Genomic DNA, 57671 nt, shown 5'->3' with positions numbered 1-57671 from the left:
AGGGATAAGCAAAAGTGCAGTACAATACCTCATCAACCTAGCGTCACTTACTATCCGGCAACTATGACTGTGTAACTGGTCAATTCCCCTCTATGATCGGCAAATGGACATTATTCAATCGACCCAATCAACAGCAATCAAGATAATAGTTTGCTTACTATGGCTTGGTCGATAACTGCCCCGAAAGAGGTAACAGAATCACTCGCACCTTGATTATACGGCATCTTAGTTCACATGAAAAATAATGCTTGCTTTATACAACGGCTCCCCTATTGATAATGTTAAGACCAGGACCGCAGATTTGCGATCCTGGCAGGATTATACCCGATTAGCAGGTTCATGAACGTAGCAGCACAATGGCTGTTTCCAGGCACACGGATTTTATTCCCAGGAAATTTTGAGGAGAGAAACCCCCTGACGAGGTAACGAAAATGGTAGTGATACGCTACCATCTTTGACTGTTATCCACTCGGGCGACGTCAATAATTGTAGCTGGCCTGCTTTTTCGAGCGTAGCGATTTGTTCAGCAGTCGGTTTTTGCGGAGATCCCATTGCTTTCCATACTTCGTATGAGTTGCTGAACTGCTGATCAATCCGATAATGCTGTAACAATACCCGCTTGCCCGGAACCCCCGCAATCTGAACCGCTACGGACGAGGGTGCCACCAGTTTATTATCGTCGTGGTAGTTCCAGACCATTACGGTTGCCTCTTTTTCATCTTTAGCCGCAAAGGCATTAATATCGGGTTCACCACGAACACTCTGCTCCCTAACTTTTCGATAATCGTAAGCCAGATTCTGGGCTACGTCCACTCGTTTTCCCTGCATCATACCAAACATCCGAAACACATTGAGCACCGGCTTGTCGACGCCATTCGTGGCTAAATCCCGGAATCCCCGGAACCAGGCCTGGTCTTCAAACTCAAAAGCCCACGTAACGGCTCCCAGCAGATTGACACCCCGTGCGCTGGCCAGGTCATGTTTACGGGCAAACGAAGCCGCTGTATAGCTGGAATACATCGTCCCATTGCGGTATGCATTCTGCGGATGTAAATCTTCCGAACAGGCCGCGCAACCTTCCGGATCCGATTCGCCAATGATAATGGGTAACTTTTTAAGCGTTGGATAAGAGGCTACGATTTCGAAACCTTTGTCGATGTCGCGGAGCTGCGTGCCCATGTTCATCTGCACAATGCCATCAACCAGTTTGGGCGCTCCTTTGGCGTGGAACGTAATAAAATCCAAAGGCGTCCCCACCTTGCCGGTTACGTAATTTTTGCCATTGACAACATGATCGAGAAATGAGCGAAAGAACTTTTCGGATACGTCCCAGTTGGGGCCTGTCACTTCAGGTCCGCCGATTTTTGCAGTTGGCAACGCTCGCTTAACGGCATCAGCCGTGTAATCGTACAGCTTGATATACTCTTCCGTAGTTCCTTTCCAGTAACCAATGTTGGGTTCATTCCACAGCTCCCAATACCAGCTTTCAACCTCCTGTTTACCGTAACGGGCAATAGAATGCTTCACCCATTCGTACACCAGCGATGCAAACTTCGTATAGTCTTTTGGCGGATAAGCCCAACCCGTGTAAATATCGTTGTAATTATCACCGGGTTTCCAGTAGTGGCGATAGGGTTGCGGTTTCGACGACAACGCTTCGGGCATGAAGCCAATCTGAGCAATTGGTTTCATGCCGCGCTCGATATACGTATCAAAAATTTTGTCGACAATGGTCCAGTTATAGACTGGTTTTCCCTGCGCGTCTTCGGTATATGCGTTCGTTGATCCCCACTTCAAGGCAGCCGTGCCGTCGCCCGTTACCAGCAGGCTGTGCGCCCGCACAAACACCGGAACACGACTCAGTTTTGAGATTTCGGTCAGTAGTTTTTGTCCATCTTTCATGTACGTATAGTTTGGCTCATCGTAACCAAACCACGCCCAGATTGGACGAACAGGGCCTTTATCTTTCGTTAAATCGACCTGAATAGCAACGGGCGAAGCCGTTTGCGCCCTACCATCGAAACGGAGACCTAAGCAACAAAGAAGCAGTAAGCAGAACAGAAACTGTTTAGTTAAAGAACGTAGCATGCGGGAAGTGAACAGATAACGACGCTTTAAAGAACTTCCCTATACGGTTCTACCTGTTGTTCTGCTAGTCAGCCAGGGTAGACGTAGCAAACAGCGTAATCTGCATACCATCGGGCGCTTTCACACGCGACACCTCGCTCCACGGCGCAGTAGTGGGAGCAGCCACCGACGTAGCACCACCGTCAAGTAACGTTTCGGTGGCTGTAGCTATTGGTTCCGCTACACGTAGTGCCAACCGAACGGGTCCGGAAACCCGCTGCCCAACTTCAATCTGATCGATTCGCGCTGCGTGTTTCGCATCAATCAGTTCGAGAGAAGCCCGACCAGCATCCAGTATGATACCGTTCCCCTCCTCTTCTCGCCACTCTTTAGATGTTTCAAGGCCAATTGTGTCGCGATAAAACGCAATTAGTTCGTCGAGATTATCGACTGTTAGAATCAGGCGGAGTTCTTTAACTGTGGTTTTCATGACATGCTCGTCTGTTGCAACTAGTTTTAGGCCAAGCGATTATACGCTCTCAATGGCAAATAAAAACGTAGAACAACCCGCTCCAAAGCTAGTATTGATTCACTAGGTTCCTGACTACTCAGAATACATTATCCAAACAAATCATTGTTCGGCGTTTATAGAACAAATACAGTTTTGTAAATTTCGAACAAGGAGCATAACGAGTTGGTTTCTCCAGATTGAATTTTTTCGGCGTTAATCCCTGTTGTATGGGCATTACGTTGTTTCGGGCATTATTTCCCCGAAACCAGTACTATTGACAGTATAAACGGCATGAAACAGTATCAGCACCCCACTATTGACCAGATTACCCTGACTGGAGTGCTGCACGCCCTGAGTGATCCGGTTCGATTGAACTTTGTGCAGTGTCTGGCAAATTTAATGTGCGAGCAACCCTGTGGCTCCATACCAACACCCGTTGCCAAATCGACTATGTCGCATCATTTACGGGTATTACGTGAAGCGGGCATTGTGTATATCCGAACAGAAGGCACGCAGAGTTTAACCTCGCTACGTCTGGACGAACTATCGACGAAATTTCCGGGCTTACTGGAATCCGTGTTGAAAGCAGCCCTGGAAGAATCTGCTGCAGACCCGGCTAAATAGACTTTCTTACCATCAGTCCGTACAGATCCTCCCGTAAACTTCAGGAATTCGGGAGGATTCGTTTTACAACCCACCCGAATCATTTTCCTGATTCACTACATAGTCTTTACAATTCAGGTAGGCCTTTCCGCAGTTCAGGCAGTTGCCGGTGGTTGTCCGATACGTAGCGCCGTAAGTTTGCATCGTTCCTCACAAATCAGAAACAACAAATAGAACGATGAAAACATGTACACAACTAGCGGCTCTGGCGCTTACGATCCTCTTCTCGGCAGATTTTGCTATCGCTCAACAACCCGCTCGTCGGCCAGCTACTCAGTCAACGTATCAGGCGAAGAAGCCAGCTCCCCGTCCGGCCACGAGTCAGGCAAAGAAACCAGTGGCCGTTGCTACGCCAGCTCCTAAACCACAGGCGTCTGCACCCGTAGCCAGCCCGGCTCCTGCCGAAACCCGACCAGCAGCACCCGCGCAAACCGCACCTCAATCAGCAGCTCGTCCTGCTACGTCAACAGCACGCACTCACGCCCGATCATCGGCACGCTCCAAACCTATTTATCTGAATGCTGGAATTGGTTTAGCGACGTATTACGGTGGCGGCTTACCACTCGGTGTATCGGTGGAAGTAGGTACCAAGAATAACTTTTCAGTAGGTGGTTCTATCGATTATTATCGGTATAGCTACGGGTACTACTCAGGTGGCTACAACTTCATTTATGCAGGCGGCCGGGCGTCGTATCATCTGGGCGAAGCCCTGAATATCCAGAATAGCGATTTCGATCCATACATCGGCGCATCGCTTGGCTTCCGGTATGCAGGTGGCTCATCCTACAGCTATTACGATTACGGCGGCTATAACAGCGGTATTTTCGTTGGGTTACATCTGGGAGCCCGGTATATGTTCAGTCCTAAGGTTGGTGCTTTTACCGAATTGGGCTACGGCGTATCGGCTGTCAAGTTAGGGCTTACGGCCAAGTTTTAATAACAGCTTTACTGAAAGTCAGAATGCCTTTGCTATCGCTTATAACGTAGCAAAGGCATTCTGACTTTCAGCAGTTTACTTCTAAAGCCGCCTAATAAATAAAGCGTTATCTGGCAATTGATTCTATACTGAGAAAATAAGCGTTACGTTTTGGGAGCAAATAGGCGGTTCTATGAAAGCATTCCTACTCCTTTGCTTATATACCTTCTCTGTCTCAACAGCAGCTCAAAGCTTCGCACAGGCCAATAATTCTGAAATTACCCCCAAGCCATTTGCCCGAAAAACATGGCAACTAGGCATTCAGGGTGGCTATTCAAAAGCTCAATTCCTGGCTAACAATCTGACGACTCAGTTTTATGGCGGTTATTACGTCGCTAACAAGCTTATGCTCGGCGCATCGGCCAGCTGGAGCGGAGAGTGGACGCAGAGAGTTATAGAAACAAATCTGCTTTCTGTTGGTCCGGCCATACGCTATCAGTTCACGCAGACGCGTCTTTCACCATTCGTAGCCGCTGCCTATCGATTTGGCACCTATACCTTTACGAGTCAGGACTACTCCAGCACTTCGGGCAATTCCGGGTTTCGTACGTATCAGAACAATACCATCTCTGGCATACATTCGCGTTCGCTTTCGGCTGGTCTAACGATCGGTATTACCCCCGCGCTACGTGGCGAAGTTGTTGCCAATTGGCAGGATGCAGTCCGTCCTTCTGATGGGTTCAAAATTGGCTCTTCCAACTTTTGGCAAGCTCAGGTTGGCCTAAGTTATTTACTGCTGCCCCGGCAATGAGATTCCTATAAATTCAGCAAGCGTTTTAGTTTGTCATAAAAGCCGGTATTGCGAAAGGTAAACTGCTTATGCAGAATATAATTGCTGATAAAACTCAGCCCCATTCCGCCGGTGTGGGCCACTAATTTATTGACATTCACTTCTTTTGTCGACGACGGTATGGTAATGATATAGGACTGAAGCATATCGACTGACACGCTGTAGAGCAGCGAAGAACCATAAACCGTTATAATGCAGGAAATGATTGATACCAAGGTAAATTTGGCGATTTCGCGCCGGGTTTTGGCCGAGTTTTTAGCATTAAATGCAAACAGTTTAGTCAGATAAAAACCGACAAAAAAGGAAGCTACGTAACCGGCAAAAAGCGCCTGTTCATACGTTACCAGAAACCACTCCTGAAGCAGCGTGCCAACCAGAAGTTGCAGAGATGCCCCAATGGCAGCGACAATAAAATAAGCGATTAAATCTTTTTTATTGAATAGTTGGCTATTCATAATCTACGGTAAAAGCGAGCGGCAAAGATAGGAAAAGCCCGATGCGCATTGGTGCCGTTCTATAAACCGCTGCCTGATTTAACAGATCCTATGGGCATAGTCTCTGCTGATTACGTCCCCGGATCTACGTAGTACATCCATTTACAAACCAGATCATCCACTGTTTTCAAAAAAACATCCTGACGTAACGTCGGCCCACTATTGAGTTAATCTCACCTTTGACAAACCGTGCCGCCGGGCGGTTCTAAACTTTGTCAAAGATTCGAACTGCATCAGTACCCCATTTGTCAACGCTGGGATTATCTAATGCAATAGACGTTACAAACGTATTCACACATCAATAACAGCAGGCATGAACTTAACTTTCCTTTCCAGTTCATTCAGGCAATACTCCTGTTGACCAATCGCTTTTACCAGTTGGCACATAATGTACTTCGCTCGTGATCCTCTACCAATCATTTTTGTCACATAGAACGGGCAAATCCATAATAGGCGCTCATACTCTATGGTTTTATTCCACTATTTACCTGTACTATCCATTGATTCAGAGTCAATAATTAGCTAATTTGCTACGTTGGAGTAGCCTCCTCAATCCCCTATGACCATAAGACTATCGAAAGAAGCAAAGTTGCGGCTTTTTGGGCCGCTTGTGCTGTTTGCCTTTGGTACCTTCTTCTTTCGACTTTCTATTTATGTAAAGAGTTCTCCCCGCCAAATTCTACAATTTGTCTGCATTGCCATTAGCTGCGGCTACATTGGCTGGGAACTGGCCCGGCTGTTGATTCTATACAGTCAAAAGCGTTATCCGGGCCTGTCGCGCATGCAGCCACGGCTCGTTGTACTGGGAGCGTTGATTATCGTACTGGCCAATCTCAATGCCTCGCTACGTATCCTGATTAACTGGTTTTTAGACGTAGGCATCTGGACATTTGATGTGTATAACTACATCGAAACAACGGGTATTCAGGTTGTCTATGTGTCTGTCTACGTAGCGATCTACGAAGGAGGCTACTTAATTCGGCAGCTTCAGGATACGTATCGGGAGAAGGAACTACTCATAAAAACCGAATGGCAGGCTCGGTTCGATTCGCTGAAAAATCAGGTCAATCCGCATTTTCTGTTCAATGCGCTTAACTCACTCTCAACATTGATCGACGAATCGCCGGTTCAGGCCGGGCAGTTTGTGGATGAGCTGTCGAGAGTTTACCGATACTTGCTCCAATCGAATGACCGAGAACTGACATCGCTGGAAACCGAGCTGCTGTTCATCAAGTCGTATGCTCATCTGTTAAAAACCAGGCATGGCGCTGGTATTGCCGTTCGTACCGCCGTACCACCGAACTGCCTGGCTCACTCGCTACCGCCCCTGACCCTACAGCTTCTGGTCGAGAACGCGGTAAAACATAATGTGGTAGCTCCTAATAAACCGCTTACTATCGATATATCCACTCAATCGTCGGTTAGTGATCAGGATTGTGTTTTACTGGCGGTCAGGAACAATCTTCAGCGAAAAAATAAGCAAAGCCTTAGCAATGGCATTGGCCTGGCCAATATTGCGGCTAAATACCGAATGCTAACGCAGTCAGACGTTATTATTGAAGAAAATGAAGAGCATTTTACAGTTCTGTTGCCGCTGCTGAGTCCGCTCAAAGCGGCTGTGTAAAGTTGCCCCGCAGCTTCTTTATTGACAGACAGATTTACGTATATTCGGCGATTGATACCATGATCTTCCCAGACATCATCAGGTCTCCTGTTCACACACTGGACAACCGCCGACCGCGCTTCTTCTCAAAATACGAGTGGCGTTATCACTTGCTGATGATGCCTTTGCTGTTTCCACTGGGCAATTATTACTTTATTGGCTTTCGCTACTTTACGGATTCTGGGCTGTTCTGGATCGGAACCGCCTTGGTCTTTTTTCTGTACTGGCTATCCATTAGTCTGCTTACCTTACTCACCCGATGGGCAACCCGGCTCTATCCGGCTATAAATCAAACGGTGCCACGAACTCTGGTAATGGCTTTACTGGTAGGCGGTCTTACGATTGGTCTGGCCATTTTTGACGTGTGGATATACAGCCTTATTCCGGCAACGGGCGTTCAGCTAAGCTGGTCGACGGTCCAGCCGATCTGGATACTAGGTCTGGTATTTGATATTTTTCTCTGCCTGGCCCTTAGCCTGTTCTATACCTACAGCCAATGGAAAGAGGATCTGACGGAAAGCGAACTACTGCAACGCATGGCCTTACAACGTCAGTACGATAACCTAAAGGGTCAGCTCAATCCACATTTTCTCTTTAACAGCCTTAACTCCTTATCAGTATTAATTAGCGAAGAGCCGAAACTAGCCGAACAGTTTGTGGATAAGCTGGCGCGGGTCTATCGCTACATGCTACAATCCAGCAGACCAGAGAATATTGAGTTTATCGATGGACAAAATGAGCTGGTTACGCTTCAGGAAGAACTCGACTTCATCAGCCTATACACCGATCTACTTCAGGTGCGATACGGCAACAGCCTGCGCATACAGATTCCGTCTTTGGCTCAGCCAGCTTATGGGCTATGTACCTTACTCCCATTAACCCTGCTGACACTGGTTGAAAACGCCATCAAGCACAACAGTATGTCGGCCAAAAATCCATTAGTTATCCGTATTGAGATAACTCACGAAGGCATGCTCCTGGTAACCAACAATCGCCAGAAAAAAACGCTACGTATGATTACCCGCCAGGCCGGGCTGGCCAGTCTGAAAGCAAAATACATGCAGGTGCTGCATCAATACGTAGTCGTTAACGCTGAAGACGACCAATTTAGCGTATTGCTACCACTTCTGTCCATAAACAAACTATCAGCCAAACACTAACAAGTCGGTACCGCTTAACCAGTTTTTTGCTCAACTCATTACGGAATTCGTACAGTTGACGTACATAAGAAAATGGCTTCCAAAATGGCGTTACTATCTTTATCATTCCTACTGTAGCAATAGCCGGCATTGGCTCGCTCAGACACCAATTAGCAGCAGTAGACAAAGTCCACTTAACAGTCATTAATCAGAAGCACGCATGGATCAGCCAGTTCGTTTTCCGCTAGTAGGGCAAATTACGCCCCGAAGCCGGTGGACCTACGTCCTGACCATGCCCTGTTTCGCTATTCTGTTCAGTTATTTGCTGGTCGGCGATGGTTACTGGCAAAACGGATGGACGTTTATCAGTGCTACGTTATTGAACAGTGGGTTGCTAACCGCTACTTTTTTTACACAAGGTAAAGTTGCCGAGGTCATTACCAGACGCTATCCTCGTTTCGAGCAAACCCTGCGCCGGGTGTCGTTAACCTTGCTGGCTCATACCGTTCTGTCGGCCCTGTTTCTTGGTATTATTGCTGGCCTATACATCCAGCTACGTTTGTTCGGTTCTTCTATCGCTTACGCCACCCTCCTGAAAGCATATGCAATCAATCTGGTATTTATCGTTCTATCGGTTGGTATCTATGAAACATTCTATTCGCTGAACCAGTGGCAGCAAATACAGATTAATAAAGAAAAATTAAAAAAAGAGAATCTAAAGGGCCAATTACAAGGTCTTAAGAGTCAGGTGAATCCGCACTTTTTGTTCAATAGTCTAAATTCGCTTTCGTCATTAATTGCCGACGAGCCCCAGCGCGCCGAACTGTTTGTTGATCAAATGGCACGTGTCTATCGCTATATGCTGCAAACGAATCGTCAATCAACCATTGCCTTATCCGACAACAGTAACGACGACGAACTGACAACGCTGGAAACCGAGCTGACCTTCATCGATTCGTATTATCATTTGCTGAAAACCCGGCACGGCACCGGCCTGCATCTCGATGTTCGGGTAGGGAGTCAATATTTACACTATCGGCTACCTCCGCTTACGCTACAACTGCTGGTCGAAAATGCCGTAAAGCACAACGTTATTCTGGCCAGTAAACCACTTTATATTGAGATAGAAACCCTGGAGCAGGGTCAATTGCGGATACGTAACAACCTTCAGAAAAAAACGAAACGGGCCGACCTATCGCGAACCGTTTCGTCCTGGGCCAAACCCGAATTCGTGAGCGAGCTGGAATCCACACACGTTGGTTTAGCGAATATAAAGGCTAAATACCATTTACTCGAACAGCCCGAACCAGTCATTGAGCCAGGGCCCGACTATTTTACTGTAACCTTACCACTTTTGACAAAATCCTCTACCAATTCATGAATGCATTAATTGTTGAAGACGAAGAACTAGCTGTTCGTAAACTCCAGAAATTACTGAACGACGTAGCGCCGAAACTGACCATCGAAGGCGTAACGGCCAGCATTGAAGATACCGTAAAATGGCTGGAAAACCGGCGAGACAGTGGCCAACCGGAGCCCGATCTTATCTTTCTGGACATTGAATTAGCCGACGGTCAGAGCTTTGAAATCTTTGAACGCACGTCCGTACGTAGCACGGTGATTTTTACGACTTCTTACGACGAATACGCGCTACAGGCTTTCAAGGTCAACAGCATTGATTATCTGCTGAAACCCGTGCAGCGCGACGATCTGGAACGTAGCCTTCAAAAGTACGAAGCACTACATGGCCGCTCTACCGACAGCGACCCGGTTCGTAACATTGAAAAACTACTGCAACAGATTCAGAAACAGGCTCCACGCGATTACCGTCAGCGTTTTTTAGTACGCCAGGGTCAACGGTTACTTTCCGTTGAAGTCAGCGAGATTGCCTACTTCTATACGGAAGAACGATACAGCTTTTTCACGACGCATACGGGCCAGAAATTCCTGGTCGATTACACCCTTGATGAACTGGCCGATGGGCTTGATCCCAACCGATTCTTCCGCATCAATCGCGGAGTATTGGTTACCCACCAGGCCGTTGATCAAATCCAGCCTTATTTTGGCAATAGACTGGCCCTGAATCTCCGGCCAGTCTTTGACAAGGAAGCATTGGTAAGCCGCGAAAAAGTTAGTGACTTTAAGACCTGGATGGGCAAGTAAGAACGCTTCCCTATACGTTAACGTAACGTATCTTTTTTTGCTTTACCTACGGGTACAGCTACGCCAAAAGCTCGTGGGTCGCTGGGTGGGTTCGTAGTAACCTTCCCTTTCTTTCCTACTTTCTGGGGTGTAGCAACCGCATTGGGCTGGGGAGACGATTGCATCAGTGTTCCTGGCCCCGACAAAGGCGCATCAATACCTGGAATGGGAACCTGCGCCGACGGGGATCGTGCTGGTTCACGGACAATTTTCGACGTATCGGCCTGCCCGAAACAAACCGATGCACAGGCGCTAAAAACGAAAGACAATAAGAGCGGTCGCATAAGAAACGTTTTTTGTTGAGTACATTCAGGAACAATCTGTTTATCCCTCTTCACTTAACTAGCTGATACAGGCATCAGTTTATAAGAAAGTAAACTTTAACTCGCTCGTTCTTTTACCGGAGACGACCCCGTATAGCCTCCGACAAAGCCATGAAGCAAGCGTTTTTCTGCCTGATAGTACATTGGCTGTTTAGTATAAGCCTATCTGCCTACGCCCAGCAACCCGCTGGCGTATTCGATTCGCAGACAAACGTAGGCGCTACGTCTGGAACGGCTCGTTATGATCCAGCCACGCACAGTTACGAAATAACCAGCAAAGGCTCCTCCAAAGGCGATCATTTCCATTACCTGTGGAAACGTCTTAAAGGCGATTTTATCCTATATGCCCGCGTCCGGCAGTTGGACCCTGCCAGCCAGATTGGCTGGGTTGCCTCCGCATCCCTGTCGGCCGAATCGCCACAAGTTCGCGCATCTGTTACGGCCAACGGCCCCGCCCAACTTCGGTTTCGGGCATCGGAGGCCGGGAACATGGCCGAAAAAAGCGTATCGGTTCAGCAGCCAGATATTATCCAGTTAGAACGTAGCGGCACTACGTTTACCCTACGAGTCGCCAAATTCGGCGAGCCGTTTCATACCCAGGAAGTTAGTACGATTGATCTGGGAGCTGATCCGTACGTTGGCTTATTTGTTAGCTCACAATCGCCAGCCAACGTAGCAAAAGCCCGGTTCGAGGATGTTCGGATTACGGTTCCGGTTTCGCCGGATGAATCACCCAACCGAATGAATCTGGGGAGCCGCCTGGAAATTCTTGACGTGTTCACGGGCAAGCGTACTGTTATTCACACGGCCCCAAATTCGATTCAGGCTCCGAACTGGACGCCCGACGGCAAAACACTTCTCTACAACGGGCAGGGTGTTCTATACACATTTGATCTGGCCAGCAAACAGCAGACCGTATTAAACACGGGCACCGTAAAGAATAACAACAATGACCATGTTTTATCATTCGATGGAAAAATGATTGGTCTGAGCAGCGGTGTTAAAGAATTAGGCGGCTCTATTATTTACACAGTGCCTATTATGGGTGGAACGCCCAAACAGATTACTCCACAAGGTCCATCGTACCTGCACGGCTGGTCGCCCGACGGCAACAACCTGGTTTTTTGCGGGGCCCGAAACGACGAGTACGACGTCTACAAAATTTCAGCTAACGGGGGCCCAGAAACCCGGCTAACAACGGCAACAGGGCTCGACGACGGCCCTGAGTATACGCCTAATGGCCAATACATTTATTTTAACTCAAACCGCACCGGGACGATGCAAATCTGGCGAATGAAGCCCGATGGGAGTCAGCAGGAAGCCGTTACGTCGGGCGAGTTTCATGATTGGTTTCCCCATATTTCTCCCGATGGCAAATGGATCGTCTTTTTGTCGTTTCTGAAAGAGGAAGTAAAATCGGGCGATCATCCTCCCTACAAACACGTTTATCTTCGCTTAATGCCTGTAAGCGGTGGCCAATCCAAAGTGGTCGCTTATGTATATGGCGGGCAAGGATCAATCAATACGCCTTCCTGGTCGCCAGATAGCAAACGTATCGCCTTTATCAGCAACACGGAGGCCGGAGTTATAAGCCCAGTAGAAGTAACAGGTTCATCAAAAAAATGAATCGTACTACGTCAAGATCCCTATCAAAGCTTCTCAGATAATACAGGTTACGTTCACCTGCCTATGCCTTCACTCATAAGGGTTATTATACCCGTTTAGGCCACTACTATATCAATATAGGGCTGGTCAAACCCTTGCCCACCTACTTCTGGTAAGTCAAATCGGCCTATAACCATACAAAATACCGTCGATTTTAGAAAAAAGCCTCATATTAATATACGAATATACCTTTTAATATATTTTTCGTATCCATATTTACCTTATCCCGTCTAACATATATTAAGACTTCTTCTTGGAGAGAGAATTTGTTTTTAATGAATTAATAAGAATAGAGTGAAACAAGCGTAGTGATATGCATACATCATTAACTGACGAGAACTTGATTCGTCTGTATTTACCCCACCAGCCTAAAGAGTGTTTTGAAACGCTTTATAACCGATACGTTAATAAAGTTTACCGTCGCTGCTTATCGCTAACTCAGGATTCAGCCAAAGCAGAAGACTTCACTCATGATATTTTCCTGAAGGTGTTCGATAAACTCGATGCGTTTCAGGAGCGGGCACGTTTCTCAACCTGGCTATACTCAATTGCCTACAATTATTGCCTGGATCAGATTCGGATCGGCAAACGACTGAAAACCGTCACTATGGAAGAGGACGAAGAGTTCGATATGGCCGAATCGCAGGATACCCTCATTCATGAAGAAACGCTTCAGATGGTCAAGCAGGCAATAAAAACCCTTTCTTATGAAGAAACCAGGATGCTGAAGCTCAAATATGAAGACGGGCTGAGTATTGATGAAATCTCCCGACTGTACGAAATAAAAGCAAGTGCGGTCAAAATGCGGCTAAAACGAAGTCGCGATAAAATTCATCGATTATACGAACAACAGTACAACGAATAATGTATATACTTTAAATTTTTAACGAGTGGTGTGACCTGGCAGCAATCTTGTCTTCTAAAAGAAAAACCCCTCTATAATTAAAAACTACTCCCAGCCCGACCAAATTGGTCGGGCTTTTTTATTACCACTTATTTTTCCGCTTTTCGCTGAAAAGTACAACACGCTTTCCTTCTGAGTACAGATCCGTCCGTAATTTCTATTAATAACATTTTAAGGATAAATACCCAAAAATCTAAGCGGTTTTTAATGTAGATTTATTCGTTAGATACAACATTTGCACAGTCAAAATTTTTCACACCTTTATGTTTCAGGTACCGAAAATAGTACGTCTTGCAGGTATGTTTTTAGCGTGTATGTGGTTAAAATTACCTACGTACGCCCAATCGACAGATACGCTCCAAATTAGCTTACCCCAACTTGAACAGCAGTTTCTGGATCGTAATTTTCAGCTATTAGCCCAACGCTATCAGATCAGTGCCGCCGAAGCTAATGTCATTCAGGCGCGCCTGCGTCCCAATCCGAACGTATCGTTCCAGAGTAACTTCTATAATCCACAAACGGGAAAATTTTTCCAGTATGGGCAAAACTCAGCGGTGGACTTGGCCAATAGCCAGTTCAACAAGGGCGGTATGACCATACAGCTTCAGCAGTTAATTCAGCTGGCAGGCAAACGGAGTAAACTGGTCGGATTGGCCGAAAGTAACCGAACGCTGACTACCATCGCCTTTCGGGATATTCTACGAACGCTACGTTACCAGCTCTACACGACCTACGCGAATCTGTATTATGATCTGCAGGCCCTACGACTGCTACAGGAAGAAGAAAGCCGACAAGGCCGCCTGATCCAATCGTCGCAGATTGCCTTAAAAGCCGGAGGTATCGCCCCTTATGAAGTTACTCGTCTGGAAGTTGCCTTGCGGGATCTGCGGGCCAATATTGCCAACTACCGGGCCCAGATTGCCGACGAACAGGCCACGCTACGTCTACTGATTCGACAGGATACAAACGCCTTTATTTTCCCCAGCAGTATTCCCAGCGCAACTCCGGCGCCCCCATCGCTGGCAACAGCCATCGACTCGGCTCTGACCAACCGGCCCGATGCCGCTCTTAGTCAGGAACAGATCAACAATGCCCAACGTAGTCTGGCACTTGAGCGGGCACGCCGTACTCCCGATCTGACAGCCGGATTCATCTACGACAAATATGGTAATGCGTTCAACAACTTCACCGGCCTGTCGGTGGCAATGGACATTCCCGTATTCAACCGCAATCAGGGTGCGGTAAAAGTGGCAGAAATAGGCGTCAAAAGCGCCCAGGCTGGGTTCGACAATGCCCAAGCCATCGTTCGAAATGACGTAATCGATGCTTACGATAAGCTCACCATTTATTATCAGCAGCAAAACACCCTGCCCGCCGATTACCTCAGCCGAGTGCAGAACATTTCGGTAGAAGCTACTCAGACTTATAATGCCCGCGTGATTGGCCTGCTCGATTACCTAGACAAAATCCGCACCTATCAGTCGGCACTGCTAAACTACATCACGTTGCAAAACAACATCTTTCAGGCTCAACAACAAGTAAATTACACCACCAACACTCGGTTCTTTTAACGGGTATGCACACGACTAAATCACTCCTGATATCATTAGCAGCCGGACTACTGCTGGCTGCCTGTGGCAAAAAAGAAGAAGCACAGGCACCAACTTCAGCCGCCGATTCAACCAGTAGTTACCTCACCGACTCCGTACGACGGATCAATCCGGAAAACGAACTGACGCTCAATGGAACCGTTACGTTCGACCAGGACAACGTCATTCGCGTATTTCCGCTGGTGAGCGGCAACGTAGAGAAAATCAACGCAGCGCTCGGGTCGTTTGTCCAGAAAGGGCAGGATCTGGCGGTTATCCGCTCCGGCGATATCTCTAACTACGTCAACGACTACCAGGCCGACAAATCCGATCTGGAAGTTGCTCAGCAAAACCTTAAAAACGTTGAAGCGCAGTATAAAGCCAAGTTTGCTTCGGAAACCGATTATCTGACGGCCAAAAATAACGTCAAGAAAGCGCAGGAGGAACTCAGCAAATCGGCGAACATTCTTAAAATTTACGGCGGTAGCAACACGTCGGGCAATCCGTATTTTACCGTCAAATCGCCCCTTGCTGGCTTCGTTGTTGAACGTAATATCAACGCAGGACAAGACCTGCGCTCCGATAACCAGAACCCGCTCTTCACCATTTCCAGCCTGCAAAAAATATGGGTCATGGCCAATGTCTACGAGCAGGACATTCCGGAAGTCCACCAGGGGCAACCCGTTGACATCCAGGTACTGGCTTACCCCGACAAAATATTCAAAGGGACCATTTCCAATATCAGCAGTGTGCTGGACGAACAGGCTCGGGTACTTAAGGTACGGATTGTTCTTGATAATCCCGACGGCCTTCTCAAGCCTGACATGTTTGCTACGATTCATGTCCACCTACCTAATGCGCAGGGCAATCAGGCATTGGCCGTTCCTCAGAAAGCAGTCGTTTTTGACCGGGATCACTACTACGTAGTTGTTCAGACGGGCAAAGACAAATACGAAGTCCGCGAGGTAAAAGTGATGCAGAATACAACGCGTTATGCCTTTGTCGAGGGTAATGTAAAGCCCGGCGAAATCGTGGTAACCGAAGGCAGCCTCCTGTTGTATAACGACTTAACCGACTAAACTCAATGATAGACCGACGTAGTGATCGGGCAGCGGAGTAAACCAATCCAGCCGGTCAATCATTCGGCGAGTCAATCATTATTATTCATATGAATAAGTTCATTCGCAGTATTATCACCTTCGCGTTAACCAACCGGTTTGCTGTTTTCTTTGGCATCCTGTTAATTATCGTAGGGGGCGTGGTTGCCTTTTTGAATACGCCCGTAGAAACGTTTCCGGACGTAACAAACACCAACGTAATTGTCATTACGCAGTGGCCCGGTCGGTCGGCGGAAGAAGTCGAGCGCTTTGTTACCATCCCGCTCGAAGTCGAATTAAATTCAGTTCCCCGTAAGTCGACGCTACGTTCGGTATCGCTGTTTGGCCTGTCGGTTGTCACGATGATTTTCGAAGATGGAGTCGATAACTTCACGGCGCAAACCAACGTAGCGAACCGCATTGCGGGCGTCGATTTGCCCGACGGCGTTAGCGCCGAAATAGAACCCCCATACGGCCCCACCGGCGAAATCTATCGCTTTACGCTGGAGAGTAAAACTAAAGACGTAACCGAGCTGAAAACAATTCAGGACTGGGTTATCGAACGCCAGATCAAGAGCGTTCCGGGTATTGCCGATGTGGTCAGCTTTGGCGGTAAGGTTAAAACGATTGAAGTAAGCCTCAATCCTACCCTATTGGCTAACTATGGGTTTACGGCTCTGGATGTAGATCAGGCCATTCAACAAAGCAATATCAACGTAGGGGGCGATGTGATCAAGCAGGGCAATCAGGCTCTGGTAGTGCGGGGTATCGGTCTGCTCACGAAACCCGAAGACGTAGCGGGTATCATTATCGACAATGTCAACGGCGTACCGATAAAGGTTCGGGATGTAGCCACCGTAAAAGAATCGTTTCAGCCACGGCTCGGTATTGTGGGCCGCGACAAGCAGGACGATGTGGTGGAGTGTATTGTGGTGATGCGGAAAGGCGAAAACCCGAACGATGTCATTCCCGCTCTGAAAGCGAAAATTGATGAGCTTAATAACTCGATCTTGCCGAAAGACGTTAAGATCAAGACGTTCTACGACCGTACGACCCTCAACAACTACACGTTGCACACGGTCGGCGAAAACGTAGCGACTGGTATTTTCCTGGTTACGCTTATCCTGCTGATTTTCCTGGCCGACTGGCGAACAACGCTAACGGTAGCAATCGTTATTCCGCTGGCGCTGTTGTTTGCATTCATCTGTCTGCGGCTCCGTGGCATGACGGCCAACCTGCTCAGTATTGGTGCCCTCGACTTCGGTATCATTATCGACGGCGCGGTGGTTATGGTGGAAGGGTTGTTTGTGATGCTGGCCACCCGAGCCGAACATCTGGGTATGATGACCTTCAACGGACGGGCAAAACTCAGCTGGCTGGCTAAAACAGCCACAGAAATGGGCAAATCGATCTTTACCTCCAAGATCATTATCATCACGGCCCTGCTCCCGATTTTCACCTTTCAGAAGGTAGAAGGTAAGTTATTCAGTCCGCTGGCCTGGACCATCGGTTTTGCCCTGCTTGGCTCGCTGATCGTCACACTGACGCTGATTCCCCTACTATGTAGTATCCTGCTGAAAAAGAACGTTCGCGAACGACACAATCCTATTGTGGAAGGCTTAACCAAAGTTTACCGGCCAGCGCTGTTGTGGTCTATCCGTAAGCCCCGTATTATTATCAGCATCGCGGTTGGGGCGTTGGTGTTCTCGCTCTATCTTTTTGTGAAGCACATTGGCTCTGAATTCCTGCCTTCTCTGAATGAAGGGTCGATCTACGTACGGGCCAGCCTTCCCTACTCTGTATCGCTGGACGAAAGCTATGCCTATACCCGTAAGTTCAGGGCCGTGTTCGAAGAGTTCCCGGAAGTAAGGGGTGTTATATCGCAAACAGGTCGGCCGAACGATGGAACGGACCCCACGGGTTTTTTCAACAATGAATTTTTCGTTGATCTGTATCCTAAGGAAGAGTGGAAACGTAATCTCACCAAAGACGAACTCATTGAGCAGATGCAGCAAAAACTGGCGCGCTTCCGGGGCATTTCGTTCAACTTCTCGCAACCAATTTCAGACAATGTAGAAGAAGCCGTTTCCGGCGTAAAAGGCTCCATGGCGATCAAAATTGTTGGGAATGATCTGAACGTACTCGATCAGGAAGCCACCAAGACCTTCAACGTCATGAAAAATATTCCAGGAGTCAGTGATTTGGGCGTTTTCCGGAATCTTGGTCAGCCGGAATTCCGGATTACCCTCGATCAGCAAAAAATGGCGCTCTACAACGTACCGACCGACGTAGCCCAATCCGTTATTGAAACAGCCATTGGCGGTAAAACTGTTACGCAGTATTTCGAAGGCGAACGTCGGTTCGATATTAAGGTGCGTTACGATGAGCGATTCCGGTATTCGCCCGAGCAAATCGAAAATCTGCTGGTTCCAACTCGTTCTGGAAGTAAAATACCGCTCAAAGAGCTGGCCGACATTGGCACGCGCTCGGGTGCCGCTTTCGTGTATCGGGAGAACAACGCCCGTTTCATCGCCATTAAGTTTTCGGTACGTGGTCGGGATCTGGGTAGTACAATTGCTGAAGCCCAGCAGAAAGTGGCGCAACAGGTTAAACTTCCCGACGGCTATCAGATGCGATGGGCTGGGGAGTTCGAAAACCAGACACGGGCCGAACGGCAGCTCGCCATTGTTGTTCCGATCAGTATCACGATTATTTTCCTGATTCTGCTCTTTACGTTCGGCAGCGCGCTTGATGCAGCGCTGATTATCCTGAACGTACCGTTTGCCCTCATCGGTGGTATGCTGGCTCTATGGCTCACGGGCATCAACTTCAGCATTTCGGCAGGTGTTGGTTTCATTGCACTGTTTGGCGTTTCAGTACAGGACGGGGTTATTCTCGTAAACCGATTTAAAGAAAACCTGCACGAGAAAATGCCCATGCTGGAAGCTGTCCGGGAGGGAGCTCTTACGCGTGTACGACCCGTCGTCATGACAGCCCTAATGGCATCACTCGGCTTACTTCCTGCCGCGCTGTCAACGGGTATCGGCTCTGAAACGCAAAAGCCCTTAGCCACCGTCGTTATTGGCGGACTCATTACCTGCACGATTCTGTCTCTGTTGATTTTGCCTGTTATGTATAACCTGATTCATAGTCGGCGCATTCGTAGAGAAAATGAACGTCGGGGTCAACGCGCTTCCTAATCTAGTATGCCAGGCAATAGGTCACGAGAGGTATGAAACTTTTATTGATTAACGACGCCCCAATGCCATCCGACTGGATTCGTCGACGATTAGAATCTGAAAATAATCTGGTTGCTGTAAGCACCGACTGGCAAACAGGCTGGACAATGGCCCACGAATCTCATTACGACGTAGTAGTGCTGGCCATCCAACTGTCTGACGTTGACCAGAATTCGTTACCGACGTTTGTGCAAACCGATAATCGCGACATACCTCTCTTATTGCTTGTATCGCCTGATACGCCCAGCAACAAAGCATGGGCGCTGGAGTCCGGTGCCGACGATTGTGTTGGTTACACGGTAGATGGGCGGGAACTGTCAGCACGGCTACAGGCTCTGTATCGTCGCAGAGCCGGTTATCCTACCCGGTTAGCCATTCTCCGCGTTGATGATCTCGAAGTGAACCTGATTGGACGAACGGTATATCGGGCAGGCCAACGTATCGATCTGCTCCCCCGCGAATATTATTTACTAGCCTTTCTGATGCAAAACCAGGGTCGTGTGGTTTCCAAAAGAGAGATTCTCGACAATGTGTGGGCGAGCCACGAATCGACTCGCCCGAATACGGTTGAAGTCTACATCAATTATTTGCGACGAAAAATTGACCAGCCACCGGCACCCAAGCTGATCCATACGGTAATTGGGATGGGTTATCTTATCCGAAGTTTAAACCAGAAGCCATAGAACTGCCGTCCAGATACTGGTGAGTACGCAGCAAAACACCGTACCTTTGCAGCATGAACACGAACTTACATCAGCATCTTCATACAATACCATCTCCTTGTTTCGTACTGGAAGAAGCTAAACTCCGGCGAAATCTTACGCTTATCGACTCCGTTCAGAAAGCCGCGGGCGTAACGATCATTCTGGCGCTGAAAGGCTTTTCCATGTACAGCGCCTTCCCGCTCGTTCGCGAGTATCTGAGCGGGGCAACGGCCAGTTCTCTCAACGAAATCAAGCTGGTGAACGAGTATATGGGTGTGAAAGCACATACATATATTCCGGCTTATCGTGACGATGAGTTTGCCGAAATAATCGAACGTAGCAGCCACATTACGTTCAACTCCTGGAGTCAGTGGGAACGCTTCGGCAACCAGGCAATCGACAAAGTATCGTGTGGTATTCGGGTCAATCCGCAGTATTCCGAAGTCGCAACGGATATGTACAATCCTTGTGTACCGGGTTCCCGCTTAGGAGCAACCCGCGATCAGTTACCCGATCAATTACCGGAGGGGCTGGAGGGCATCCATTTTCATACACTTTGTGAAAACGACTCGTTCACCCTCGAACGCACGCTTCAGGCACTTGAGAGCCGTTTTGGCGATCTGCTTCACCAGGTTAAATGGGTCAATTTCGGCGGAGGCCATCTCATGACCCGCGAAGGGTACGATACCAGCCATTTGATTGGCTTACTATCAGCCTTCCGTCAGAAGTATAACGTTGATGTTATCCTGGAACCGGGTTCGGCGATTGCCTGGCAGACGGGTGTACTGGTTTCGACCGTACTGGATGTACTCGACAGCCAGGGGATTGACGTAGCGATTCTGGATACGTCCTTTGCGGCTCATATGCCCGACACACTCGAAATGCCTTACAAGCCACGGATCATAAACTCCTATCACGAGCCCGTTTCGGGTAAGCCTACGTACCGATTGGGCGGTATGACCTGCCTGGCAGGGGATTTCATGGGCGACTACTCATTTGACAAACCGCTTACGGCTGGCGATGTGATTGTTTTCGACGATATGATTCACTACACCATGGTAAAAACGACAACGTTCAACGGTGTAAACTTACCCAGTATTGGTATCTGGAAAGAAGACGATACGTTTCAGTTAATCCGAACCTACGGTTACGAAAGTTTCAAAGACAGACTAAGCTAATGGTATAAAAGCGTAGAATTTAGCGGAATCATACGGTCACCAGACCAGATCTTCCCCTAAATTCTACGCCTTTTTATCAACAAAAAACCTGCGCACGAGATGGTCCGCAGGTTTTTATCAGACAGCTAAAGGTGTACTGCACAAGGCAATTACGGAAGTAAAACTACACAACGTTTTCGGGAACGACAACGTAGCCGCCGAGATTATTTCTTCTCAAACTCACGGTGATACGCTGCTTTGTAGAGTTCTTCTTCCGGGAGATTTTTGAAATATTCGTAGGTAATCCGCAAGCCTTCAGCCCTGGAAACTTTAGGTTCCCAGCCTAAAATCTCTTTCGCTTTTGTAATATCTGGCTGTCGCTGCTTCGGATCATCTTTTGGCAATTCTTTAAAAATTAACTGCTGCGTAGTACCCGTAAGTTTGATAATCTCTTCGCCGAACTCACGTATCGTAATTTCGGATGGATTACCAACATTGACTGGGTACGCATAGTCGCTTAACAGAAGCCGGTAAATACCTTCTACCAGATCATCGACGTAGCAGAATGAGCGGGTCTGGCTACCATCGCCAAAAACCGTCAAGTCTTCGCCACGTAGCGCCTGACCAATAAACGCTGGTAATACCCGACCGTCGTTCAGACGCATGCGAGGGCCATACGTATTAAAAATCCGAACGATACGTGTTTCCAGACCATGATAGGTATGGTAGGCCATCGTCATAGCCTCCTGGAATCGCTTCGCTTCGTCGTATACACCCCGTGGGCCAACCGGATTTACGTTCCCCCAATACTCTTCATTTTGAGGGTGAACGGTGGGATCACCATACACTTCCGAGGTTGACGCGATCAAAACGCGCGCATTTTTTACCCGCGCCAGCCCTAAACAATTATGAATACCCAACGATCCTACTTTCAGGGTTTGAATCGGTATTTTAAGGTAGTCGATAGGACTAGCTGGCGACGCAAAATGAAGGATATAATCCAGTTCGCCGGGTACGTGAATAAACTTAGAAACGTCGTGGTGGTAGAACTCAAAATTGGGGAGATGGAACAGGTGCTCAATGTTGCGGATATCGCCAGTGATGAGGTTATCCATAGCAATAACATGATAACCTTCTTTGATGAACCGATCACATAAATGCGACCCCAAAAATCCGGCTCCGCCGGTAATTAAAACACGCTTCATTCAGTGTAGGGTTTGCAGTTAACAGTTTCTGGTTTATTGTCCTGGTTAACGAAAGTCGAAACCAGAACCAATAAACCAGAAACTACAAACAATATCAGGCTTTTTGCTCGACTGGTGCCAGAACGGCTTCCCGTCCGATACTGATATATGTATAGTTCAATTCGCGCATCTGGTCGAGTTCGTAAACGTTACGACCGTCAAAGATAACTTTATTCTTCAAGAGGAGATTCATCTTGTCGAAGTCTGGTGTACGGAACAGCGGCCATTCAGTAATAATTACCAGCGCATCCGCATCGTCGAGAGCAGCATATTGGGTGTGAGCATACGTAATCGAGTTGCCCAATTGCCCCCGTACATTATCCATCGCTTCAGGATCGTATACCGTTACTTTAGCGCCTGCTTCCAGCAACGCTTTAATGTTATCGAGTGCTGGAGCTTCGCGGATATCGTCGGTATAGGGTTTGAAAGCCAATCCCCATACAGCAATGGTCTTGCCAGTCAGGTCGCCACCGAAGTAATCCAGAATCATCGGTACCAGCTTTATTTTCTGAGCGTAGTTAACCGCCATTACTGATTTCAACACTTTGAAATCATACTGATAATCTTCGGCTGTTTTGGCAAGAGCCTGTACATCTTTCGGGAAACAGCTACCGCCATAACCAATACCGGCAAACAGGAAGCGTTTTCCAATGCGGCTATCTGTACCAATACCGCGCCGGATATCATCTACATTAGCACCAGCCCGCTCGCACAGGTTAGCAATCTCATTCATGAAGGTAATCTTCGTAGCCAGGAATGCGTTAGCTGCATATTTAGTCATTTCGGCCGAACGCTCGTCCATGAAAATGACGGGGTTTCCCTGACGTACCAGCGGAGCATATAAGCGATTCATAACGCCCTTGGCCCGCTCAGATTTAGTACCAATCACAACGCGGTCAGGCTTCATGAAGTCTTCAACAGCAACACCTTCGCGCAGGAATTCAGGGTTTGACACTACGTCGAAATCAACTTTGGCGTTGTCGGCAATATGCGCATGTACTTTTTCAGCTGTTCCTACCGGTACGGTGCTCTTATCGACAATAACAGCGTACTGACTCAGGATGGGACCCAGATCGCTGGCTACTTTCAGAATATATTTCAGATCGGCAGAACCATCTTCGCCGGGAGGAGTTGGAAGCGCCAGGAAAATAACCTCAGCCCCTTTGATGCCCTCTTCCAGATTGGTCGTAAATGACAATCGCCCCTGTTCTACGTTCCGATGAAAGAGAACGTCAAGCCCAGGTTCATAAATAGGAATGATCCCATTATTCAGTTTTTCGACTTTTCGCTCGTCGATATCAACACATGTTACCTGGTTACCTGTCTCAGCGAAACATGTTCCCGTAACAAGTCCAACATACCCGGTTCCTACAACTGCCAGTTTCATATTAAGATTGTCAGATTGAATTTACAAATTATCGCGGTGTACTCTACGGACGGTCAAGCTCACCTGTTGTCACAAAAATAGGAGTTTTTTAATAATAGACTAAAGCTCTATCTGAATTGTGATTCATCGGCAGACCTACCTAACTTTTGCCTAAACAAGTTGCATAAGCTGATGACTACAGCCAGACAGGCCCTAAATTTCAAGCAATTATAACTCTAATATTTTTAAATTAAACAAATCGGTAACATATAAATTAATTTTCCCGTCTATTCCAATCATCATCCTTTCGAAATAGTTTGATAAGTAGTGGTTGGAGTTCTAGGTAATTTTTACGAGATTTCTACTCAATCACTTCATCTAGTTACATACCTTACATGATCAACGAAATTGTAGAAAATCAAGAATTAATAGCGCAATCAGTTCGCGAGTTGAGTGAACGGCATATACGCCCCTATATTCGTCAATGGGATGACAGTCAGCATTTTCCGGCAGAACTGTTTAAACAACTCGGCGAACAGGGCCTAATGGGCATGTTGGTGCCAGCCGTTTATGGCGGAACCGGTCTGGGTTATCGGGAATACGTAACAGCGATTATTGAATTATCACGTGTTGATGGCTCCATCGGTTTGTCGATGGCTGCCCATAATTCGTTATGTACTAATCATATTCTATTATTCGGAACCGAAGAACAGAAGCAAACCTATCTGCCTAAACTAGCGTCGGGCGAGTGGATTGGAGCCTGGGGGCTGACAGAACCGAATACCGGATCGGACGCCGGTAATATGAGAACGACCGCTACTCGCCAGGGTAACGAATGGGTTTTGAATGGTGCTAAAAATTTCATCACGCATGGCAAAAGTGGTAATCTGGCCGTTGTCATTGCGCGTACAGGAGAGCCTAATAGTAGCCATAATGCCACAGCATTCGTCGTCGAACGGGGAACACCCGGTTTTTCGGGCGGACGCAAAGAGGATAAACTGGGAATGAGAGCTTCAGAAACCGCCGAAATGCTGTTTCAGGATTGCCGCATTCCCGATAGCCAGCGGCTTGGCGAAATAGGCGATGGCTTTGTTCAGTCTCTAAAAGTGCTGGATGGTGGCCGAATATCCATTGCGGCATTGAGTGTAGGCATTGCTCTCGGCGCTTACGATGCCGCTGTAGCCTATGCCAAAGAACGGGAACAATTTGGCCAGCCCATTGCTAATTTCCAGGGAATCAGCTTTAAACTAGCCGATATGGCCACGGAGGTAGAAGCCGCTAAACTATTAACGTATCAGGCCGCCGATTTAAAAGACGCAGCTAAATCGGTGACTAAAGAATCAGCTATGGCTAAGCTGTTTGCCTCCGAAACCGCCGTGCGCGTTGCGAATGAAGCTGTTCAGATTTTTGGTGGCTACGGCTATACCAAAGATTTCCCGGTTGAAAAGTTTTATCGGGATGCCAAGCTTTGCACCATTGGCGAGGGGACAAGCGAAATCCAGAAAATTGTGATTTCGAGGCAGATATTGAAATAAGAACCGCACCGGCGGCCCGGTGGGATTACACAGATTAGGGGATTAATCAGATTTTGTCTCGATAGAGCGCTTCTTTGAAGCGAAAACAAAATCTGATTAATCCCCTAATCTGTGTAATCCCACCGGGCCGCCGGTGCGGTTCTGAACTAGACTGTTCTACGCGAACCTTTTATTAACGCTGCAATACCTAATATAATAACGGCACCAACGAAAGAAGTCAGAATCTGGTCGATGATTCCACCAGCCCGACCAAATATCCAGCCGCCTACAAATCCACCGGCAATACCGAGCAGGATTTCGACAAATAGTGAAAATGAAAACCGTTTGAAAACGAGGTCAGCCAGCCATCCGGCAATTGCTCCTACTAATATTGATACTAAGATTCCCATGATTTTTTCAGTGTTGAGTTAAAAAACAGATACATAACTGCGGCCGTCGCTACTTTGTTTACGCTCTAACACCAATTACGGCCAACATACGACCAGTTTGCCCGTTTTCAGCCCGATACGAAAAATAGCTGTCGTTATGCAAAACCGTTGAAAAAGCCGATACGTCAATCTGTAGTTCAGGAATACCGAACTCGATTAACTGCTGTCGATTAGCCCCTTTCAAGTCTATGCACTCTTTATTCGACTCAGGATCAGTACGTTTAAACTCACTAGCAAACTGTTCCGACACCTCTGGGCCAACCTCAAAAGAGCACTCGTCAATACACGTACCCACAAAGGCGTAGCACTCATCTGCCTTTGTCCCAAAATGATGGTTCATAGCCTCCAGCGTTTTACTGACAATACGCCCAACGGTACCGCGCCAGCCAGCATGAACAGCGGCTACGGCCCGATTAGTCTTATCATAAATCAAAACAGGAACGCAGTCGGCTACCGTAACCCCCACCAATAGCCCAGGCTTGTCGGTAATGAGCGCATCATAACCAATGTAACGTCCAGCTTCGATAGCGTACAAAACGTCCGTACCGTGCACCTGAAGCGAAGAGGCAAATCCTGCTACGTATTCTTCCACACCAAGTGCTTTAAAAAAACGACGCCTGTTTTCATCCACATTCTCGGGAAGATCGTCCGTATTGATTCCAAGATTTAGCGAGGCAAATGGCGCTACGCTAACACCACCGTACCGCGTGCTCTCGGCAGCAATAAGGTTAGAGAATTGGGATAATAAGGCGGGAGCAAAGTAAGAAGACATGTGAATAAAGCGATTCAGAGGCCATTTTATCAGGCAATAGAACAAAATTGCAATCAAAACATGGCCTATCCAACCGCGCCATTCAATCAGTCATCCTTATTTTCTAACCATTCATCCAGATACACAACCATTCCAGTAGTTTGTTATGCATAGTACCATCTACTACCCATAACTTTGAATCAACAATCGGGGCTAACCCGACCTGCTTTGAACGATCATAAACAACATACGACAATGAAAACGCTCATCAAATCACTCGCCTTCGCTCTTACTTTTGGTTTCGTTACCTCAGTTGCTACTGTAAGCCATGCTAACCCTATTACGCGTCCAGCCAACGTAGCAAGTTATAAAACAGGTATCTATTCAAGTGTTGATGGCAAATTGAACATCGCGCTGGATAAAACAGTAGGTGGTTCTGTCAACATTACGTTGAAAGATGCTGATGGCAAGACACTGTACGTAGAACGACTTGGCAAGAAAGCTACTACCTCTCGCATTCGCCTTAATCTTGATGAATTAAAAGATGGTACGTATCAGGTAGAAATCACAAACGGTGTTGAAACAACCACCCACAGCGTAGTGCTGTCAACTCCTCAGTCATCCTCGCCTGCCCGAGTTGTTGCCCTGAATTAATACCTCCCACCTACAACTAGTCGTAACTCACCTGAGACCGCTCAGGTGAGTTTTTTTATGCCGTATAGCAACAATTTAGTAGCCGATTCGAGGTAGAATTTGTTTACTCAACAAAGCCTCTTCCTGATATTGACGTAGCATGACGACAACGCAAATCTTACGTGACTACTGGCTGGTTTATAAATCCAGCTATTCTAGCGTCCGATCCAACATACAGGCAGCTTTTCCCAAACGATACGTACTATGCCAAAGCGTATTGAATGGCGAATCAACGTAACAGCTCGTTCTGTAGTCTTGCGCAGTTTTAGTGTATATTCAAGAAATTTTTTGACTTAGATCATGTAGATGAGCAATTAGCTTATCTATCCAAGCAATTTTCATCCATGTTCATTACCCAGCCTCTGCTTTCACCAATCTCCTGGACCGAATGTAGTACCGTTTCTAGCAATACCGAATTTTGGGCAGCACTCGTAGAGACGTTGTTACCCGATTACGTCAACACATGCCGATGGTTTGCCGGTAAAGCACGCCAGCAGACAGGCTTTACGATAAAAACAATCCACACGTTAACACTCGTTGACAACGATTTCTCCTATCTACTTGTCGTTGAAGCAACGTATGCCGATGGAGAGCCCGAAAGATATCTACTGCCCTTGTCCTTTATTTCCGACAACGTAGCACAGAGGCTCCCAAATCAGTTAAACGATATCCCAGATAAAGGGCGCATTGGGCAGGCTACGCTGGGCGATACGTCGGGGCTTTTAGTTGATGCTATTTATGATCAACGCTTCCGGCAAACGATCTTTAGCCATGTTTATCGGAACCGGGTTCTGCTGGAAACCGATGGACAATTGAACTTCCAGCGGGGTAAAGGGCTGGAAGAAGGAGACGAAGACCTAGATTCAAGCGTGTTGCCGGTCGATTCCAGTAATTCGGCGATGGTTTTCGGTAATAAATACTTTTTAAAACTGTATAGAAAGCTCTTTCAGGAAACGAATCCAGAAGTAGACATGGTCGCTTTTCTGACAGATGAGAGCAATTTCCCGCATATTCCAGCTTTTGGCGGTAGTATTATCTGGCAACGCACGAACACGCCAGACGTAACGCTTGGCATGATCCAGCGAATGGTTCCTAATGAGAAAGACTCCTGGATGCAAACCGGTGATTATCTAAACGATTTTCTGTATGCCGTTCCTCAGCGGATGTTTGCCATTCGGGAAGACGTTTTTGATAAAGTTGAATTACTGGGCAAACGTACCGGCGAACTCCATTCGGCCCTTTATAAACCAGACGCCGGGCCTGATTTTACCCCGGAGCGCTTCACAAAAGACTACCGCGACTTTATGATCAAGCGTCTGGAAGATTTACTGGAACGACGCTATGCGTTGCTGATCGACAATTATACCAAACTTGATCCGCACGCTCAGCGACTGGCGTGGGTGTTTATGGAAGCGCGCGAAATGATTGAATCGTTCATTGACGATTTCAGAAGTAGACACCTCGATTCGCTACGTATCCGAATCCACGGCGATTACCATCTGGGTCAAGTGCTGGCAACTGGTGACGATTTTGTTGTTATTGACTTTGAGGGCGAACCTGAGAGTACAATCACGGAACGAAAAATTAAACATTCTCCCCTGAAAGATGTGGCCGGAATGATTCGATCCTACCACTATGCCGTATCGGCTAAGCTTTTCAATTCCGTCGAAACGGACGGCCTCAATTCGGAGCATCTACAACGGGTTTCTGACCGCTGGTTTTATCTGATTCGTGATACGTTCCTGCATGCTTATATGGATGTCTTTGAGGTCCCTCATCCGCTGTTTAAGAACAACACCGAAACCAACTATCTATTACTCGTCTACTTGCTCGAAAAGGCAGTCTACGAGCTTGGTTATGAGATTAGTTACCGACCTTCCTGGGTTAAAATACCGCTTAAAGGAATTATCGACGTAATACGGGAAATAGAGAAAATCCGCTTGAGTGATGGTAAAGACACGCCCGACATTCCTATGCTCCAAACAGCACTATTGCAATCCAAAGAATAATAACCAATAACGTAGCGCACGGAGAAAAAGGATGTTCGTAAAGATAGCTCTGTTATTAGTTACTTAGGTTTACCAAGGAACGTAAGGAATTTTCTAACTTTCCGGCTCTGATCGCGTTCATTATCGTAGCTATACAAGTCCTAAACAATGGCAAAACGCAAAACCACAACGTCGACGGCTGAAACTGAACAACCAGTACAGCCTATAAACCCAGATCAACCAGTACCAAGCGAAACTATGCCAGATACGGCTTCTACTTACAGCAATAACGGCGTTTATTCACGCTTTACCGACTTTGATATTTACCTGTTCCGCGCTGGTAAACACCATAAACTTTACGAGAAATTCGGTTCGCACGTGGTTGAACACGAAGGCGTTATCGGCACTTATTTTGCCGTATGGGCGCCGTCGGCCCGATACATATCGGTAATTGGTAATTTTAATGGCTGGGATAAAGGCAGTCATCCGCTTAATGTTCGCTGGGATTCATCCGGCATTTGGGAAGTTTTTATTCCCAATATTGGCCGTGGCGAAACGTATAAATACTTCATTGTTCACGAAAGTGGCCGGGAGTTGGAAAAGGGAGATCCGTATGCTCACTGGTGGGAAATTTCTCCTCAGACGGCTTGTAAAGTATGGGATACGTATTATGAATGGCAGGACCAGGACTGGATGGCTGAGCGGAAAAACAAGAATGCCCTCAATGCTCCCTTTTCAGTCTACGAAGTTCATCTGGCCTCCTGGCGTCGCGACCCTTCTAATCCTGAGCGTGAACTGAGCTACGGAGAAATTGCTGATGCCCTTGTCCCTTACGTACAGGATATGGGTTTCACGCATGTTGAGTTCATGCCTGTCATGCAGTACCCGTATGCGCCATCGTGGGGGTATCAGATAACTGGCTACTATGCTCCCAGCAGCCGTTTCGGAACGCCACAGGATTTCATGCGGCTGGTAGAAAGACTGCACCAGGCTGGCATAGGCGTATTACTGGACTGGGTACCATCACACTTTCCGGGCGACGCTCATGGCCTGTATGAATTCGACGGATCACATCTGTACGAACACCCAGACATGCGGAAGGGCTATCATCCCGACTGGAAAAGTTATATTTTCAACTATAGCCGTCCCGAAGTTCGCTCATTCTTGATCTCGAACGCTCTTTTCTGGCTCGATCGGTTTCATGCCGATGGATTACGGGTCGATGCGGTGGCCTCCATGCTCTATCTTGACTACTCCCGGAATGCTGGCGAGTGGGAGCCCAATATGTTTGGCGGCCGCGAAAATCTGGAAGCCATTTCCCTATTCAAAGAAATCAACGAAGCCGTCTATCTACACTTCCCGGACGTACAAACAGTTGCCGAAGAATCGACTGCCTTTCCGGGCGTATCGCGCCCTGTCTATACCGGTGGTTTAGGCTTCGGTATGAAATGGATGATGGGCTGGATGAATGATACACTCGCATACTTCGAGCGCGACCCTGCTTTCCGCAAATTCCATCAGGATAATCTGACGTTCAGTACGGTATATGCCTTCACTGAAAACTTTATGCTACCCCTTTCGCACGACGAAGTGGTGTACGGCAAACAATCGCTGGTAGGTAAAATGCCCGGCGATGAATGGCAGCGCTTTGCGAACCTACGCTTACTGTTCTCCTACATGTTCACGCACTCGGGCAGTAAACTCCTGTTTATGGGTGGCGAGTTTGGGCAAACATCAGAATGGAAATTCGACGCTAGTCTTGACTGGCATTTGCTGGAATTTGCTCCGCACAAAGGCGTGGCAGCCTGTGTAAAAGCACTAAACGCTCTTTACAGAAATGAGCCAGCTATGTATGAACGATCATTCACGGCCGACGGTTTTGAGTGGATTGATACGTCGGATCGGGAAAACACCGTGATTACGTATATTCGGAAAGGCAATCGGCCAGAAGATACCTTGCTGGTAGTTTTGAACATGACTCCTATTCCTCGCTCGAACTACCGTATAGGTGCCCCCTCGGCAGGAACCTATCAGGAAATTTTCAATAGTGATTCTTCAGAATACTACGGAAGCGGCATTGGCAACCCCGACCCAATTCAGAGTGAAGAGTCGCCCTGGCACGGAAGATCGCAATCCATTCGTGTAAATATACCCCCCCTAGCTGCAGTTGTATTAAAAACTGTATAGTGCAATTATCAGGCTAAACGTAGCCAGAACACACATATTTAGTTTACACCTGCCCGGAAAATGTCTATTCGGGTAGGTGTAAACTACAGTTCTATACGTAACCACTCAGCCTATATTTATCAATACATATAAACGGTTTTAATATATATAAACTTTACCTATTGCTAAGTACAGCAAATCAGATTAATCTTAAAATCAGAGTAATCCCGGTTCTAAACGTATCTTTGCCGGCTCTTACAACCTGATTCGTTTGCATGAAGAAACTCATTTTTGTTTTTTTTACATTCTTCACCATACATGGTTTTGCCCAATCGCCAGTGTCGGCTCGTTTGAGCAGCGGTTTTGATTTGGGAATGGCTTACACAAAAAATAACTATCATCCATCAGTAGCTTATTATCAGCTTATCAATGTTGGTGAGCGCAAATTATTTTCGTTTGGCTGGAATCTGCGATTAGGTGCTTTTTACGGCGATAATCTCAATTATTATACCGCTCCAGCTCGACTGACACGAGGTAAAACAGGCTTCGCTGCCCTTGCGGAGCCACTACTGGTCGAAAATATCGATACGGTTCGTATGGATTACGTAACCATGACCTCACTTAATGTTGGCGTTCGGGCTCAGATTAATCTTGGCAGAGTAGAGATAGGTGCCAGTGCCGACATTTTAGGACTTACCTTTGGTAAATCACGCACTGGCCGCTACCGGTCATCAACGGGTCAATTTAACTTAACTACCCCAACCGGTGGCGATTCAACGCTTTATTTTCAGGGAGTTAATACGTTTCAATCAGTTAATCCTACTTATGCGAATTTACGGTTGCTAGGCGATAACGACATTGGCACACTGGCAACCGAAGTGTATGCCCGTATTCGTATTAATCAACGTATTTCGGCCAAAATAGGGTACCAATGGCTGACAACCGAAATTTCGGCCAAAAACCGCGATATAATTGCTGATAATAATCGATTCCGCCACCGCGCCGATATGGCCTTTGTAGCCATTACATTACCGATATTTTACTAAGTTGATTAGTAATGTGTCAGTGCTGCGGGTGTTTATTTACAAATATCCTTGCAGCACTGATTTCATTTTAATACTTTTGACAAGTACACATTCCACATAATACATATATTAAATCATTCATATTTCTAACGTTAAGAGATTGTTTCTCTGCTGAATTAGTACGTTTACCAAGCCGTAATTTATTGTATATCCAACCTATTAAACTCCGGCGGCAATCGCTTATTTAATGAGTCTACCGATAACCTGTCTTGTCATTGATGACGATGAAGATGACCAGGAGTTTTTTTTATTAGCGCTCCGTAAAATGCGTTCGCCCCTTACCTGTCAATTCGCCAATGACGGGCAGGAAGCTTTGGAAAAACTAAAAAAAGATACTAACTTTTCTCCTAACTATATTTTTCTGGATCTGAATATGCCGGGGATGAGCGGTAAGCAATGCCTGACCGAAATAAAAAAAATAGCCCATTTACAGCATACGCCCGTATTTATTTACTCAACCTCATCTGATTCAAGAGATATAGCCGAAACCCGACGTTTAGGAGCCGATGAATTTATTACCAAACCTACTCAGGTCAATCTACTGACCGACCAGTTATCTAAGTTGTTTATGACGTATTGATTCGCTTGCTCCCTTCATGAAACCTCCTGCTTCTACTACGTCAACTGAGGCTTTTCTTACTCATGGGGGAGAAATAGGGCAACTAATACGTTCTATTGACTGGTCTAAACACGCACTGGGTGCCATTCATCAATGGCCGCAAAACCTCCGAACAACTCTGGGCATAACGCTACCTGCCCAATTGCCATTATTAGTATTCTGGAGCTCCGATTTTTTTTGCTTCTACAACCATGCTTACAAACGTCGCTTTGGCGCCCATAATGGAAACTGGGCTACTATTGGACGTAGTAGCGATACGATCTGTCCGGAAGTATGGGCTTTCGTTAAACCATTAGTAGTTCAAGTTCTCACGAACAACGAAAGTAAACTCAGCGAAGACCAACGGCTATCTATTGAACGTAATGGTCATTCTGAAGCTAGTTACTGGACCTTTAGTGCTAGTCCTATCATTGACGAAGCAGGGCAAACGAATGGCGTTTTAGTAGCCTGTACCGAAACCACAGAAAAAGTCAGGGCTGACCACCTGTTAGCAACAAATCAGGAGCAGTTTCAATTTGCCCTACAGGCTAGTGAATTAGGTATCTGGCTTCTTGATATAGCCAGGAATCTGGTTCATTGGGATAGTCGATGCCAGACGTATTTCGGCTTTGCGAAAGATGATACCATTGCCTACAACGACGTATTGGCCCATATTCATCCCGATGATCGACTGCGGGTAAACAATGCGGTACAGGAAGCCCTAAATCCAGACTATAGAACCCGATATGATATAGAGTTTCGTACAATAAGCGTTGAAGATCAACAAATTCGCTGGCTCCGATGTCAGGGTAAAGCCTATTTTAATGATCAGGATGTAGCCGATCGGTTTGCGGGAACGGCACAGGATATAACGGCCCAGATGGCGGCTCGCGAAAACCTGCAAAATATTGAAAATCAAGCTCGGCTAGCCGTAGAAAGTGCAGGAGCAGGTACGTTTCTTGTTGATCTTAAAACAGACCATGTTGTTTACTCTCGCATCCTAGCCAAGATTTTCACGGGCAATGAAACCAAAAACCTAACCCGTGAATCACTGAAAACATATATACTCCCAGAGGATAAGTCCAAACGGAGCAAAGCTTATCAGGAAGCCGATAAAACAGGAAAACTATTTTATGAAGCACGAGTGATCTGGGATAACGGCTCAATCCACTGGGTCCGAGTTATGGGAACTTACCTGTACGATTCGCAGAATAAACCAGTCCGTTTTGCCGGTATAGCTCAGGATATAAGTGCCGAAGTCGAAGCCGATCTGGAACAGAAACAACTGGCATCGCTCGTAGAAGGCAGCCCCGAATACATGAGCATTGCCAGCCTGGATGGGTCATTACGTTATATTAACCCCTATGGACTCGACCTGCTTGGTTTGAAACGGGAGGACGTAGCAACAAAGAATCTGAGCGACTTATTTTATGCCGACGACTGGTATGCTATACAACATGAATACCTGCCACTTGCCATTCTTGAAAAACAATGGCAAGGCACTCAATACTATCGTCACGTCAAAACAGGCGAACGAATCCCGGTAGCCGTAAAACGATTTGTAATCGACGATCCCACGTCGGGCGAGCCTTTCGCCATTGTAGCCACCGGTCGGGATCTACGCTCCGAATTAGCCGCCCAAAAAGAGCTGGAAGCCCGGGAAGCCGATTTGCAAAAAGCGAATCAAAACCTGGAAATGGCTTTACATGCTGGTAAATTAGGCTCCTATGATTTAGAGTTCTCCACGGGCCTTATGCAATGCACAGCTCAATGCAAAGCCAACTTTGGTCTTCCAGCCGATGCCATTTTCAATTTTCCGGATCTGATCAATGCCATTTTACCGGAAGACCGTTCTATTATGCAGCAAGCGGTGGAAGAAGCGGTAGCCAACCGTAGCGTATATAATGCCGAATACCGAACGACCTGGCCTGATGGCTCCATACACTGGATACGGGCGTCGGGCAAAGCAACGTACGACGACTCCGGTCTGTCGCTGCATATGGCCGGCATTACGATGGACATTACAGCCCAACGAATGGCCCAACAAGAGCTGGAACGTCAGGTTCAGGAACGAACGCAGGAATTGAGCAACGCCAATCAGGAGTTGATACGTACCAATCACGAACTGGAGCAATTCGCCTACATTGCCAGCCATGACCTCCAGGAGCCCCTGCGAAAAATCCAGAGCTTTGCCAGCTTACTTCCCGAAAACCGGTATGATGATGATCAGTTCGACCTCTATCTGAATAAAGTTATTCTATCGGCCCAGCGAATGTCGGCGCTGATAAAAGGGGTACTTAATTATTCGAGACTATCTAAAATTGAAGAAGCCTTCTCAATGGTGGATTTAAATCAGGTGATCAGTCACGTATTATCTGATTTTGAATTGCTTATTGATGAAAAGAAAGCAATAATACGTTGCCATGACTTACCTGCTATTGAAGGCATCCCACTACAACTCAATCAGCTCTTTTTCAACCTTATTGGTAATGCGCTGAAGTTTTCAGATAATACTCCTGCTATAACAATTCACTGTACGTTATTAACCGCCACCGAATCGTCGGTTATATTGAATTACCCAACTCAGTCAGACCATGTGCATATCAGTGTAAAAGACAACGGAATTGGCTTCGACCCCCAATACGCTGATCGAGTGTTCACCATTTTTCAGCGCCTTACGAATGGCAAGAGCTACGGAGGAACCGGAATCGGTCTGGCGTTATGCAGAAAGATCGTCACCAACCACCAGGGAATGATCAAAGCCGAAAGTGAGCTACAAAAGGGCTCAACGTTCCATGTTTATTTGCCAGTAAGCCAATCAAGAACATATAATAAAACCAGCCTGCTATAAACAGACTGGTCGATTCCAGCAGCTTTACTGGTTTATTTATGCTTCTACTGGTTTGGAATCGAAATAGGTTTCAAAAATAGCCGCGCCTATTTCATTATTTCGAGTCTGAAAGCCATCCAGGTACTGATGCAGACCCGTTTTGAAAACATCCGATGTTTCCGTAAACTCGATTTCAGTACGTAGCTTCGACAAAGAACGCTCGGCTTCATTGCCAAATCCGTTGGTAATATTATTGCCCGAAATTTCGTACAACGATAGTTCGGCCTGGCGTATACAATGAGCAACCGAACGAGGAAACCGCCTGTCCAGAATCAGGAATTCAACGATACTGGTTGGCGTGAGTGATCGGTATTGCTGCCGATGCATGTTGTAAGCGCTCACCGATTTAAGGACTGCCGACCAGATCATTAAATCGAGCGTTGATCCAACCGCTTCCACTTCGGGTAACAGCGTAAAATATTTCACATCCAAAAAACGGGATGTTTTATCAGCACGCTCCAGAAAACGGCCCAGACGCCCAAAATGCCAGGCTTCGTTTCGGGTGATCGTTGCATCAATAATGCCGTAGAACAGCTGCGTATCGTTACGTATCTCAGTGAAGAAGTTTTGAGTCTGCACTTGCCCCCATTGCTGTTTCGGCGACGTATCGCGTACTTTCAGGTAAAACTGATTCAGGTGCTCCCACATCTCTTTTGAGATCACTTCGCGAATGGTTCGTGCATTTTCGCGGGCATTACTCAAACAGGAAACAATAGAATTCGGGTTTCGCTTATCAAACGTCATGAACTGAATGACATTTTCGCGAGTTGGCTGATTATAATATTTGGTAAATAAGTAATCGTCGGCCGTAGCAATCAGTAGAGGTTCCCATTGCTGCTCTACGTTGGGGGGTAAGTCAAGAGCCAGGTTAAAATTAACGCTCATAAAACGGGCATAATTTTCGGCCCGCTCAATGTAACGATGCATCCAGTAAACAGAGTTGGCAACGCGACTAAGCATAGTATAAAATTGGGTTTATCACGGAGGGTGGTTAACAAAAATAGAACTTCAAACCTGTTTTACAAGTCAATAACCCCTACTCTGCTTTTTTTACAAAATTATCATTTAAAAATAGAGTAATTTTCATCATCCTGTCTCTCTTTAGTAGCATTATGCAAAAACTATATTCTTTACTCACTTTTTGTCTGCTGCTTAGCAGCGTAGTAATGGCCGTGCCAAACCCTGGTAAGCCAAGTTCTAAGTATTATGAAGTCCGGATTTATTATCCAACGCCCGGAAAGTATGCGGCCATTGTCGATCGTTTTCGACAGTACACACTAAAAATCTTCGAAAAACACGGTATGGAGAACATTGGTTACTGGACTCCCACCGACACTACCCAAAAAGAATTGATCTACATCCTGGCTTATCCGAGCCGCGAAGCCCGCGACGCGTCCTGGAAGGCTTTCGGCAGTGATCCTGAATGGAAAGCAGTAGTTGCTAAAACGGAAGCAAACGGCAAGCTGGTTGATCATGTCGATCAGATTTTCATGACCGAATCAGATCTGTCGCCTACGATCAAGCTTCAGAAAAAATCACCTGCCCGCACGTTTGAATTACGCACCTACACGCCCGCTCCTGGCAAGCTCGACGATTTGTTAAGTCGTTTTCGTGATCATACTCTGAAATTATTTACCAAGCATGGCATGACGCATATTGGTTACTGGGTTACTCAGGAAAAGGATGGTGGTCAGCCAAAGCTGGTCTATATTCTGGCCCATCCAAGTGAAGCCGAAGGCAAAAAACATTTCGACGAGTTTCGTAAAGACCCAGTGTGGGTAAAAGCGAAAGAAGAGTCGGAGAAAAATGGCCCTCTGACAACCAAGGTTGAATCAATATACATGACCCCAACCGACTATTCACCGATCCGCTAACAAGCAATCAGGCCCTGAAGAGATTCTTCAGGGCCTGATTGCTTACTACGTTATAGATCAGATCTACTGAGCTGAAGCTCTCGCTCTCAACGGCAACGTAACACCAGCGAAGAGATGAGAGGTTAAACCATTATCCGTAAAAAAGCCAAACAGATTATCGCTACCCACGGTCAAAACACGATAGCGAAGGTGGCCACCAATAGATACTTTCCCCATTGGCCGCCAGTAATTGGCCATCAATGAATATTCCAGCTCCGGCGATTCATAGCGAGGTCCTATTGTGATCAATTCAGCACGATGTTGAGCTAACGCCGACGGATTTGATGGTTTCCACCAGGTAGCCCCTACAAACCAGTTCGGACGTATCTGAGCGTCTAGCTGTATCGATAACGTCTGAGGTAATTTCATCGATAGATCCCCAATTGTTCCTTCAGGCACAATATTTAACGACCGCGCTACCGCATCGCGTACCTGCGTAGGTGTACGGGGCGGCTGTACTTCCAGTTGATTAAGTGTACCACTTCTGGCAGGAACTGCCCACGAACTGGCATTTTTATAACGAATGCTGCCCATATCGAGTAAGGAGACTCCGATTTTAAACAAATAACGGGCGGCAGACTGCTCCTCTCTCTTAGACGCTACAGGCCTGAATTCATAGGTAAAGCCAAGATCAAATCCGTGACCATTACCGGGTATTTTCCCAAACAAGGCATCTGACAGTGTCAGCTGATTTAACGTAATAAGGTCAGAATAGGTTGTTTGCAAACCATCTATCGCATAATTCAACTGATCGGCCGGCGCATTGAAACGGCCAGATGACGACAGCTGACTGGTCTGCAACCCACGTATATATTTATACGTACCACCAATCTTTAAAAAATGCTCCTCCTCGTCAATTACTGGCAATGCATACGATAAAGCAATTTCACCGAATGCATCGGATGTTAAATCGGCCGAACGCTGAATATCAGCCAGTGCCAACGTATTACCCTGAAACCAGTTAATCAGATCATAAGCGCCCGTCAGGTTAAGATCAGATCGGTACCGGGTAGTGATAGCCACTGAGTGGTTGTTCGGCAACTGATACATAACTCCGGGCCCGCGCACATCGGCCTCCTTAATAGCCAGTTTTTGCCCATGTAGCTTCAGATTTGCTTTAGCAAAAGGGAGCGTAGCAAGAGGCAAACGAGGCTGATCAGCAGCCTGTAACGATATCGTTGCTACATTGATATGAGTTCCCCAATAGTTATCAGCAATGGACGATGGATTTAAATATACTCCATTCACCCCCGTATAATTACTAAGTTGATACCCAGTCATACGCTGGGCCCATCCAGCATACTGACTCAACAATAAAATGCAAATAAATAATCTTTTTATCATAACGGCGGGGTGAGATTCCAGCAAAAATGCTAAAACTGTACACACTATCCAACACCCATCGCCAAGCTTTTAGCACACGGTTAAATCTACTCAAAACGTCAGGGCACACTAACATAACGTAGCATGCCCTTTCACCGGGATCAATGATGGGCCGTTGTTGATACGGGCGGATTAATCATAATATGAGCCCGATGGGTACCGGGGTCCATTATCCAGGGCATACCCGGAGCCTCAGGTCTAGTTGGCAGCCCCGTACTTTCGGCCGTTGCATAAGGAATATAGACTACATAGCGTAAAGAACCATCCTTCACATCGCCAGTAGATGGGTTGTAATTCTCGTCGGAAGCCGAAAAGGCAAACAAAGATGACGGATGTGTAGGCATCATGAGCTTTTTACTTTTGACTTCCTGCTCACGAATCGTCAGAATTTCGCCGGGTTTTTTACCTTCTCTCTTCAACACCCGCCCCCGTTCCATAAATGGGTCCAGGTCTTTATGGTAACAGGATACGCTTAAGCCTTTCTGAGCCGGATCGTCGGCAAGGCACACGAATTCATTCGTTCCCTTACGTAGCACAACAAATTCGTTTTTGGCTGAATAGCCATACACAGTAGCGCCATCGCGTTTCTCAGTTGGAGCAGCCAATACAGCGGTTTTAATCTGTACGTCTGCTGATGGAATTACGGGAGTTTGCGCCAGTACACTCGTTGCGGTGAGCGACACTCCTAAAAAGACGGATAAGGCTTTCATACGGAATAAGGATTTATGAGGTAAGGCGAATGTAGTAAAGTATTACTCGTCGGTCTATTGGTATCCTCTGGCCTGTAGTCCAAATAACTCAGCGTATCGACCATCCTTTTCCAGTAACTCGTAATGGGAACCGATTTCAAGCAACGTACCGTTTTCGAGAACCAGAATACGATCAGCCATACGTACCGTACTGAATCGGTGTGAAATAATAACCGACGATCGACCTTCCGTTAGTTTAGCAAATCGCTGAAATACCTCATATTCCGCACGGGCATCGAGGGCTGCCGTTGGTTCATCGAGAATGATCAACTGAGCATCGCGCATGTAAGCTCGTCCAAGAGCCACTTTTTGCCACTCCCCTCCCGACAGTTCTACCCCCTTATTGAATGAACGGCCTAACTGTTGGTTGTAGCCATCAGCTAGTTTGGCGATAACCGAATCGGCCAGACTGCGTTGAGCCGACGTTTCGATACGTGGTTGATTAGTACGTTCGTCGATATCACCAACCGCAATGTTAACGCCCGCCGACATCTTGAAACGGGTATAATCCTGGAAAATAACGCCGATGTTACGTCGAAGCTCCATCAGATCATACTCTTTAAGATCGTAGCCATCCAGTAAGATACGTCCTTCGGTAGGGTCGTAGAGACGAGCCAATAACTTGACGAGCGTTGTTTTACCCGCGCCATTTTCCCCAACCAGCGCCAGTTTTTCGCCCGCCTGTAAGGTAAAGGACAGGTTACGTAACGCCCATCGCTCCGTATTATTAGCGTACTTAAAACCAACATTCTCGAACACGAATCCTTCCCGAATAGGGCTGGGGAATGGCCGGGCAGTACGAGGAGAGTGAATTAGTGGTTGAATCGAAAAATAGTCGAACAGATCCTGCAGATAAACGGCTTCCTGGGTCAGGCTACTCAACTGTAACAATATTCCTTCCAACGAAGACCGCACCTGCCGGAACGAACCAGCCAGGAACGTTAAATCACCCAGCGAAATCTGGCCGTGAATAGCACGCATGACAATCCAGACGTAAGCCCCGTAATAACCAGCCGTACCTAAACCCGTCAGTAAGGTTCCCCAACTCGCCCGGCTAATCGCTAGGGCCCGGTTTTTCTGAAAATAATCCCAGGAAAGGCTTCGAAAACGATCAATCAGGAAATCAGAAAGACCAAAGATTTTGACTTCTTTAGCCGTCTCATCGCTGGCTCCTACATACCGTAAATAGTCAAGTTCCCGGCGTTCGGGCGTCCATGATCGGGAGAGGGAGTAACTACGCTGGTTAAAATAGTTATCACCAATAAACGAAGGAGTTACAGCCACCAGAATCAGCAGCAATAACCAGGGATTGTAGACGGCTAAACCAGCCGCCAGAAAACCCACCGAAATCAGTTCCTGAACCTGGCCAAATACGCCCGATAACAACACCGTTCGGCCCGTAGTTTGCCGACGAGCCCGTTCTAGTTTATCGTAAAAGGTAGGATCTTCAAATTGTTCCAGATCAAGCGAAGCAGCGTGCTCCATTAACCTGACCGACGTCTTATTAGCAAATAAATCGCCCAGTAAACTGTCCATGAGCGACACGGCCCTGCCAATCGTTGTTGACAGAATTGCCAATCCAAACTCAGCGGCAACAAGCCACCAGAGATAATTTACTATATCGCTATCAGGGTTTGTTCCACCCGACTGTTTTGTCAATAAAACAACCTGATCGATGATCAGTTTACCAACGTAAAGCGTGGCCGCCGGTATTGCCGCTCTTATCAGACGTAACGCTGCATTTCCCAGAAAAAGTCCGGGCGATGTTTCCCAGACCAGCCTGAAAAAAGCAGGCAAATTACCCAGTGCGGCAAAACGTTCACGCCAGCTTATTTGCTCCTTATTATCAGAGGAGTTAGCATGAGAAGTTACAGTTTTTGCCATATACAAAAAATACAAGTGCTATCCAATATTAGTTCATTGTGGTGGTGCCGCTTCCCAGCAGTCGATTCTGCCACTACTTGCTGGAATAATATGTACATTTGACTACCTGTCGCTTGCTACGTTACCATTCGGTTTTCCTGTCTTCATGAACACATTCTTTGCGCACCTGGCCCTCAGTTTACTACTAGTTGCCAGTTTCAGTTTATCTGCCAGGTCTGTTGCTCCTGCCGCAACGAGCCCGGAGGGGATTACATTTTTCAGAGGCTCCTGGAAAGATGTTTTAGCGGAAGCCCGACGACAAAACAAACCGATCTTTCTGGATATCTATACAACCTGGTGCCCTCCCTGCCGACGGATGGCCAGAGAAGCATTTCCTAGTCCGGTATTAGGCACCAAATTCAATACGCACTTCATTAACTATCAACTCGATGCTGAAAAAGGTGAAGGCTTGGCAATAGCCAAACAGTATGCCGTAGCCAGTTATCCCACTGGTCTCTACCTATCTCCTACAGGCGCTTTAGTCCATCGGTCGGTGGGCTACGGTGGGGTAAAAGCGATGATTGATCTGGCAGACCACGTACTGGCTTTATCACCGATGAAACCCACATTGGCTAAAGGCGATAAAGAGTACGCCAAAGGACGACGCGATGCGGCTTTTCTAAAAAAGTATCTGAAAACACGCCAGGAACTGAACCGACCTCTTTCTGACGTACTGGATGCTTATCTGGATGCACTATCAGAACCGGAGCTTTCTCAGCCGGAAAGCATCGCTTTTACAGCCGAAATGATCCAGTCTTCAACCTCTAAAGCCTTTGATTTTCTTATCAGGCGTCGGCTATACTTACCCTCCGATCTGTTGACGGTAGTCACAGAGGCCCAACAACGGGTGATTAGCCGTGATTTTAATCGGGCCGTTACGACAAGAGATCAGGTTTTACTGGAGCAAATTATCACCAATAATGAACGGCTTTTGACCGCTATTAATCCCAGCCGATCTGAGGAACAAAAGCAGACAACAGCCGCTACGTATAGACAGTCTTTTTTGCAGGAACAAAACATTATAACCGACTCAGCTCGATAGCCGCCCCAGACGAACAACTACGTTTCATCATATTAAAAACATTTAATCTCACAAATCAGACTAGATCTCGTTTAAGGAAGGTACGTTTGTTACGTAACACGTAGATTGATCATCGGATGCATACCAGTAAATCGACCCGTTTTTTTGAAAAGTTTGCCTCACGCGCTACGCAGGCTACAGGGTCTTCAACCGCCTTTTTACTTGCCCTTTTAACCGTACTGATCTGGATTGTAACGGGGCCTATATTCGGTTATTCTGATACGTGGCAGTTGGTCATCAACACTGGCACTACGATTATTACGTTCCTGATGGTATTTCTTATTCAGAAATCGCAGAATAAGGATTCGCTGGCTATGCAAATAAAACTCAATGAGTTAATAGCCGTAAACAGAAAAGCCAGTAATCGGCTGTTAAACGTAGAAGATCTAACAGAAGCAGAACTTCACGCCCTACACCAGTTTTTTGGCGTTCTGGCCGAACGAGCTAAAGCAGAATCAAGCCTATCTGAATCTCATTCTATTGAGGAAGCCGAAGAAATTCACGAAGACAAACAGGAAGATCTGGAAAAACGGCAACAGGAGCGCAAAAGAGAAAAGCAGGAGCAGAAAAAAGCTAACTTATAAACGCGTAAACTCCAGTCTAAAATCCCATCTTCATCTCCTGGCGCTCGCCCGACACGGTTTGTTCGTCCATATTGAAAATATCAGCCAGCGTCATTGGCTCTTTGGTTCGATAGTCCATGCCTAAATGCGTTAATAATTCATTCGCTTTAGGTGGGGCAAGCTTCCCAAATGCATAATCAACCATCAATCGGCCTTTTCTCAGCAACGCCTTATCCAATAAGTGCTTGCTGGCATTGAACGTAGCAATGACCTGAATGTGCATACAATCGGCCAGGAGCCCATCGGTCAGATTCAGGATATTCGAAACGCTATTGGTATCGCCCCCGGCTTCGCGTGCCTGCAAAATGCGTTCCGCATCCTCAATAATGAGTACAGAATCTTTGTTGTCCAGCAGAAACGGTATGATTTCCGGCGAGGTAAGGTAGTTGGTCATGTAAGGAGGCAAAATCAGCATATCCTTTTTGACCAACGAGCTGAGGTGCTTGATATAGGTTGTTTTGCCCGTACCAGGTTCGCCGTGTAAAAGAATCAACCCTTTGCTTTTGGGTTGCGCCAGCAAGCTCACCAACCGGTCATGAACAGGTAGGAAATCATCATTATAATGTAACTCCAGATTAATGTCGGGAGGTACAATATCAACGCGTTCCGTATGTAGCCCGCCCAATCCGCTTTGGATTAGATAAATGTGCGTCTGATTATCTTCATGAACGTATTTATGATCCTGAAAACCCGCTAACAGCGTTTTGGCAGACTCTTCGTCCCGATAAAAACCGTATAGCCGAAAGAAACGATCGCCAACAAATTCAGCCTTTAGCACAATACCATCACTGTGCTGATAGATCCGCTCAACGGTATGCCAGCCCTCATCGTTTACACGGGTTGACGTGTTGATCAGATTAAAACCTCTCTCAACGAGCAGATCTCGGGCCGAAGGTTTGAAATCATCATTAAAATGAAGATAATTGGGGTAACTTCCGAAAGCCTGCACGAAGTGAGGAGCCATCGGAAATTCACGGTCAAGGTCGCTGGGTATGTACAAGTTCTGAATTGTTTGTTGACTAACCATACGACTGTCTGCCGTCAGGTAGCGGAACATTTCGGCTTTGGAAAACTCTTCCTGCGGTTTCAAGTGGGCGTTTGATTACATTGTACGCTACGAAGTTACCTTAAAATTAATAAATATTCATTCTGCCCGTCGTATACATCCTACTATCTCAATAGTAGGATTAGTATGAAAAGTTAAGAACACCCGGCGAAAAGCGAAACATGATCTCATGAACGCTTTTTTCATAGAACTGATTGGATAACGGACTTTCGGGGGTTTTCGAATTGAAGATATACCCTAATCGTATTGACTTGGTTAGCTGATACTCGGCAAGAGCCTGCAAATAATTGGTTTGAATCAGTCCGGGGCTATTGTAGCGATAAGATGCACCAAGGCCAAACTCTTCACCAAACCAGATCCGGGCATTCACATCAACGCCCAAAGGCCGTCCTTCAATTTTAGAGACCAGAACCGACGGGATAAATATCGTTCCTTCATCAATCTCAATTTTTGTTCCGGCATTGAGCATAATTGGACGCACAGCCGGATAAAAGGATTGGCCAGCCAGGTTCACTCCTCTGGATATCACTTCCGGCATGGATAGGCCTCCAAAAAAATGTTCTGCCTGATAATAAATACCCACTCCGAAACTACCCACGGCTCGGTTCAGACTCGACGCGCTTGTGAAATCATAGACCGGCAATACGTTTACGCCACCCTGTACCCCAATCGACAGTTTGGCTAGTGCCGGTAAATTAAATCGATACGCTACGCTTCCGTAGACTCCGGTTGCCGCCAATAAGCCCATGCGATCATTCAGTGCCTGAAAACCGAGACCAATTTGTCCGTGCGAAATGGAGCCGTCTGCCGATACGCTTTGTGTTACAGGAGCAGCTCGGGCCGAAATCCACTTCCGGCGCAAAAAAGCGCTTAGATGAAATGACTCCCTGCTTCCGGCATAAGCCGGATTAATGCTTAGTGGATTAACCAGATATTGAGAATAAAATACTTCGCGCTGCGCCAGAGAAGGACGTACCACAAACACAAGGAAAGCACTAACGAGAAATGTAACTCTGTAACACAAACGAATAAGCATACGGCGTTGAGGAATAGAGGGTCAAATTGCGGTGTTTTAGACTAAAAACCTAATCTACGTTTAACAAATCGGCCCTGCTCAATTAGTTGAACAGGGCCGATTTGTTAAACGTAACATTCCTGATACTATTCCAGGGTCAGTATTTTAATTTCTGTCCGACGGTTTTGCTGATGATCTTCTTCTGGGCAATTCACTCCGTCTTTACACTTGTTCAGCAGCGCACTTTCGCCATAACCTTTCGCAATCATCCGCTTGGATGAAATGCCTTTTTTACTCAAATACGTAACAGCGGCTTTGGCCCGATTACTCGATAATGTCTTGTTATACGTAGCAGACGCCCGGCTATCGGTATGAGAGCGCATCTCAATTTTCATGGCCGGATATTTTTTCATCAGTTCAACTACTTTGTCAAGCTCCAGCGCAGCATCGGGACGGATTGCCGACTTATTCAGGTCGTAATAAATGTTATCGATCTTGATTACGTCACCTTTCTTGAACATCGTCAAATCCGGCGATCCGGTTCCATCTTTATTGATACGTCCACCCGTAGTTCCCATGTTGTCTTTCATGGCTTCGAGCGTATAATCACAACCGGATTGTACCGTAAATTCATAACTACCATCAGCTCCCGTAATGGTTTCCTGCGACGTACCGTCACATCCGTTTACAAGAACAACTTTTACGCCCGGAATTGGCTTTTTATCTTTCTGGGTCGTAACGATACCACGGAGTTTATTGGTTGTTATAGTAGGCTTAGGCTCCTCTTTAGGTTTGGTTAATGGAATTTCCAGACGAGAGGGTTGATCATCGGAGAAGTCTTTTGTAGAAAACCCAATTTTATTGTCAATATAGCCTTCCCGACTAGCGACGAACTTGAACTCACTATCTTCGTCCAGACAGATCTTCATCAATCCTTCAGCATCAGTCTTTACCTGCTTATCGTTACGTTTTACCACGTTTTCAACCGCTACCGACGTATTGGCCAGGGGTTCCTTAGACTCAGCATCAAAAACGCTGATAGTTAATTCACGACATGGATAGATAGAGCCAACTCGTGTAAAACGATACACATCGTCATCGGCACCACCGTTTTTCCGATTGCTGCTGAAATAACCAGCTTTGCGCTCAGCGTCGGTTACGATACCAAAATCGTCCTGAGGTGAGTTCAGCGGTTCGCCCAGGTTACGGATTCCCTTACTATGCATGCCATCTTCCGTAAGCTGTACGTAAAACATATCCAGTCCGCCCAGGCCAGCCTGCCCATCTGACGCAATGTATAAATTCCCTTTTTCGTCCACGAAAGGGAACATCTCATTGCCCTTCGTATTCACTTCTTTACCCAGATTAATGGGTTCGCCCCACTTCCCAGCATCCCATTTAGCGACATAAAGATCCGTTCCACCGAATCCGCCGGGGCGGTCCGAAACAAAATAAAGAAGCTTATCATCGGGCGACAGTGCCGGGTGCCCGGTCGAATACTCATCACTATTGAACGGCAATTCTTCGGAACTACTCCAGTAACCCTTGGATTGAGTAGCCGTATAGAGTTTCAGTTTATTGACGCCGTCACTACTTTTTCGGAACTTACCATCATTGTAGTTATTTCGGGTGAAAATAATCCGGCTTCCATCTTTGGTAAACGTAGCAGGCCCTTCGTGGTATTTGGTATTTAATGACTGACTAAAGCGGTCCGATTCACTAACGGCTTCTTCACTATAGTCAGAGCCCGCGTTAATGTTATTGATACCGTAAAAACCTACAGTACGGGTATCGTTTGCCGTTGGAGCCGTATAATCATCGCTGCCTAATGGGCGGATTAAATTTGTTTTCTGCACCTTCTTTTTAGGAGCAGATCCGCCCACTCGCGCAGCCGTTGCCCGCAATTCTTTTTCTTCGGGCAAATAATAGAGGTCTAAGAAAGGCGTAGTATTCCACTTAAAGACTCGTTTGATCCCATTGGGTTCTCCGGTTGAGACAAACACAAGCCCTCCTTTATAGAGCATCGGGCTAAACTCCGCCTTCTTGGTATTCAGCTTCAGAAACTCAATCTGGTAGCTATCGGCATTACGGGTAAGTGGCGTAACATCGCGGTATAACGTTGAAAATTTAGGCCCACGGCGATCATCGTTCTGAACCTTGTTATATTTTTCGTACACCTGCTGCGACTCTTTGTACTTTCCATTGCTGGCAAGCGCCTGAGCATAGTACAAATAACTTTGCGCGTATTCATTGGGTAAATCACCTTCCTGGATCAGATCACGGTAAACCCGTTCAGCATTTTTTGTATCATGCATCTGATGGTAACTATAGCCAAGTTTAACTTTTGCGGCTTTCCGTTCAGCTTCCGACATCGACCCAGCCCCTGTTAGCGCTTTTTCGTAGAGATCTACAGCCTGAGCATAGGCAAGCTGGTCAAATTGCCGATCAGCTTGTTTACTTAGCGACTGCGCAAATGTCTGATTAATGAGCAGACAAAGCAGGCCAATGAGTGAACAAATGCGTATCATAAAAGGAGTGGTATTTTTAAGGCTCTTGCCTGGTATATACAGCAATCAAGCCGTACGAACATACTTTGCAAATAAGCAAATACTGCGCCGAAGTTGAAAAATGGCGGACTCTAAAAAATAAAAAGGCGTAAGAAAGAAGACCGGTTGCGTTGTCTTCTCTCTTACGCCTTTTACGCTTTTCCGGTTTTTTAGAAATAGCGCGGAGTCAGGATACGGTTTTTACCGAAGCCAAACTCATAGCGAATCATGATCTCGTGCGAGCTTGGCGCTACGTCCTTAAAATTGTTCATCGTGCGATCGTAAGCATAGCCAAAGCGGAACTGATCCGTGAGCTGCACCTCCAGCATACCGATAATGGCATCCGTACCAACCATACTCCAGTCGGAGAACTGGTTTTTACGGACCGATGCACCAATAGCGAATCGGTCAGCAAACCAGAAGTTGATGTTCCCGTCAAATCCCAGGGGGGCACCTTCAGCGTATTTCACCAGCATCGATGGCTTCATTTTCACTACCGGGCTGATACCGACCACAAAACCTGCTGCCAGATAGCCGTGTCGACGCTGCGTTGAAATAACCGTACCAACGTTGTATTCGGTTAGCTTGTTTTTAATCAGTCGTGGAACCGATACGCCGATATACCCCCGATCATTGCTCAGATAAATACCCGTACCGAAGTTGGGCAATATCTTCGAAATGTTGTTGGCAAAGGCCGGATCAATCTGGCCACCATCTGGACTCGTTCGAATATCGGCCAGATTAACGTTGTAGCTCGCAGCACCCGCCTGTAAACCCAGGGCCAGTGTTGAACGGCTACCGACTTTAATACGGAAGGCATACGAAGCAAAACCTCCTGCTTCCTGCACAGCTCCGTACTTATCGCCATACAATTGCAAGCCAACACCGACCCGCTCCCGATTCAAAGGCATGTCCATCGTGAAGGTTGCCGTTTGCGGAGCACCTTCTACGCCGGTCCACTGATTACGGTAGAGAGCCGACATGCTCAGTACGTCGCGGCTACCAGCGTAAGCCGGATTGAGCGCCATCATGTTAAACATGTATTGCGAGAACATCTTGTCCTGCTGCGCCCGGACCTGTCTGCTGCTGATCCCAAGGATCAGCAGCAGTACGACTGCCCAATGTTTAGTTGAAAACTGATTTGACATCGGTATTAGCGGTTAATCATCATATATCGTACAAACTTGCGGCCGTCGCTCGTCTTCACAACGTAGTAGTACGTACCGTCTGGTAGTCCATCAGCATCAGAGCCGATCATGACACCCGTATTAGGCTTACCATTCCAATCATTTTGGTAGTCATCATTTTTGTAGACCATATGACCCCAGCGATTGTAGATTTCCAGGCTAACCGTTACTCCAGCCAGACCGCGAATCACGAACAGATCGTTAATGCCGTCACCATTTGGCGAGAAGCCTTCTGGAATAAAGACACCTGCGTTCGAGATTGGCAGATTCAACGGAGTCGCTTCGCGCTCATTCAGATCCGTTGGATTACCATTTCCGTTCAGATCAGGTATTAATCCATTGGTCGAAATATCCGACACCTTACCGGTACTGGCAATAGCTTCTGCGTAAACCGAATTGAGGAACGTTGTTGTGCTACCATTGCTGGTTACGTTCACCACGAACTGGATGGTATCTGTTTTACCAGCAGCCAGTGTGCTTGTGCTGTCACCTAGTACCAGTAGTGGCTGTAAACCTCCATCGAAGTCTCCGTTCAGTTTCAGCGTACTACCCGTTGAGGTCGTAATCGGCGCCTGCACTATTGCGTAAGTTGCTCCCGTCTGGCTGTTAAACACCTTCGATAACGAATCACTGATCGACACGGCTTTCAGGTTTTCTTTACCAAAGTTCTGCACCACAACTTTATACGTTACGTTGTAGCTACCGTTTGGCTGACGTACTGTATCCGAAACGGCCATGGCTACACCGATGTAGGTTGCTCCGGTGAGGTTGTTCAACGCAATTGGCGTTGGCTCACTGTTGTTACGTGGATCGAGGTCATTGTCTGGGTCGTTATCGGTTCCTGCCGTCGACGTATCAGCTACCACTACGTTACCAGCAGCCAGCGCTGTTGCGTAAGCCGTGTTGTAAAAGGTCAGCGAATCAGCATTCTTCACATCGACCCGTACATTGAACGACAGGCTCCGGCTAGCTCCTACAGCCAGCGAACTCAGCGAGTCAACCAGCATTTTCGTTACTAATCCCTGACCGGTGTACAGTGTATCGACAGTCAGACCAGCACCGGCAGTTACCGGAATGTGGTTGCTTACGATCAGCGCGCCATGACCGAAGGTTTCGGATAGGTTATCAACCACCTGAACATTCGTTAATGGCACAGTACCGAGGTTGCTCAACGTAATGGTATATGGAATGTCGTACACTCCAGTTTCCACTTCGGTTGGCGTACCTACTGATTTCGCAACCCCTAACAGACCCGCTGGCAGATCGAAACGAACACCCGTTGCCGTGGCACCTTCTGGTTTCGGATCTAGACCGTTGTTCGAAATATCGGTTACAGTCTGAGTCGAATCGGCAGTACGTCCTTCGGCTATAATGCTTGAGTAGAACGGACCGTTATTACCATTCGGCTTGATATTAACTGTAATCAGCACCGTATCCTGTTCGCCAGCATTCAGATAGCTGAGGTTCGTTAACAGATTCGATTGTGTATTACCGTTAAAGCCCGTGTTAGCTACCAGGTGGCTACCTGCTCCTACAACCGGTGCACCCACAACCGAGTACGCTGTTGGCGTTGTAAAGGCTTTCACCAGACTATCGGTTAGGCTAACTCCGTGGAGTGTTACGTCGCCGAAGTTTTTAACCGTTGCCTTATAGGTCACGTTGTAGCTGCTGTCGGCTTGTGGCTCAACTTTTACAACAGCCAGGGCTACCCCGATGCTTGGACCAGTTGGTAATGTATCGCCCAACGTGAACACCGAGAAACTGGTGTTGTTTGTAGGATCACCATCACCATCCGGATCAACATCAGATCCATTCGTAGACAGGTCTTCGATTCTGATTCCGTTACTTAGAGCCGATACGCTGGCTATGTTGCGGAATGTTTTCGTCGTATCACCTGCTGTACGCTTCACGGTTACGTCCAGGAAGAACATCTGTGATCTATTTGGAGCAATATAGCTCGTTGTAGAGTCAAAGAGTTGTGTGTTACCTGCTGTACCTGTGAAAGCTGAGTTCTGATTCAGCGTAAAGTCAGGATTGATCGAGCTAACCGTAACCGCCTGAATTGTGTTCGGCGAGAAAGCGTACGCCAGATCATCCGTCACCTGTACGTTGCGGAGTGTATCGTCACCCATGTTGGTCAGAACAAATCCGTAACGAACGTTAATCAGTGAATCTCCAACTGCAGATGGCGTACCTACTACCGCTTTAGCCAGACCAACAACTCCAGCTTTAGCAGTCGATGTATCTCTTACCGTTACGCTGGATGTGTTGTTAGCCAGATTCGGGTCGTTGTTGTCAAGATACGTAATCTCCGCTGTGTTGGTCACTTCACCACGGTTCAGCAGACGAGCCGCAAAGACGATTGAGGTCGATTTGCCAGCTGGCAGACTGTCGAGCGTCTGTGTAATGACACCGTTCGACAACGTATAAGTTGGCGCAGGACCCGGCACAACCTCTAAGCCTTTTGGTAGTACGTCACGCACGTCAACATGATGAGCGGTGTGTTTACCGTTGTTGCTTACAGTCAGTGTGTACGTCACGGTTTCACCACGTTTCACGATGCTCTTATCCGCTGTTTTAGCGATGCTAACATCCGTATCGAGTGTATCCGTAGCACAGTTGAACACTTTCACAACCACTTTCGATGGTTTGCTCAAGCAACCCGTTGGTCCTCTCTCGACAATCCAGTAGTTGCCTTCGCACACTGAATCCGGGCGGATAACAATGTTCGACGTAGTACACTCGCAAATCCGGTAGATATACGAGCTTCCTGGTGTTGGCGACGATACGGCTTTGGTCAGGTCAACAATTTTCTCTGGGCAAGTATTGCGCAGATTTTTGACCAGCGGTGGCAGTACGGGCGCTGCTACGTTAACGACTACATCAGCCGATTTTACAGAGCTACAACCTTTACCATCGATCAGCTGAACGCTGTAGACTCCGCTTGTTTTCACAACAAGGCTTTGTGTTTTAGCCTTATTGCTCCACAGATAACCGCCAGCACCATCTGGCGCTTTCAGTGTTACAGAATCGCCGAAGCACAGATTAGTATTACCTACCACCGAAACGACTGGTGTTGTTTTACCACCGTCGATGGTCAGGATCATGTCATCGGTCGCTACTGGACAATTGGCGTTGTTCGTGCTTGCCGACAGGGTCAGCGTTACCTTACCAGCCAGTATATCTTCGGCGCTGGCGGTATAGGTAGCGTTCGGCAAATATGGATTGTCGAACGTACCATTACCACTCGATTTCCAGTAAGAAACTTTGGCCGTTCCGCCAATCTTACCATTGAGCTGGTAAGATTTGGCGGCACAGATACTAGCATCGGCACCCGCATCAGCCGTAGCTGGATTCTGGGCATCGCACGGTGTTGGTTCGCTACAGGTATTAATCTGTACGTGGATCGCAACTGGCAGACCGTAGCATCCATTCGTCGTTTTCTCCACTACGTAGTACGTTCCCGTACCCACCGCTGCTGGATTAGCGACTTTAGATTCTGGGCTGAGCGCTGCATTTGTGTAGAACTCAAACACACCACCCGTTGTCGCCACGCTGCTTGTCACCGCCGTGCTCAGATCAACTGTATTGAACGGACACGTATTTGTTTTATCAACTACCGTTGGTTGTGGAACCTTCGGCAGTACCGTAATCGCTACGGCGTTAGATGGCTCACTCTTACACTGGTTCGAGGTGCAGCAGCGGGCCGTGTAGGTTACGCTGGATGCCAACGATACGGTGATCGACTGACCAACCTGATTATTAGACCATGTTACGTAGCTGTTCGGACCACAACCTTCTGCTACCAGCGTCACTGGTGAGCCGAAGCAAGCTGTTGTGCTGGTACCGCCACCCAGGATGCTTACTGTTGGAGCAGCCGGGGCACCTACTGCGATCGTGTTGTAAGCAGACCATTCGCTTTCGCACTCACCTACTTTACACTTCACGCGGTACTGAGCCGTTGCGGTTGGCGTTACCGTTAACACGCTGCCCGTTGTACTTGCAGGATCAGACCAGACATACGTACCACCATTGCAGCCTGTTGCCGTCAGAGAAACCGTCTCACCAACACAGATCGTTGGTTTGTCGACAACAATAGCCGGGATGTTTGATGTACCCAGTTTGATGTTGATGCTCTGCGACATAGCACTTGTGCAACCATCGATTGTACAGGTAGCTGTCATTGACAGATCGCTGTAAACCACTTTATTGATGCTGGCACCTACCGAACCGTCACTCCAGGTTACTGTACCGCCTTCGCAGCCAGCAGCCGTCAGTTTCACAGTCGAGCCGGAGCAAACCGTGAGTGAAGGACCAGCCGTTAAGGTTGGAGCAGCTACAGATCTCACATTTACGGTAGCACCGGTCAGATCCAGATCTGCACATGCATGCTGATCAGCGATTAGCTTAATCACATCCGTAGCGGTTGTTATACCAGGCTTGATCGCAGACAGATTCAGATAATTTGGACTGCTAGGATCTGCATTGTATACCAGCGTATGGATCGTGTAGTTCTCAGCCTGAGCTGGTACGGAGAAGCTTGGCGTCGTGCTGGTTTGGTCAACAACCAGGCCGGCTCCTTTCGTCAGTACATATAGTACAGAGTAACCAGTTGGCTGTACGATTCCTCCATTCGACGTAGCGGCTACCGTAACCGTTGTACTCGTTCCAGCACAAACAGTTGGATTTACAGGCGTCAACGTACCTGCTTTCACTGGGCAATCGCCACGATTAACCGTAATGGTATTCGATGGGTTGCTCAGACATTCACGGAACTTACATTGTGCGTAGTAAGTCTGGGCTCCTTCTGGTCTGACGACAATTACAGAACCTTTATTATTACCGTTGACGTCGTTAGCTGACCAGATCACATCACCTGCGCAACCCGTCGCTGTTAGCGAGATGGTACCGCCAGGCGCAACCGTCGTAGCAGACGCTACAATAGTTGGGGCAGCTACTGGAATCACAGTGACAGTGTATGGCTGCGATGACTGGCTCTTACATGCTCCGTCCTGACAGTATACCGTGTAAGACGTAGTGACACCTGGTGTTACAATGATGCTGGCAGTAGTCTCACCAGTACTCCAGTAAGGAGTTCCCTGGCAATTTTTCACGCTCAGTTTCACATTCTCACCTGGGCAGATCGTATCGGCGCTACATACGCAACGGGTGATAGTTGGTGTTGGCGTTGGTGTTACCGTCAGTCTGATCACTTCAGATCCACCGCTGGCACAAGTACCATTCGTCATACACACCGCGTTGAACTCTTTGTTTGTTGGCGTAGCGGTTACAGAGACAACGGCTCCTGTCTGACCATCAGACCACAGAACGGTGCCGCTACAACCTGTTGCGCTCAACGAAACAACGCTACCGCTACACACTGCCAGACTAGACGCTGCTACAGTTGGCGGAGTTCCACCCGACGTAGTCACACGTATGCGAACTTTATTTGATGGAGCGCTTTCGCAGCTACCGATCGTACAGGTTGCATAGTATTCCTTCGTTTCAGTTGGCATGATCTGGACAGAAGCACCTACTTTATCCACACCGTACCATTTCACCGTACCCTGGCAACCTGTTGCCGAGAGCGTAACGACATTGCCGCTACATACTGACAGACTCGAGGTGGCTACGATTGGTGCCGATGGCGTTACAACGGTGATCGCTACCGAATTTGATGGAGCGCTCAAGCAATTGTCGCCCGTTTTACACTGTGCAAAGTAGCTGGTCGATGCACTTGGTGTCACTGTGATGCTCGATCCTGTCTGCTGGTTGTTCCAGATTACAGTGCCATTACATCCTTCAGCTGTCAGTACAACCTTACCGTTTGCACAAACTGTATCCACATCAGCCGTAACAGTTGGTATTGCAGCTGGTACTACAGTAATCGTGTAAATCTCAGATCGCTTGCTAGAGCAGGCACCGTTTTTACAGTACACACTATAGCTATTGTTACCAACGGTTGGCGTCACAACGATACTGCCTGTTGTGGCGGTCGTGCTGCTCCAGATCGGCGTTCCTACACAGTTATTAACTGTCAACGTTACGGTACCACCTGGGCAAACTGATGTTTGGCTGCAGACGATTGTTGGCGTTGGCAGATCGGTAGCAATGTCGATCGTTTTTGTAGCTGGTGCACTCAGACAGTTAGCAATACGGCAGGTTGCGGTATAGGTTGTCTTCGTGTACGGATTCACTACAATTGACGCTCCGGTTTGTGGGCCTTCAGACCATTCGATCGTACCACCTACGCATCCAGACGCTGTTAATGTTACTGATGCACCTGGGCATACATAACTTGCGCTTGCCACAATCACCGGCGGCTGAGGATCAACTACCGTCACCTTGATTAGGTTAGATGCCGCACTCACACAACCGTTAGGCATAACGCAGCTGGCAGAATAGGTAGTTGTTACTGTTGGCTTGATGCTAACCGAAACACCTGTCTGTCCATCAGACCATCTCACGCTACCACCTTCACAACCAACCGCTTTTAGCGTGGTTGCGTCTCCTTTGCAAATTTCAGTAGCTGCGCAGGCAATATATGGTGGCTGTACGTTACACAGATTAACTGGTATGGTTACAGACGACGTATCGTTTTGTGGATACTTCGGATCGTTGTTCGTACCACTAATTGTTGCCGTATTTTTAATTGAGCCCGTACCATTGATTGTCGCTTCAACAAACAGGTTGCGGTTCGAACCTGACGTTAAGGTTCCAATCGTCCAAACTCCCGTAGCAGGGTTGAACTCACCTGTTGGTGTCGCACTAACATAGGTCAGCGTTGCAGGCAGTATATCACTCATTTTCACATCGGTAGCCGTAATTGGGCCATTGTTCGATGCTGTTATGGAGTAGGTAACTTTCTGTCCTACGCTGTATGGACCCGCCGTCATTACTTTTTTCACAACAGCCAGGTCAGCTAGACATGTACCAACTGTCACCGTAATCGACGTACGTGTAGTGCTCGTACAATTTTCAGCGCCTATGGCTTCTGCGTAGTAAACATTAGCGCCTGCTTTAGTTGGCGTAATCGTTACTTTACCGCCACTTTGAGTTGTTGCCAATAACGTACCATTTTCATTATACCAATTGATTCTGGCACCAGGAGCAAAGCCAATCAGCTTTGTAGATGTGCCCTGGCAAACGAGTGTATCGTCGCAAGCAACACCAACAGGAGCGTCTGGGCGCTTGTTGATTCTTAGAATAACTGGATACGAAGATGCAGTACATACACCACCAGGACCATCAGGATCATTCGTTGTAGCCGTGATTATAACTGAACCACTAGCGACATCGCTCACCGACGGTGTATAGGTTGCCGTCAGGCTGGTTGTCGAGCTAAACGTACCAGATCCTGTCGTTGTCCAGGTAATGCTCGTTGCCGAACCTGAGATCGTAGCTTTCAACGTAGCAGGATCAACACCGCACACTGCTGGAACTGGATCAACCCGTACTTCTGCCAGATTTACACAGTTACAGTTAACGATTTCAACATTAACGATAGCTGGTGCACTATAGCATCCCTCTTGCGAACGAGCAAACAAGTAGTATTGTCCTGCGGCCACTGCGGTCAAGTTAGTGACACGCGTAGCCTGCGAACGTACTGAGCTTGTATACCACTCGTAAGTCATATTTGCGTTACTGTTGCTAATCTGAACCGTTGCCAGATTCGCGGTCTGAGCAGGACAAACATTTCTAACGTTACCCGCTACAACTGGCGCTGGAACATTAATAACTGTCACAACAACCGGCTCAAACGGGCTATAACATCCGTCAATAGACGCTTCTGCGTAATACGTAGTGGTGAGCGATGGTTTAACAATAACGGCCACACCATTGTCTACGATGGCAAAAGGTATTGAATCGGTCGGATTCAGGAACCAGCAGATTTTGGCACCCGGAATTCCGCTCGATGCAAATAGCTGTAGAGAATCTCCTGCACACAGATTAGCATCCGCTGAAGCAACCAGACTGAAGTTGGTTGGGCAGGCAGGATAGAAACCAGCGTCCAGGTTTGGATTGTTCTCACCCGGCGCTAAGGTCACCGACTGGGTCTGACCCGTTACCGGATTGGCATCGCTGTCTTTGGTGTCATCCCCACCCGCGTTGGCGATCGTAGCCGTGTAACCCGTCGGCGCCACGAAGCTCACCGAGTAAGGTACACCCGGGGTCAGGCCCGTGAAGCTGTAGATGCCACTGGCGTTGGTGGTCGTCGATGCGATCGGCGTGTTGCTGCCATCCAGCAGCACTACCAC

41 protein-coding genes are annotated in these 57671 nt (G+C 47.3%); 24 read left to right on the top strand and 17 right to left on the bottom strand.

Annotated elements, in window-relative coordinates:
- Positions 1-381 precede the first annotated feature (381 nt).
- Positions 382-2088 carry a GH39 family glycosyl hydrolase gene (locus tag GK108_RS21090; protein ID WP_163952809.1) on the bottom strand — a complete coding sequence of 569 codons (1707 nt, stop codon included), beginning with the start codon at positions 2086-2088 and terminating at the stop codon, positions 382-384.
- Between the two features lie 64 nt (positions 2089-2152).
- A complete protein-coding gene (locus GK108_RS21085; protein ID WP_163952807.1) occupies positions 2153-2557 on the bottom strand; it encodes a VOC family protein in 405 nt (134 codons plus the stop codon).
- Between the two features lie 312 nt (positions 2558-2869).
- Here GK108_RS21085 and GK108_RS21080 point away from each other — a divergent pair, with 312 nt between their 5' ends.
- The 3 genes from GK108_RS21080 to GK108_RS21070 all read left to right on the top strand — a co-directional run bounded on the left by GK108_RS21080 (position 2870) and on the right by GK108_RS21070 (position 4968).
- On the top strand, positions 2870-3202 hold the full coding sequence (locus tag GK108_RS21080) for an ArsR/SmtB family transcription factor (protein WP_163952805.1): 333 nt from the start codon (positions 2870-2872) through the stop codon (positions 3200-3202).
- Positions 3203-3419: 217 nt separating this feature from the next.
- Positions 3420-4178 (top strand): hypothetical protein, encoded by a 759-nt coding sequence (locus GK108_RS21075; RefSeq protein ID WP_163952803.1) that lies wholly within the window; start codon positions 3420-3422, stop codon positions 4176-4178.
- 172 nt (positions 4179-4350) lie between these two features.
- Complete coding sequence (locus GK108_RS21070; RefSeq protein ID WP_163952801.1) at positions 4351-4968, top strand: hypothetical protein; 618 nt, start codon at positions 4351-4353, stop codon at positions 4966-4968.
- A gap of 5 nt (positions 4969-4973) precedes the next feature.
- Here the strand turns inward: GK108_RS21070 and GK108_RS21065 are convergent, their stop codons facing one another.
- Positions 4974-5462 (bottom strand): GtrA family protein, encoded by a 489-nt coding sequence (locus tag GK108_RS21065; RefSeq protein WP_163952799.1) that lies wholly within the window; start codon positions 5460-5462, stop codon positions 4974-4976.
- A 598-nt stretch (positions 5463-6060) separates the two neighbouring features.
- On the opposite strand from GK108_RS21065, the gene GK108_RS21060 reads away from it, so the two are divergent.
- The 4 genes from GK108_RS21060 to GK108_RS21045 all read left to right on the top strand — a co-directional run bounded on the left by GK108_RS21060 (position 6061) and on the right by GK108_RS21045 (position 10466).
- Positions 6061-7125, top strand: coding sequence for a sensor histidine kinase (locus tag GK108_RS21060; protein ID WP_212592854.1), 1065 nt, complete (start codon positions 6061-6063; stop codon positions 7123-7125).
- A 59-nt stretch (positions 7126-7184) separates the two neighbouring features.
- Complete coding sequence (locus GK108_RS21055; RefSeq protein WP_246225041.1) at positions 7185-8324, top strand: sensor histidine kinase; 1140 nt, start codon at positions 7185-7187, stop codon at positions 8322-8324.
- Between the two features lie 199 nt (positions 8325-8523).
- A complete protein-coding gene (locus GK108_RS21050; RefSeq protein WP_163952797.1) occupies positions 8524-9684 on the top strand; it encodes a sensor histidine kinase in 1161 nt (386 codons plus the stop codon).
- Positions 9681-10466 (top strand): LytR/AlgR family response regulator transcription factor, encoded by a 786-nt coding sequence (locus GK108_RS21045; RefSeq protein ID WP_163952795.1) that lies wholly within the window; start codon positions 9681-9683, stop codon positions 10464-10466. The genes GK108_RS21050 and GK108_RS21045 overlap by 4 nt, the downstream gene beginning before the upstream one ends.
- A gap of 17 nt (positions 10467-10483) precedes the next feature.
- Here GK108_RS21045 and GK108_RS21040 read toward each other — a convergent pair whose 3' ends face one another.
- Positions 10484-10789, bottom strand: a complete 306-nt coding sequence (locus tag GK108_RS21040; RefSeq protein WP_163952793.1) for a hypothetical protein — start codon at positions 10787-10789, stop codon at positions 10484-10486.
- A gap of 150 nt (positions 10790-10939) precedes the next feature.
- Here GK108_RS21040 and GK108_RS21035 point away from each other — a divergent pair, with 150 nt between their 5' ends.
- The 7 genes from GK108_RS21035 to nspC all read left to right on the top strand — a co-directional run bounded on the left by GK108_RS21035 (position 10940) and on the right by nspC (position 21204).
- The gene (locus GK108_RS21035) at positions 10940-12454 is read left to right on the top strand and encodes a TolB family protein (RefSeq protein ID WP_163952791.1); all 1515 of its coding nucleotides are present in this window, start codon (positions 10940-10942) and stop codon (positions 12452-12454) included.
- 352 nt (positions 12455-12806) lie between these two features.
- Positions 12807-13358, top strand: a complete 552-nt coding sequence (locus tag GK108_RS21030; RefSeq protein WP_163952789.1) for an RNA polymerase sigma factor — start codon at positions 12807-12809, stop codon at positions 13356-13358.
- A gap of 353 nt (positions 13359-13711) precedes the next feature.
- On the top strand, positions 13712-14968 hold the full coding sequence (locus GK108_RS21025; RefSeq protein ID WP_246225039.1) for a TolC family protein: 1257 nt from the start codon (positions 13712-13714) through the stop codon (positions 14966-14968).
- Positions 14969-14973: 5 nt separating this feature from the next.
- On the top strand, positions 14974-16065 hold the full coding sequence (locus GK108_RS21020; RefSeq protein WP_163952785.1) for an efflux RND transporter periplasmic adaptor subunit: 1092 nt from the start codon (positions 14974-14976) through the stop codon (positions 16063-16065).
- Between the two features lie 89 nt (positions 16066-16154).
- Positions 16155-19283 (top strand): efflux RND transporter permease subunit, encoded by a 3129-nt coding sequence (locus GK108_RS21015; protein WP_163952783.1) that lies wholly within the window; start codon positions 16155-16157, stop codon positions 19281-19283.
- 32 nt (positions 19284-19315) lie between these two features.
- Entirely contained in the window at positions 19316-20005 is a 690-nt protein-coding gene (locus GK108_RS21010; RefSeq protein WP_163952782.1) for a response regulator transcription factor, read from the top strand.
- 53 nt (positions 20006-20058) lie between these two features.
- Positions 20059-21204 (top strand): carboxynorspermidine decarboxylase, encoded by a 1146-nt coding sequence (gene nspC / locus GK108_RS21005; RefSeq protein WP_163952780.1) that lies wholly within the window; start codon positions 20059-20061, stop codon positions 21202-21204.
- Between the two features lie 203 nt (positions 21205-21407).
- On the opposite strand, the gene GK108_RS21000 is transcribed toward nspC, so the two are convergent.
- Together GK108_RS21000 and GK108_RS20995 are read right to left on the bottom strand one after the other, a co-directional pair.
- Positions 21408-22388, bottom strand: a complete 981-nt coding sequence (locus GK108_RS21000) for a UDP-glucuronic acid decarboxylase family protein (protein ID WP_163952778.1) — start codon at positions 22386-22388, stop codon at positions 21408-21410.
- Between the two features lie 94 nt (positions 22389-22482).
- Positions 22483-23814: a UDP-glucose dehydrogenase family protein gene (locus GK108_RS20995; protein ID WP_163952776.1), complete on the bottom strand. Its 1332-nt coding sequence runs from the start codon at positions 23812-23814 to the stop codon at positions 22483-22485.
- Positions 23815-24188: 374 nt separating this feature from the next.
- On the opposite strand from GK108_RS20995, the gene GK108_RS20990 reads away from it, so the two are divergent.
- The gene (locus tag GK108_RS20990) at positions 24189-25328 is read left to right on the top strand and encodes an acyl-CoA dehydrogenase family protein (protein WP_163952773.1); all 1140 of its coding nucleotides are present in this window, start codon (positions 24189-24191) and stop codon (positions 25326-25328) included.
- A gap of 146 nt (positions 25329-25474) precedes the next feature.
- On the opposite strand, the gene GK108_RS20985 is transcribed toward GK108_RS20990, so the two are convergent.
- Both GK108_RS20985 and pgeF read right to left on the bottom strand, forming a co-directional pair.
- Positions 25475-25717 carry a GlsB/YeaQ/YmgE family stress response membrane protein gene (locus GK108_RS20985; RefSeq protein ID WP_163952771.1) on the bottom strand — a complete coding sequence of 81 codons (243 nt, stop codon included), beginning with the start codon at positions 25715-25717 and terminating at the stop codon, positions 25475-25477.
- Positions 25718-25775: 58 nt separating this feature from the next.
- Positions 25776-26528 carry a peptidoglycan editing factor PgeF gene (gene pgeF, locus GK108_RS20980; RefSeq protein WP_163952769.1) on the bottom strand — a complete coding sequence of 251 codons (753 nt, stop codon included), beginning with the start codon at positions 26526-26528 and terminating at the stop codon, positions 25776-25778.
- Between the two features lie 234 nt (positions 26529-26762).
- Between pgeF and GK108_RS20975 the strand changes: the two genes are divergently transcribed.
- The 6 genes from GK108_RS20975 (at position 26763) to GK108_RS20950 (ending at position 35888) form a co-directional block, all read left to right on the top strand.
- Positions 26763-27161 (top strand): T9SS type A sorting domain-containing protein, encoded by a 399-nt coding sequence (locus tag GK108_RS20975; protein WP_163952767.1) that lies wholly within the window; start codon positions 26763-26765, stop codon positions 27159-27161.
- Positions 27162-27544: 383 nt separating this feature from the next.
- Entirely contained in the window at positions 27545-29209 is a 1665-nt protein-coding gene (locus GK108_RS20970) for a putative maltokinase (RefSeq protein ID WP_163952765.1), read from the top strand.
- A gap of 147 nt (positions 29210-29356) precedes the next feature.
- On the top strand, positions 29357-31375 hold the full coding sequence (gene glgB, locus GK108_RS20965; RefSeq protein WP_163952762.1) for a 1,4-alpha-glucan branching protein GlgB: 2019 nt from the start codon (positions 29357-29359) through the stop codon (positions 31373-31375).
- 254 nt (positions 31376-31629) lie between these two features.
- Positions 31630-32400: a hypothetical protein gene (locus GK108_RS20960; protein ID WP_163952760.1), complete on the top strand. Its 771-nt coding sequence runs from the start codon at positions 31630-31632 to the stop codon at positions 32398-32400.
- 226 nt (positions 32401-32626) lie between these two features.
- Complete coding sequence (locus GK108_RS20955; protein WP_163952758.1) at positions 32627-33019, top strand: response regulator; 393 nt, start codon at positions 32627-32629, stop codon at positions 33017-33019.
- A 16-nt stretch (positions 33020-33035) separates the two neighbouring features.
- Complete coding sequence (locus GK108_RS20950; RefSeq protein ID WP_163952756.1) at positions 33036-35888, top strand: PAS domain-containing sensor histidine kinase; 2853 nt, start codon at positions 33036-33038, stop codon at positions 35886-35888.
- 36 nt (positions 35889-35924) lie between these two features.
- Here the strand turns inward: GK108_RS20950 and GK108_RS20945 are convergent, their stop codons facing one another.
- A complete protein-coding gene (locus GK108_RS20945) occupies positions 35925-36887 on the bottom strand; it encodes an alpha-E domain-containing protein (RefSeq protein ID WP_163952754.1) in 963 nt (320 codons plus the stop codon).
- A gap of 149 nt (positions 36888-37036) precedes the next feature.
- Here GK108_RS20945 and GK108_RS20940 point away from each other — a divergent pair, with 149 nt between their 5' ends.
- Positions 37037-37801: an NIPSNAP family protein gene (locus GK108_RS20940; RefSeq protein ID WP_163953099.1), complete on the top strand. Its 765-nt coding sequence runs from the start codon at positions 37037-37039 to the stop codon at positions 37799-37801.
- A 63-nt stretch (positions 37802-37864) separates the two neighbouring features.
- On the opposite strand, the gene GK108_RS20935 is transcribed toward GK108_RS20940, so the two are convergent.
- The 3 genes from GK108_RS20935 to GK108_RS20925 all read right to left on the bottom strand — a co-directional run bounded on the left by GK108_RS20935 (position 37865) and on the right by GK108_RS20925 (position 41856).
- Positions 37865-39121 carry a DUF5723 family protein gene (locus tag GK108_RS20935; protein ID WP_163952753.1) on the bottom strand — a complete coding sequence of 419 codons (1257 nt, stop codon included), beginning with the start codon at positions 39119-39121 and terminating at the stop codon, positions 37865-37867.
- Between the two features lie 203 nt (positions 39122-39324).
- Positions 39325-39933, bottom strand: coding sequence for a hypothetical protein (locus GK108_RS20930; RefSeq protein ID WP_163952751.1), 609 nt, complete (start codon positions 39931-39933; stop codon positions 39325-39327).
- Positions 39934-39987: 54 nt separating this feature from the next.
- A complete protein-coding gene (locus tag GK108_RS20925; protein WP_163952749.1) occupies positions 39988-41856 on the bottom strand; it encodes an ABC transporter ATP-binding protein in 1869 nt (622 codons plus the stop codon).
- A 145-nt stretch (positions 41857-42001) separates the two neighbouring features.
- Here GK108_RS20925 and GK108_RS20920 point away from each other — a divergent pair, with 145 nt between their 5' ends.
- Both GK108_RS20920 and GK108_RS20915 read left to right on the top strand, forming a co-directional pair.
- The gene (locus GK108_RS20920; RefSeq protein ID WP_163952748.1) at positions 42002-42937 is read left to right on the top strand and encodes a thioredoxin family protein; all 936 of its coding nucleotides are present in this window, start codon (positions 42002-42004) and stop codon (positions 42935-42937) included.
- Positions 42938-43053: 116 nt separating this feature from the next.
- On the top strand, positions 43054-43560 hold the full coding sequence (locus GK108_RS20915; RefSeq protein WP_163952746.1) for a low affinity iron permease family protein: 507 nt from the start codon (positions 43054-43056) through the stop codon (positions 43558-43560).
- Positions 43561-43576: 16 nt separating this feature from the next.
- Here the strand turns inward: GK108_RS20915 and GK108_RS20910 are convergent, their stop codons facing one another.
- The 5 genes from GK108_RS20910 to GK108_RS20890 form a co-directional block, all read right to left on the bottom strand.
- The gene (locus GK108_RS20910) at positions 43577-44656 is read right to left on the bottom strand and encodes an AAA family ATPase (protein ID WP_163953097.1); all 1080 of its coding nucleotides are present in this window, start codon (positions 44654-44656) and stop codon (positions 43577-43579) included.
- Positions 44657-44786: 130 nt separating this feature from the next.
- On the bottom strand, positions 44787-45701 hold the full coding sequence (locus GK108_RS20905) for a PorP/SprF family type IX secretion system membrane protein (protein ID WP_163952744.1): 915 nt from the start codon (positions 45699-45701) through the stop codon (positions 44787-44789).
- A 125-nt stretch (positions 45702-45826) separates the two neighbouring features.
- Positions 45827-48208: an OmpA family protein gene (locus tag GK108_RS20900; protein WP_163952742.1), complete on the bottom strand. Its 2382-nt coding sequence runs from the start codon at positions 48206-48208 to the stop codon at positions 45827-45829.
- A gap of 188 nt (positions 48209-48396) precedes the next feature.
- A complete protein-coding gene (locus GK108_RS20895; RefSeq protein WP_163952740.1) occupies positions 48397-49374 on the bottom strand; it encodes a PorP/SprF family type IX secretion system membrane protein in 978 nt (325 codons plus the stop codon).
- Between the two features lie 5 nt (positions 49375-49379).
- Positions 49380-57665, bottom strand: coding sequence for an Ig-like domain-containing protein (locus tag GK108_RS20890; protein WP_317166558.1), 8286 nt, complete (start codon positions 57663-57665; stop codon positions 49380-49382).
- Positions 57666-57671: the final 6 nt, after the last annotated feature.

It is taken from the genome of Spirosoma terrae (assembly GCF_010435915.1).
Lineage (GTDB): Bacteria > Bacteroidota > Bacteroidia > Cytophagales > Spirosomataceae > Spirosoma > Spirosoma terrae.
The sequence above is the reverse complement of the archived record's forward strand: the minus strand, read 5'-3'. Positions and strand labels throughout refer to the sequence as shown.

Bases quoted from the DNA above. Each gene is read 5' to 3' on its own strand.
- GK108_RS20955 (WP_163952758.1), top strand. From the start codon at position 32,627: ATGAGTCTACCGATAACCTGTCTTGTCATTGATGACGATGAAGATGAC.
- pgeF (WP_163952769.1), bottom strand. From the start codon at position 26,528: ATGTCTTCTTACTTTGCTCCCGCCTTATTATCCCAATTCTCTAACCTT.
- GK108_RS20930 (WP_163952751.1), bottom strand. From the start codon at position 39,933: ATGAAAGCCTTATCCGTCTTTTTAGGAGTGTCGCTCACCGCAACGAGT.
- GK108_RS20990 (WP_163952773.1), top strand. From the start codon at position 24,189: ATGATCAACGAAATTGTAGAAAATCAAGAATTAATAGCGCAATCAGTT.
- GK108_RS21070 (WP_163952801.1), top strand. From the start codon at position 4,351: ATGAAAGCATTCCTACTCCTTTGCTTATATACCTTCTCTGTCTCAACA.
- GK108_RS21085 (WP_163952807.1), bottom strand. From the start codon at position 2,557: ATGAAAACCACAGTTAAAGAACTCCGCCTGATTCTAACAGTCGATAAT.
- GK108_RS20900 (WP_163952742.1), bottom strand. From the start codon at position 48,208: ATGATACGCATTTGTTCACTCATTGGCCTGCTTTGTCTGCTCATTAAT.
- GK108_RS20970 (WP_163952765.1), top strand. From the start codon at position 27,545: ATGTTCATTACCCAGCCTCTGCTTTCACCAATCTCCTGGACCGAATGT.
- nspC (WP_163952780.1), top strand. From the start codon at position 20,059: ATGAACACGAACTTACATCAGCATCTTCATACAATACCATCTCCTTGT.
- GK108_RS21010 (WP_163952782.1), top strand. From the start codon at position 19,316: ATGAAACTTTTATTGATTAACGACGCCCCAATGCCATCCGACTGGATT.
- GK108_RS20935 (WP_163952753.1), bottom strand. From the start codon at position 39,121: ATGACTGGGTATCAACTTAGTAATTATACGGGGGTGAATGGAGTATAT.
- GK108_RS20975 (WP_163952767.1), top strand. From the start codon at position 26,763: ATGAAAACGCTCATCAAATCACTCGCCTTCGCTCTTACTTTTGGTTTC.
- GK108_RS21040 (WP_163952793.1), bottom strand. From the start codon at position 10,789: ATGCGACCGCTCTTATTGTCTTTCGTTTTTAGCGCCTGTGCATCGGTT.
- GK108_RS20950 (WP_163952756.1), top strand. From the start codon at position 33,036: ATGAAACCTCCTGCTTCTACTACGTCAACTGAGGCTTTTCTTACTCAT.
- GK108_RS21065 (WP_163952799.1), bottom strand. From the start codon at position 5,462: ATGAATAGCCAACTATTCAATAAAAAAGATTTAATCGCTTATTTTATT.
- GK108_RS21075 (WP_163952803.1), top strand. From the start codon at position 3,420: ATGAAAACATGTACACAACTAGCGGCTCTGGCGCTTACGATCCTCTTC.
- GK108_RS21050 (WP_163952797.1), top strand. From the start codon at position 8,524: ATGGATCAGCCAGTTCGTTTTCCGCTAGTAGGGCAAATTACGCCCCGA.
- GK108_RS20905 (WP_163952744.1), bottom strand. From the start codon at position 45,701: ATGCTTATTCGTTTGTGTTACAGAGTTACATTTCTCGTTAGTGCTTTC.
- GK108_RS21090 (WP_163952809.1), bottom strand. From the start codon at position 2,088: ATGCTACGTTCTTTAACTAAACAGTTTCTGTTCTGCTTACTGCTTCTT.
- GK108_RS20960 (WP_163952760.1), top strand. From the start codon at position 31,630: ATGAAGAAACTCATTTTTGTTTTTTTTACATTCTTCACCATACATGGT.
- GK108_RS21045 (WP_163952795.1), top strand. From the start codon at position 9,681: ATGAATGCATTAATTGTTGAAGACGAAGAACTAGCTGTTCGTAAACTC.
- GK108_RS20910 (WP_163953097.1), bottom strand. From the start codon at position 44,656: ATGTTCCGCTACCTGACGGCAGACAGTCGTATGGTTAGTCAACAAACA.
- GK108_RS21035 (WP_163952791.1), top strand. From the start codon at position 10,940: ATGAAGCAAGCGTTTTTCTGCCTGATAGTACATTGGCTGTTTAGTATA.
- GK108_RS20920 (WP_163952748.1), top strand. From the start codon at position 42,002: ATGAACACATTCTTTGCGCACCTGGCCCTCAGTTTACTACTAGTTGCC.
- GK108_RS21055 (WP_246225041.1), top strand. From the start codon at position 7,185: ATGATCTTCCCAGACATCATCAGGTCTCCTGTTCACACACTGGACAAC.
- GK108_RS20895 (WP_163952740.1), bottom strand. From the start codon at position 49,374: ATGTCAAATCAGTTTTCAACTAAACATTGGGCAGTCGTACTGCTGCTG.
- glgB (WP_163952762.1), top strand. From the start codon at position 29,357: ATGGCAAAACGCAAAACCACAACGTCGACGGCTGAAACTGAACAACCA.
- GK108_RS21020 (WP_163952785.1), top strand. From the start codon at position 14,974: ATGCACACGACTAAATCACTCCTGATATCATTAGCAGCCGGACTACTG.
- GK108_RS21025 (WP_246225039.1), top strand. From the start codon at position 13,712: ATGTGGTTAAAATTACCTACGTACGCCCAATCGACAGATACGCTCCAA.
- GK108_RS20945 (WP_163952754.1), bottom strand. From the start codon at position 36,887: ATGCTTAGTCGCGTTGCCAACTCTGTTTACTGGATGCATCGTTACATT.
- GK108_RS20925 (WP_163952749.1), bottom strand. From the start codon at position 41,856: ATGGCAAAAACTGTAACTTCTCATGCTAACTCCTCTGATAATAAGGAG.
- GK108_RS21030 (WP_163952789.1), top strand. From the start codon at position 12,807: ATGCATACATCATTAACTGACGAGAACTTGATTCGTCTGTATTTACCC.
- GK108_RS21080 (WP_163952805.1), top strand. From the start codon at position 2,870: ATGAAACAGTATCAGCACCCCACTATTGACCAGATTACCCTGACTGGA.
- GK108_RS21000 (WP_163952778.1), bottom strand. From the start codon at position 22,388: ATGAAGCGTGTTTTAATTACCGGCGGAGCCGGATTTTTGGGGTCGCAT.
- GK108_RS20985 (WP_163952771.1), bottom strand. From the start codon at position 25,717: ATGGGAATCTTAGTATCAATATTAGTAGGAGCAATTGCCGGATGGCTG.
- GK108_RS21015 (WP_163952783.1), top strand. From the start codon at position 16,155: ATGAATAAGTTCATTCGCAGTATTATCACCTTCGCGTTAACCAACCGG.
- GK108_RS20915 (WP_163952746.1), top strand. From the start codon at position 43,054: ATGCATACCAGTAAATCGACCCGTTTTTTTGAAAAGTTTGCCTCACGC.
- GK108_RS21060 (WP_212592854.1), top strand. From the start codon at position 6,061: ATGACCATAAGACTATCGAAAGAAGCAAAGTTGCGGCTTTTTGGGCCG.
- GK108_RS20995 (WP_163952776.1), bottom strand. From the start codon at position 23,814: ATGAAACTGGCAGTTGTAGGAACCGGGTATGTTGGACTTGTTACGGGA.